This is a genomic window from Brevibacillus porteri, assembly GCF_003013475.1.
In the GTDB taxonomy this organism is placed as follows: domain Bacteria; phylum Bacillota; class Bacilli; order Brevibacillales; family Brevibacillaceae; genus Brevibacillus; species Brevibacillus porteri.
Genome location: NZ_PXZO01000028.1, coordinates 1 through 57671 on the forward strand (window position 1 = coordinate 1; position 57671 = coordinate 57671).

A 57671-nucleotide genomic window follows, 5' to 3' on the forward strand; every position below is an offset into this window, starting at 1 on the left:
CCAGCGTTCGTCCTGAGCCAGGATCAAACTCTCCAATAAAGTTTGTTACTGGTTCAAAGCTGGCAAATCATTTAATGATAGACTCATTAACGCTTTCGCTGTTCAGTTTTCAAAGAGCATTTTTTGTGTCATTCGCCCGAAGACGACTTTTCTATCTTATCATATCGCAACTGTTTTTGCAAGAGGTTTTTTCAACCAATTCGCTTCGTTCAGCAGCGACAAGATCTAATATAACAAAATCACCAGGCATAAGTCAAGTGTTTCTCTCACTTTTTTATCAGTGATTTTTTATGTGTATTGATTGTTTCGAGCAGAATTTAAATATAAATGAAATGAATGGAGGAGTCAATAGGAAAAACGAATAGTGATTCTCTTTTTATTTCAAACTATAACCGCTGGGCGTTTAAGCTGCGTAACCGTGAAGTACCCAACAAATAAACGGCGGTGTTACTATGGATCCAAAACCAACCTATGAAGAATACGAAAACGACAATTACAGTGAATTATCTACTGTAGAGTCGCAGCGCAATGAAATCCTTCAGGAAGAATTCCCTGAGGGACCATTTGGGGCTGCCACCAACGAAACTCGCTTAGGGAAAGCAACTGGCTGGGAGCCCGGACAACATTCCACCACCACTCGGTTCACTTACGAAACACGGCAGATGCATCAAGACCTTCCTAGACAAGACCCATCCGCGCATCCCATTCATGATGACCCGAACAAAGAAGAATAAAATAAAAAAGCCAAGCCCCCACTTCACACAAGCAGGGGGCTTGGTCGATCTTATTAAAGAATGTATGACTACTCTTCAGCCACTACATGAGTCGTTAAGGTTCCGATCCCTTCAATGGTTACCGAAATTTCATCACCTGGAACAAGCTCACCTACACCAGATGGAGTCCCGGTTAAAATAACATCGCCAGGACGAAGCGTCATAACCGCAGATACAGCCTCGATCAATTGTGGAATCGAAAAAATCAATTGGTCAGTGCAAGCATCCTGACGCACTTCCCCGTTTACTCGTGTCACGATACGCAAGTTATGATAATCCAGTTTAGCCGCAATAGCAGGTCCAAGCGGACAAAATGTATCAAAACCTTTTGCCCGTGTCCATTGCCCATCGCTCATCTGCAGATCGCGCGCGGTCACATCAATCGCACAAGTGAATCCCAAGATATAATCGTCTGCATCCGCAGCCTTGATCTTCTTGGCCTCTTTCTTAATCACCACGGCGAGTTCGCCTTCATAATGAAGGTTCTGCGTCAGCTTTGGATAGACGATGGGCTCACCAGGTCCAATGACAGTTGTTGACGGCTTCAAAAACATCAACGGTTCTTTTGGCAGGTCAATCCCCATCTCAGCCGCATGGTCCCGGTAATTCAATCCGATGCATACGACCTTGCTTGGATCACTTGGCGCCTTCAACGTGACCTCATCCAAAGACAGCTCAAGGCCCGTCATGATCGGTTTTGCCGTATGGATTTTGTAAATGTCCCCTTCAATCACGCGTACTTTGTGATCCTCTTCCACCATCCAGCCATGCTTCACCTTACCATTGCGCTCATAACGGATTATCATGGTTCCTTCTCCCCCGTGTCGCGATTTTCTCTATACTTGTATTTAGAACAGGTCGGTTGTCGTTTCTATTGGCTTCGTTGTAATCTCTTCTATTTCAGTTCTCGCTACAGCATCCTTCACTAGCGCTTCTACATCCAGTGCTTCCTCAAATTTTGCAGCGAGGCGAGGCTTCGGTCGCGTCACAGGATTTTTCGGTGTAAACACTGTGCAGCAGTCTTCATACGGCAAAATAGACAGCTCGTACGTATCGATTTGGCGAGAAAGGTCTACAATGTCTACTTTGTCCATGGCGACGAGCGGTCGCAGGATTGGAATCGAAATCACCTTGTTGATCGTGTCCATGCTTTCCAAGGTTTGCGATGCGACTTGACCGAGGCTTTCCCCTGTTGCGAGTGCCTTCGCATTGGTATTTTCCGCTACACGCTCCGATATGCGCATCATAAAGCGACGCATGATGGTGATCAAATAGTCTTCTGGGCATTTTTCACGAATGGCAGTTTGAATCTCTGTAAACGGTACGACATGGAGGCGGACTGTTCCTCCCCATTTGGTCAGCTTATGTGCTAGATCCCGTACTTTTTGCAAAGCACGCTCGCTCGTAAATGGGTAGCTGTGGAAGTGAATCGCTTCAAGCGTCACACCACGCTTCAGCATCATCCAACCAGCTACAGGACTGTCGATACCCCCAGATAGAAGCAGCAGTACTTTTCCGCTCACCCCAACTGGCAAGCCACCTGGTCCCGGGATGGTTTCACAGCTAATGTAAGTACCCTCCGTGCGAATTTCTACATTAACAATCATATCCGGCTCATGCAAATCTACACTGATAGCTGGAAGGGCACGCAAGATGTGTGTTGCCACCATGCGGTTCACTTCCATCGATTGAATTGGATAGCGTTTATCTGCACGACGAGAAACTACACGGAAAGTGCGCGGCTGTGGGTCCATTTGACGGACCAAGTCCAGCGCTTTTTCCTTGATCGTTTCAATATCAGGATCTACCTGGATCGTCGGACTAAAGGAAGAAATACCAAATACACGTTTCAAACGCTCCATAACCGCATAAGCGTCCTCGCCATGCAGCTCCACATACATCCGACCGTAATTGCGTCGAACTTTTACTTTAAAAAACGAGCGCAGTACGTTTCTCACACTTTTTACAAGTGCCTCTTCGAATTGATCGCGGTTTTTTCCTTTAAGCGCCAACTCACCATAACGAATTAAAATAACATCGTAGTTCATATTTATCTCCTTTTAGTTGTCCACACTATTTTCTATGAGCGGGGGCAGGTTGTTGTTTTATATAAGAACGAAGCACACTGACGCATTCCTCTAACGCCTTCAAAAACTGCTGAATGTCCTCCGCTGTATTTTCCCGGCCCAAACTAACCCGCAAAGACGACAACGCGCAATCCCGCTCAATACCAATCGCAGTCAGTACTCTGCTTGGCTCATTGACTTTGGATGAACATGCAGACTTGGTGGATATCAGAAAGCCTTTTTCCTCCAAAGCATGCAACAAGACTTCCGCTTTTACTCCTGGTACTGACAAGTTCATAATATGGGGAGCCGTATTCGCTTCCGGGGTATTCACTATGCAACCTTCAATCGTTGCAATCCCTTGACGAAGCTGTTGATTCAATTTTTGCAGCCTGATCATCTCCACGCTGCCTAGTTCTTCTAAAATCCGGATTGCTTTTGCCATACCGGCGATGGCTGGGAGGTTTTCCGTACCTGAGCGAACTCCGCCTTCTTGGCCGCCACCCATCATCAACGGGTGAATGATCAAGCCTTCCCGTTTATACAAAATGCCGACTCCCCTGGGTCCGTAAAACTTGTGAGCAGAGACGCTCAACAGATCAATCCCTGAATCCTTGATGCGCAAAGGAACTTTCCCAATTCCTTGGACAGCATCGACGTGAAACAAGACTTTCGGGAATTGCTTCAACCATTGTCCGATTTCCAAGATCGGTTGAATAGTTCCCAGCTCGTTGTTCACATGCATGACCGAAACGAGAATCGTATCCGGACGCATTGCTTTCTGAACAGCTTCTACCGATACGCGACCTTCACGATCTACCGGCAGATACGTCACAGTAAACCCTAGGCCTTCCAACTGTTTGCAAACATCGTAAACAGCCGGATGCTCTACCTGTGTCGTAATAATATGTTTCCCTCTGTTTTGATATTGAAAGGCTATACCCTTGATCGCCGTATTGTTGCTCTCCGTACCACCTGAAGTAAAAATAACTTCACTTTCTTTACAGCCCAAATACTGAGCGGCAACCTTTCGCGCCTGCTTCAGTACATTTTCCGCCTCTACTCCTTTTTGATGCAAAGAAGACGGGTTTCCATAGTAGCTTTCCATCGCGCGTCTAACGGTTTCAATCACTTGAGGATGAGGCCGGGTAGTCGCACTGTTGTCCAAGTAAATCACCAGTACACACCTTCCTAAGGGCAAGATGCCCGAATACTACGCTTCATCATAACATGACTTTTCGTAAAGAACATATAAAGTATTACACTTCTCGACCTTATTTTTCCCCGAGTTCGTTGCTCTCAAAAGGCCAAATCAGACAATCTGAACAAGCGTTCACAGACTATTCACGAATAAAACGCTTACATCCAGATATAGGCTATTTACATTGTTTTGGCCTTTCGTTAGAATAGTCAATAAATTTAGATAAAAAATGACAACAAGGAGAGAACCACCATGACAGCACAAGCCATGCAAGAAGAAATCAAGAAGATGGAAGCCGAATTGAAAAGACTGCAAGCGGAACTAGCGAAGATGAACAAAAATACTCCTCAGTACGATCGCACGGACGTCGCATACCTAAATGAGGTGTACAACGCGTGACACTTATTCGAATTCGATAGCGTGGTGACGGCATGAAGGATTCGCCGTGACCACGCTATTTTTTGTGAAAAAACCGCTCCTGTCGATTTCGACGGAACGGTTTTGGCTTGCTGCTATTTAAATGGGATCTCCCCCAAATACTTACCAGAAAAAACTTCAGTAGCCGGACCCGTCATATAGACACGGTTATCCGCTTCCTTCCATTCAATAAAGAGATCGCCTCCTGCCAGATGAACAGTGACTTTTCTACCGGTCTTTCCACTCAAGTGGGCAGCTACTGCAGCAGCGCAAGCTCCTGTCCCACAGGCAAGCGTTACACCCGAACCCCTCTCCCATACACGGAAAAGAATTTCCTCTTGATTCAATATTTGGATAAATTCGACATTGGTTCGCTCAGGGAACCATTCGTGATACTCGATCATTGGCCCGTAGTGACGAACATCTTCTTCCTTCACTTCATCCACGAAAAGGATGGCATGAGGATTGCCCATCGAAACAGCCGTCATCGTAAACGCAGTTCCACCGACTTCGATTACCTCTTCTCGCACTTGCTCTTCAGGAATGCCTGTCATCGGAATTGCTGCTCGCTCAAAATGAGGCTCTCCCATATCTATTGTTACTTGATCGACCTTACCGTCTGTTCCAAGCGATACAACAGGAGTAACGGTCCCTCCCAACGTCTCCACGGTAAACGTTGTTTGCTGAGTCAAAGCATGATCGTAAACGTACTTACTCACACAACGCAAGCCGTTTCCGCAATTTTTTGCTTCGCTGCCATCATTGTTAAATACCCGCATGCGAAAGTCTGCTCGCTCAGATGGCATAATGAGGATCAGTCCATCGCCACCAATGCCAAAATTCCGATCGCTCACCCTTCTTGCCAATTCGGGTAAATCTACACCTGACAAATCTTCCTCAAAACAGTTGACGTAAACGTAATCATTACCCAAGCCATGCAGCTTTGTAAATTTCATCGTCCACTCCTCTTTCTCTTTCGGATGCTAGGTCTGACTTTTCTCTATGCATTATCTTATCACAACCTGGGGAATCGCGGTCGAATCAAAAGGTGGTATACTAGCACTAGCATCGATGATGGAAAGAGGTGGAACAAGCCGTTGGATTATCATATTTTCCGCTATGCACTCGGAACGAAAAATGAAGCAAAACGTCTCGCTGTACAAAAAGCAACCGGAACGGAACCTTTCTGCTTATCTGTCCCCTCTGGCGTAGCGGCTCAGCCGATGAGTGAAGAAGAGACGATTACAGGAGCGATCAATCGAGCAAAAGCTGCACATAGTCAAACCCCAGAAGCAGAGATTGGGCTAGGTCTGGAAGGCGGACTTATGTACGATGAGCCGTTTACCAAACAGTGGTATTTGATTTCCATCTGCGCAGCCTGGAATGGAAATGAGCTCTTTATTGGAAAGGGATTGGCTTTTCCTATCCCGAATCAAGCCGTCCACCGAATCCAGCACGAGCAAATCGAGCTCAGTACCATCATAGATGAATGGGGGAAAACCGTCGGCAGTAATCACCGCGGCGGCGCCTATTCCCTTTTAACGGATAATCGTGTAAGTCGTTCTGATGTATTTTGTGACGCTGTTATCGCAGCGATTACACCTTTCGTCTCCTCCTTGTACAAATAGCAGTGGGGCAACACAAAAACCTCTCCGGCTGAATGAACCGGAGAGGTTTTGCGGTTTGATACTTTTAGCGAGCCGTATAGTACGGGTAGATGACTAATGCGCCCAAAATGGCAATAGCACCTACGATCATCGCCCAGGCTCCCAGCGTCTTCGAGTTGCGTCGATACGCCAGATAGCCAAGCACCATACCAATTGGAGCCACCAAGTACGGCATGAGAAACAGGGACAGGATCGATAAGCCCAAGCCAGTCATTCCAATACCGGTGGCCCCATTTTCCCGGCTGTCCTCGTCTGTGTCGATCTCACTGGCAGCACGACTGGTCGGAAACGGCTCGGCGATCTCCGCCGCCGCCTCGATGTCGTCATCTCTGACTTTGGCGACCCGTGAACGGTCCTCTTTTGTCAGGACAACGCCATCCAAACGCTCCGAAAAGTCGTTACGCTCCTCATCCAGCTCGCCTGTATAGCGCTCTGTAAAGGAGTGGGGGTCATAGTGAACCCTGCGCCTCGACCGCTCTTCCTCTTCGTCAAAAACGGCCTGTGTCCAAGTATTCGCTGCAAACTCCCTGTCGTGCTGATCAACCGTCTCGGAAAAACCGGTATCTTCCTTCCGCTTCGCATCATTACGTTCGTGTCGATCCAACATAGCATGCTCAGCCCCTTTTTTGGTAAAGGATTATTTAAGTGAAGGAAGTAGCCTTATTGTCTGCCTACGTTGTACAATTTAAACGGGAGGCGAGAGAATGAAACCAGACAAAATCCTAACGATTGGCATTGATATTGACGGCACAGTCACATCACCTAGCAGTATTGTTCCGTTGATGAATGAGAGCTTTGGAAGAGATTTACGATATGAAGACTGTGTGGAGTACAATTTAGCCAACGTGTATCAAATCACAGACGCAGAGTTTGAAATGTGGCTGGATCAAAACGGGGAACGCCTTTATGATGGTGCGCCTGTTCACGGAATTGCCGATCAGGTTTTGCGCGATTGGTTTACCTCCCACAAGCTGGTATATATAAGTGCTCGAGAGGATCGTCATCGCGATGTGACCTTACAATGGTTTGCTCGCTACAATATCCCTCACCATGAAGTGGATTTGATTGGGAGCCACGACAAGCTGTCAGCTGCCCGAAAATGGGGCGTGGACCTCTTTTTGGAGGATCGTCTGGAGAACGCTTTGCAATTGTCAGAGGCGCTGCAAATTCCCGTGTTCTTGTTTGACACTCCGTATAATCAAGCGTCCCTACCTCCACTCGTCCATCGAGTCACTTCTTGGGAAGAGGTTGCCCAAAAAGTCAACGAGCTTTTTCCAGCTAGGACAAGCGTATAGGTTGAATAGAAAAAAGACGTATCACCGTTTTGGGATACGTCCTTTTTGCGCCGAGACAGCGTTATTTCTTCGCTGATGTCTTCGGCTTGAACGTCAGACAACAGGTCTCAGACGATGTCTTTGCCTGATCCTGATGCTGCGTGTTTTGACCGTACTCGCCCGCGAATTCTTCTTTCACGTTTACGGTGGCGTGTGCGTCAATCTCTACCATGATTTCTTCGGCGCTGCAAAGATTGCCCTGCGCCCAGTACTCACAGTTTGCTACAGAACATTTTACTGCTGGCATGTGCATTCACCCCCTAGAGGCTAGCCTTCACAACAACTAGGGGGCTTATACTTTGCCATTCACAGTGGAAATCAAAACTCTACACAAGAAAGAAGTGGATGACATGTCGACTCCCCGTATTGTCGTCATCACCGGTGCTTCTGGTGGCCTTGGTCTAGCTTTGACTCGACTTCATTTAGAAAAAGGGGATTGTGTCATTGCCACGAGTCGCAGAGCTATCAACGCGGAACTCGTTTTGTTACAAAACGCTTATCCGAATCATCTCCATCATTACCCGTTAGATGTCAGCAGCAACGAAGACATTCGGCAGTTCGCTGCGTGGGTGAACATCCGTTTCGAGTGTTGCGATTTTCTTTACAACAATGCCGGGATGGCTGTCTTTGAACCGCTGATCGACATGCGCGTAGAAGAGCTGGAAGAAACATTGCGGACGAATATTTCCGGTGTTCTCTACACAACCCGCGCCTTTTTGCCGATGATGCTTCAACAAAAGCAAGGTCATATTATCACAGTTGCCTCACTTGCCGGACAGGTCGCAACTGCCAAAGCTGCGGTGTATGCAGCCAGCAAAGCAGCTGTTATTCGCTTTAGTGAAGGATTGCGCCACGAACTGCAAGGCACTGGAATTGCTGTGACGTGTGCGATGCCAGGACCGATCGACACGCCCTTTTTGGATAAAGCAGACAAAACGGGTAGCTATCGCAGCAAAGTGAGTCGGTATTTATTGAAACCGGAACAAACGGCAAGGGCCATTTATCGAGCAGCGGAAGCAAAGCGTCCGGAGGTTGCCATGCCATTTCGTCTGCATGCGCTCTCCCGCATCTACTTCCTATTGCCTCAGTGGCTAAAACATCTCGTCTCACCTCTCCTCAATCGAAAGTGAGGAGGAATCCTCCAAGTTTTTCAATGCCCCGAATGCAAGGAGACCGAAAATGATACATACGGCTGCTCCGGCTCCAATGATCCCTTGAACGCCCAAAAAGGGTATGAGGAAGCCAGAGACAGCCGCTCCTGCTGGCATTCCTGTCCCCGTAATCGTACGAACACTGGTCAATACCCGCCCCAAGAGAGCATCAGGCACCTGTTTTTGCAGATAGCTTCTGTACATGATGTTATAAGGAGCAAAGCAAAAGCCCGCCATAACCATCGAAGCCATCGCGATCTCCAACCTCGAGAATAATGCGATCGGCAATGTGGTCAATCCCCACGCTACGATAATCCCTGCTAGTGTCGAACCCAACGGAAGTTTCCACGTAATCGTTGAGAAAAAGAGAGAGCCTAGTAATGCCCCGACTGCCAAAGAAGACCACAGCATCCCTAATGCAACAGCTCCTCCTGCCAAATCCTGATTCGCATACAGGGGTAGTGCAATTTCAATCGGACCGTACGACATGTTAAATAAAAATGTAAAAAAGATAAGAATAATCAATTGCTTGCGTCCCAATATGTAGCGATACCCTGTCCGCATGTCACTCAAGAGAGAACGAAAGAATACTCCCATTTGACCTTTTACCATCACAGTAGGATTTGCACTTTTCGTAAGCTCACGCGGCAACCGGGAGAAGCAGAAGGCACATACAAAAAAGCTGGCCGCATCGATCAACAGAACATAAGCTTCACCAATCAACCCGATTAAAACACCCGCGAGTGCCGGACCAAACATATAAACAATTTGCCATTGTGTTTCCATCACGCCATTTGCTTTGACCAATTGATTTTTGTCCGAAACGATTCTCGGCAACAAAGTCTGCGCCCCAGCTGTGCTCAGCGGAGAAAGGATTCCTGCAATCACAATCAGTACGTATATCACAAAAAGCGGAACTTGATCGATCTGCAATAATGCGACCAATGCTATAAAAATAAGTCCTCGCGCCACATTGTCCATCATGATGAGCTTGCGTCGATCAAACCGATCCAGCAAAACTCCCGCCACTAAACCAGCAAAAACAGCAGGGAGCATATACGCAAGAACAACTCCACCCATTGCAGCAGGTGAGCCTGTTTTATTCATGACAAACCACGTTAAGCCCATCCAGCCAAACTGATCCCCCAGACCAGATAAAAACATCCCCAGCCAGTACCAGCGAAATGAACGCTGCCGCCATAATTCCTTCATGCTGCATCTTCCTTTTTCTCTTTTTTCCATTCATTGTATAATTGGATTCATACTTTTTCAATAATTATATTTATTAAATCTAAAAGTTTTGTTTTGTATAAAAAAAGAGCCTCTGCTCCAAATAAGCAGAGGAATCTATCCTAAGTCTAACTGTACGTCTGCGATCTTTTGCAACTTACGACGGCTCCAAAGCCACAGAAGTCCTGCTGCAACCCCAAAGAAACCAAGCCATACGGATACAGCGGCACTCCCGACCTGCTCCGCACTGAATCCGAGAATCAAGCAGCTCGCAGAAAAGCTTCCCATGGTCGCCATTTCCCGAATGGAAAATACGCGAGCCAAATAAGCAGGATCAGACAGTCGCTGAAGCTTCGTTACAGACAATATCGACGAGCCAAACTGAGCCGTTGATGCAAAGAGGATGGCAATGGCCAGCCCAAGTAGTGGTTTCGTATGAAACACAGCGATAATCGAGCAGCCCATCGCAACGAGTGCCCAGCCTTGGACACGCCACGTTCCCTTTTCACTCAGGCTGTCAGACAGCTTGTTCACGGCAATCCCAGCGATCACACCCCCGAGGCCCAGCGGAATATCCAAGAGTCCGAACACATACAAGCCCTCTCCCCGCTCCGTAAGAACATAGTACATCAGCATAATGTAATAGGCGCCACATACTCGTTCCGCCATCTGATAGCCGATCACACTGCCAATTTCCCGATGTTTGCCGATATAACGGAAGCCCTCTTTTAGCCTTTCCATAAAAGGTACAGCCGCTTTCGATACAACATGGTTAGCGATATGCGGGAGCGGAAGCAAGATAAACAGAGACAACAAATAACAGGCGGCATCGAGCAAAAAGTTGTAACGGTAGGAGAACAAGTAAACCAGAACTGCTGCCACACCCTGACAAACAATAATGAGAAACGAAGTCGTCCCCTGCAAAAGGGAATTCGCAGCCAGCCTATCCTTTTCCTCCACGGATTGTACGATCGCTACTTGCATGGCTGGTTGAAAAAAAGCACTACAAATATTGACCAGAATCAATAACAAAAAAGCCACCCATAAGTAGGCCGCGGATGTGATGAAGAAAAACAAACTGACGAGAATGCCGCGAAGCAAATTGACGACAATCATGACCCTCCGTTTATCCCAATTCTCTACAAGCGTCCCTGCGAAAAAGCTGGCAAACACATAAGGGATCATGCGAAACACCGTACCTGCCGCAAAAGAAAGACCCGATCCACTTAAATCATGTAAAAGTCCAACGACCGCAATAAATGTAAATTCATTTCCGATGATGTGTACAATGTGGGCCGTATACAAACGACGAAAGACGGGATGTTGCAAGATCGCCACAGGAATGCACCCTCTCACCGTTTTCAATATTGTAGCACTTGTCAAAAAATAAGCGCAAATTGATCTTGCGAAACAGATCGTTTTGTTGTTACAATACGTTCAAATAAATCTGAACGTTTAAAAATAAAAAAACATTCACGTTCAGCGAAACGAGGTTGATCGACTTGAAACGTTACGTAGTTGTGGAAACTTTGGATCAATTAAAAGCTGTCAGCGATTCCTTGCGCCTACAGATCATCACGATGCTGGTCAAGGAGGAATACACAGGCAAGCAGCTCGCGACCCTTCTCTCCCTTTCTCCCTCTAAAGTGCATTATCACCTGAAGGAATTGGAAAGCCACGGCTTCGTTGAGGTCGTGCGTACGGAAGAAAAGAACGGGATCGTACAAAAGTTTTATCGGGCTGTTGCTTACGACTTCAAGGTTAGTGATGATTTGCTGCCCTCCCTGCGCGAAGACAGTATCCTGTTGCAGGAGACGATGATAAATCACCTGCGCTCCGGTATTAATCGCCTGTATAACGCACCAGACGAGTCATTCATGCTCTTTTCGGATCAAGAGGATCGTCCTCCTGCCATTGCAGCTAGCTCCGAAGTGAGAGCACCTCGAAAAGAAATATTTGCTTGGCTCAAAAAATATCAGGCTTTACTTGAGGAGCTATCCGAAATGGAAGATCGCTACTTAGAGAGGATTGCTACTGGAGAAGCGGAGGATACGGTTGAAAACTTTTACATGGTCACGGTCGGATTCATGACAAATGAACGTTACTACGTCGCAGAAGACGAATCCTTGCCAGATAACTATGAGCACCAACAGTCTGAATTCAAGCATTACACCAGCAAGATTGTCGTGAAGAAAAAGAAGGAGGAAAATGGAGATGAGCACTCTGGCGACAACTAATTCCCTGTGGAAAAATGGATCGTTTGTCCGGTTATGGTGCGGCACTTTATTTTCGGCAATGGCTGACGGAGCATTCTTCATCCTGCTCAACTGGTATATCGTGAATGCCATGGGCTCAGGAGCAATCCTCGGCACGACTTTGATTTGTCTGTCCATCCCCCGTCTCCTCTTTATGCTGGCGGGCGGGGTGGCTGCTGATCGTTTGAATCGAAAATGGATTATGTTTTCCTCCCTTCTGGTTAGGGGCATGATTTTAGCCTGCTTCAGTTTGCTTATGCTTCAAGGAAATGGCGCCTGGTTCCCAGTAAGCCTGTACGTCATGGCAGCTTTATTCGGAACAGTCGATGCATTTTTTTGGCCAGCACGCAGCTCGATTCTGCCCTCTCTTGTCTCTCGAGAACAACTTGCGCCAGCTAACACCTTAATGGAACTATGCCATCAGATTAGCTTGGTTGCCGGACCGGTAGTTACTGCCTTATTAATTGGAACTGTTAGTTATCCGATCATGTTTATGATCTTGGCATGCACCTTCTTCGTAGGAACACTCTTTGTACTCTCTCTCCATTCACACTCATACACCAAAGACACGACTTCAGCGTCTACAACAGAATCAAGGGCAAGCTCCTATTTCAAAGATATCGTGGGGGGAATTCGTTTTACGTATTCAATCCCGATCCTTGCTCTTATTTTAACGACATCATTGTTCACCAACATGATGTTCTCCGGCCCAGTTAACATGATCATTCCCATTCATGTAAATGACCTCGGATGGGACGGGAGTGCTTTTAGCTCACTCAGTACCTCACTTGGAGTGGGCATGATTGTCGGCGGTATTTTGACTGGATTGTTTAAAGGATTCCGTGGAAAATTTATGTTACTCCCTGTCATTCTCGGATGTATGGGAGTTGGAATCAGCTCGTATTATTTCATTGAGGAGCTTTCCTTTGGACTTGTCTCTCATTTTCTCATCGGAATGGCACTCAGTATGACGAATATTCCGTTTATCACCTACATTCAAAGTATTGTCCCTGCCAACATGCTCGGTCGTGTCATGTCATTGCTTTCCTTGATGTCCGTCGGCTTTGGGCCAGTCAGCTATGCACTGTGCTCCTTTCTTCTCGCCAAAAACATCGCAACACCGGGGCTTCTATTATTCTTTGGCGGTATCATATTTGCAAGTATCAGCCTTAGCCTGTTCTTTTTCCGCTCGTTCTGGCAAATGGAGCAGCATCCGAACTGGAGACGACCTATGGTAGAGGAGCAGCAGCTTCCTGCCACCCTTTCTTCGTAACGCCTCTATTATAGATAGAAAGAACGCGCACCTCGCAAGCATGAGCTCTTGCAGGTACGCGTTTTGCTATTTAAACAGTTTGTTCTTTTTCAGCAAAGACCTTTACCAGCTGACGACCACCAAAGCCCATCCGTGTGACTACTCCTGCCTCATCTCGTACAAAGCGGATAAACATGTCGGTTTCTCCACGTTTCATGACGAAGCTGTCTTCTCCCACTGGTCGAAGTGGAATGTTCATTCCGTTACTTTTTGCTACCAGCTCATTTTCTTCGATTTCAACCGATACGATCGCCCCTTCGGAAGAGCGATACTCTCCTGTAAATGCAGGGAGTGCTTCGACAGCCAGCTCATAATCCGGATATGGGAACGGTACCGTATCCGTAGTACGTCCGTTGGTCGCATTCAAAATACCGTGCATCAAATCTGCCATTGGCCCGCCATCTGTGTTCATCAATATGGCTCCTGTCAGGCCCCGCTCCGGGAAAACAAAAATTTGTGCCGCAACTCCCTTGATCGCTCCACCGTGCTCAATGAGTGTTCCATCATGACAATTGGCTACAAACAATCCATAGCCATATGCTTGAAACGGAGAAATCGGGAAATGAGGCGCTATCATGGCCTGCACACTCTCCAGTGAGAGCAAGCGATTCTCTCCTACCAATCCACCCGTTCTGAATATTTCGGTATAGCGTAATAAATCGTGAATCGTCGATTTCAGAAAACCAGCGGAGCGCATCGATGGTGAATCCCACCACGAGGGGGAACGGTATACCTCACCGCCATCCTTTGGGCTTTTTCGGGTAAATAAGGTAGCTACCTCTGCTCCCTCTGGCAAATCTTCGACGAGAAAGGCACTGTTCTTCATCCCGGCTGGCACCAAAATATGGTCATGCACAAACTGCTCATAAGAAATCCCGCTCACTCGTTCAATAATCAGACCGAGCATGGCATAACTGTCATTGGAGTAGCTAAACTCCGTTCCAGGCGCACCTAAAAACTCGTAATCCAGCTTGCCGATGTAGGCCATGAATTCTTCTTTTGTATTGATCTCTTCCACTTTATCGAGATCAAACTCAAGACCGGAGCTAGAGGACTTAACGTCCCCACCCTTCAGAATACTTCTTTTCATCGCACCAGCTAATGTATCCAAAGGAGGGAATCCAGCCGTATGTGTCATCAAATGATGGATGGTCATCTCGCGAGTATAAGCTTCATTAGGTGTGCGTAGCTCTGGGAGATACTTATTGACCGGATCATGAACGGATAGCTTTCCTGCGTCCTGAAGCTGCATAATGGCCACACATGTAAAGGACTTGGTAGCAGAACCAATGCCAAACACTGTATCAGGCGTTAATGCTTTTGCATCCTCTGTGTTGTCTGCCAAACCGAAGCCATGGAAATACGCCATCTCTCCCTGCTCTGCCAATCCAACCGCTGTTCCTGCCACTTTTGCCTCTGCAAGTAGCTTTTGCGCGTATTCCTCAAACGACTGTACCCAATCCGCCATGTTCCTTCTCCCCTTTTCACTTTAGCTTTTGGTTTAAGGCCGGAAGTTTGCCGTACGAATCACATAATTGCCGATCGCCTTTTGGTTCAGGGTATAACCGATGCCCGGGCTATCTGGAACAGCCAATTGACCGGGAGCCATCAGCTCTACTCCATTCTCCACGATGTCTTCCTCCCAGTAACGACTGGAGGCGGCTGTATCACCAGGGATCGTGAAATTCGGCAAAGAGGTAATCGCAATATTGTGCGCGCGGCCGACACCCGACTCAATCATGCCTCCGCACCAAACCGGAATGTCGTGTGCCTGACATAAGTCGTGAATGCGTTTGGACTCTGTTAATCCACCGACCCTCCCCACCTTGATATTAATAATGCCGCAGCTGCCTAGCTCTATCGCTTTTCTGGCATCATCCACATTATGAATACTTTCATCGAGACAAATTGGAGTGGACAGCTCCCTTTGCAGCTTGGCATGATCAATAATGTCATCATGGGCGAGTGGCTGTTCGATCATCATCAGCCCATATTGATCCAGCTCCTTCATCACATCCAAATGCTCCATCGTGTATGCGGAGTTCGCATCCGCCATCAGCGGGACACCCTCTCCAAAGCGTTCGCGGATTGCTCGAATCACCTCTACGTCAAAGCCCGGCTTGATCTTTACTTTGATCTTCTTATAGCCCTCACCGAGATGGCGCTCTACTTTTGCCAAAACTTGATCGACAGTCGGTTCAATACCGATGCTGATCCCTACATCGATAACAGATTTCTCGCCTCCTAATGCTTTGGCGAGAGAGATTCCTTTCTGCTTGCTGTAGAGATCCCAGATCGCGCCTTCTAAAGCCGCCTTCGCCATGTTATTACGGCGAATGGGGGCAAACAGCCGATCCACATCTTCCGGGGTCTCGATTTCACTCGTGAACAGCTTCGGAATCATAAACTTCTCCATCATGTGCCATGCTGTCTCTGTCGTTTCTTCACTATAATAAGGGGCCGACATCGCCACACTTTCCGCGTGCCCTACCTCTCCCTCTCCATACACACTGACCAGAATGAGCTCCTTGATGGTCGTATATCCAAAGCTCGTTTCAAAACGGAAACGAAGTGGCATGTGTAGTTGCTGCAATTCAATTCGTTCGATTTTCAATGTACTTCATCCCTTCTGTTCCATATAAATGACAAGCAACATAATGTTGTGGCGAAGCAAGTGTAGCGACAGGACGCACTGTGCGGCAAACATCCGTAGCATAGGAGCACCTGGTATGAAACGCACAACCAACTGGAACATTCGCTGGAGAGGGAACATCCCCGGAAAGAACGATTCTCTCCTTCTTCCGAAACGGGTTGGCTTTGGGAACCGCTGACATGAGCGCTACCGTGTACGGATGCAACGGTCGCGCAAACAAATCCTTTTTGCTGGCGATTTCGACGATTCTTCCAAGATACATGACCGCAATTCGGTCGCTGATGTGGCGAACGACACCTAGATCGTGTGAAATAAACAGATAGCTCAAGCCTAGACGTTGCTGCAAATCCTGCAACAGATTCACGATCTGCGCCTGAATGGAGACGTCAAGTGCTGAAACCGGCTCATCTGCTACGATCAATGAAGGTTCTACCGCCAATGCTCGAGCGATCCCGATTCGCTGCCGCTGCCCACCGCTGAACTCATGGGGGAAGCGAGTAGCGTATTGAGCATTCAGTCCGACCATCTGAAGCAGTTCTTTTACTTGATCGCGCCTTTCTTTCGCAGACATTTGCGGATCTTTGACGCCTAACGCTTCCTCCAAAGCCCCTTGCACGGTCATCCGTGGATTTAACGACGCATACGGGTCCTGAAACACGATTTGCATTCGTTTGCGGAGTGGACGAAATCGTGCAGCCGACATATCCAAAATGTTTTGCCTCTCAAATTCAATCGTTCCACCTGTCGGCTCAATGAGTCGCATGATGCTACGACCAGTCGTTGACTTGCCACAACCGCTTTCTCCTACCAATCCAAGCGTTTCGCCTTTTCGCAACTGGAAAGAAACCCCATCGACTGCCTTTATCACTTCGTCGCTATTGCGAAACATTCCTTTGCTAATGGGAAAATACGTCTTTAAATCGTTTACCGATAACAAGATATCACTCATACCGCCATCTCCTTGTTCTCGTACAGCCAGCATCGAACGGCCTGTGTGCCTGTGCCCGTTGCCTTAAGCGGCGGTTTTTCTTGATAACATCGCTCTTCGGCCTGCGAGCAGCGGAAGCGGAATGCACACCCTTGTGTCACTTCACCCAGTAGCGGGACACTTCCTTCAATCGGATCGAGGCGTAGCTTCTCCTCCTCATCCAGATCGGGGATACAGCGTAAAAGTCCAATCGTATAGGGATGCTTCGGATTCGAAAACAGACTGGCAACGTCAGCTTCTTCTACGATCTCCCCGTAGTACATGACAAGTACACGATCAGCCATTTCAGCCACCACTCCCAAGTCATGCGTAATGAGCAGCAGGGAGGTATGATCGTTCTCCTTCAGATCGTTCATCAATTCCAAAATTTGCGCTTGAATGGTCACATCCAGTGCAGTCGTCGGCTCGTCCGCGATCAATAAATCCGGGTTACAAGCCATCGCCATCGCAATCATGACACGCTGCTTCATCCCACCTGATAGCTGATGGGGATATTCCCGCATGATGTCTTCTGCCCGCGGCACGCCCACTTTTTTGAGCATCTCAACCGCTTTTGCTTGGCGTTCTTTTTTCGATAAATCGGTATGCAGCTGATACACTTCCTCCAGCTGTCGTCCGATCGTATGGACCGGATTGAGTGACGTCATCGGTTCCTGAAAAATCATCGCGATATCTTTTCCGCGAATGTTGCGAAGTTCACTGGCACTCAACTGGTTCAATAAGGTATCACGAAACCGAATGCTTCCCTCCATCTGCGCATTCGCCCGTGACAAGAGCCCCATGATCGCCAAGGACGTCACACTTTTTCCACAGCCAGACTCGCCTACCAGCGCGACCGTCTCACCTTTTTTCAGTTGAAAAGAAATGCCTTGCAGCGCTGGTAGCTCGCCCTTATCCGTCTTAAACTGCAAGCGTAAATCAATTACTTCCAAGAGTACCTCTTTCATCAGCTTGTGCCCCCTTCATCCATTACCTCGTTTTCGGGTCGAATGCATCCCGTAATCCGTCACCTAACAGATTGAAGCCAAGGACAACCAGCATAATGGCCAATCCAGGAAAAATGGACATCCACCAGGCCTGACTCAAGAATGCCTTGCCGACAAAAACCATGGCTCCCCACTCTGGCATCGGCGGTTGCGCACCCAGTCCGAGGAAGCTCAAGGCAGCTGCCGCCAAAATACTCACACCGAATTGAATGGTGGAAAGCACGATGATCGGGGAGAGAATATTGGGTAAAATATGCTTCAGTAAAATCTGCCAGTCTCTGATCCCTAGAGCGCGAACAGCCTCAACGTACTCTTTTTCCCTTATGGATAAGACTGCAGAGCGAACGACCCGCACATAAGACGGAATAACGGCAATCACTACCGCAATCATGGCATTCGTTAAACCGGGACCCAAGACCGCAATGACAGCGATCGCCAGAAGCAGAGCAGGAAGTGACATGAGAATATCCATGCCCTGCATGATAAACAGATCCACGCGACGATAATAGCCAGCGATAATACCGAGCGTTACACCTATCAAGGTAGAAAGCACAACCGTTATCAAACCCATCAGCAAGGAAATCCGTCCCCCGTGCAATAAACGGGAAAAAATATCTCTGCCAAAATCATCTGTTCCGAGAAGATGAGTCGTACTCGGAGCGCTTAATCGACTGTTAAAGTTCATTTGTTCGACAGGATGAGGGGCAATGACTGGAGCAAGAAGCGAACCCAATGTGAAGACGATTAGGATAACCACACCCGCCATTGCTGTTTTATTGCGTCTCAGCCGTTTGCCCATCCCTCCCCAATACGACTCCGGACGATTACTGTTCACCATCCATCTTCTCCTTCCTTAGTCGAAATGGATTCGCGGATCAATCCGGCTGTAAATGAGATCCACGATCAAATTGGTTAAGGCAAAAATCAACGCCATGAAAAACACCATGCCCTGTATGGTCGGCATATCCCGTTTACTGATCGCCTCAATCGCCAGGCTGCCGATCCCTTGCAGAGAAAACACGGTTTCCACCACCACAGCTCCAGCCATGAGCGAACCGAACTGCAAGCCTAGCATCGTGACAACAGGAATAATGGCGTTCGGCAGACCGTGGCTCACTATGATTCGGAAAAGTGCTGCCCCCTTGGCCTCAGCTGTCCGCATGTAATCCTGCTTGATGACTTCCAGCATGCTGGATCGGGTCATACGGGCGATCATCCCCGCTTCCGCCATACCCAACGTAATCGCTGGCAGCAGCAAGGAGTGAATCCCCTCATAGCCGGAAATCGGAAACAAGGCAAGTTTGTAAGCAAAAATCCAGATGAGAAACAAGGCAATCCAGAAGCCAGGTGCCGAAATACCGAGTAACGAGGTAAGCACGACAAGCCGATCGATGATGGTGTTTTGTTTGACGGCAGCAATCGTGCCCAACAAGATACCGAATATTGCGGCAATGATTACACTAAGGATGGCAAGCTGCATGGTGATTGGGAAACGGTTCATAATCTGATCCCATACCTTTTCGCCAGTGAATAACGATGTTCCCAAATCGCCAGCGAACAGGTTTCCAGCAAATCGCATGTATTGCTGCCACAGTGGTTGATCCAGACCTAGCGACGCTCTCATTTGACTGATGGCCTCTGGTGTTGCAAACTGTCCGAGGATTTGTGTTGCGGGATCGCCCGGTATAAGGTGCACCATCAAGAAGATCAGGACGGAAACGCCAAACAGTGTACCTACCAGGGAAAGTAATCTTTTTACTACATATCGGCGCATGCCCTCACCCCAGTTGTCTATTTTTCGAGCATGACATCATGCAACGTAATACCTTGCGTGTACGGATTGACCGTGAAGCCTTTAACGCCGCGAGTTGCTATCACCGTCTCACTAACCCATAAAGGGACCCACGGCAAATCATTTAGCAAAATCTCCTGTGCATCTTCGTAAATCTTGAGACGCGCCTGCTCATTCATTTCCAAACGTCCTTTGTTCAGTAACACATCCAACTCAGGGTTGTTGTAATGAGTACGGCTTGTTGAATTGCTCTTTTCAAAGATGAGGTACAAAATATCCGCATCAAACCAGCCGTAGTACATCAAAGCCATGTCATAAGACTTTTTCGAAATGCGCTCTTTGATGGTTGTCATTTCTTGCACGCTGATTTTCATATCAATACCTGCTTCTTTCAGCTGGCTCTGCAAAATCTGCACTGCTCGCTGAAATGCTGGCTCTTGAGAGACGAGCATTTCTACAGACAACGGTTTTCCGTCCTTATCTACGATGCCATCCCCATTACTATCCGTCCAGCCTGCTTCCGCTAGCAACTGCTTGGCTTTGCCTAAATCTCTCGTATACAACTGCTTCGCCTTACTTTCAATCGCTTCACTGTAGCCATAAATCGTGGGTGCCAATGGACCATAGACTGGCTTGCCGAATCCGTTCAATGCTACCTGAACAAGTGGATCACGATCTACGGAGAGGGCTACTGCTTTGCGCAGACGAACATCTGAAAACAGCGGGTGCTTATTGTTAAAAGCAATGTATTTGTTTCCAACGTCCATCGCTTTCTCAATCTTGACTCCGGGCAGTGCCTCAAGCTCCGCAACCGAGTTCGGCGGCGCATCATACAACACATGGACCGTACCCTTTTTGAATTCCATCAGGCGTGTATCGTCGTCTTTCATAAACCGGAACATCATGCTGTCGAATTGCAGAGGACCTTTGTTGGTAGCGTACTCCGGTCCCCAGTTATAATCAGGATTTTTCTTGTAGGTGAGCGAAGCCCCCCGCTCGCGTTTGTCAAAGATAATAGGCCCCGTTGCAGATGGGTTATCTGAGAAGCCATCCCCTAATTCTTTTGCCTTTTTGGCGTCAAGAGGTGAGACTAATCCACCGACAATGACGTTAACAAAAGGAGCAAATGGTTGGCTAAAATGCACCTTGAGCGTATGCTCGTCTGTTGCTTCCACTTTTTCAATCGGACCTGCAAGCCCCTTCACAGGAGAAATGGCAAGCAAACGGTCAAACGAATCTTTTACGGATGCTGCCGTCATTGGATCGCCGGAGTGATAGCGGACATCTTTTCGGAGGGTAAATGTCCAAACCTTGCCGTCCTGCGAGATCTCGTACTTCTCTGCCAAACCCGGATGGAGTTTGCCTGTTGCATCGCGGGTCAATAGAGGCTCGTATATTAAACTGTTTTCCATACTGAGCCAGCTCGTTTTGTGCATATCAAGCGAGTCTGGGTCCGTCAAGGAAGCGATGACTAATGTGTTCCCTTTGGCCGACGTGTCATTCCCCGTTTGATTGGTCGGCTGTGAGGAGCAACCTGCAATCAACGCCGTTGCCACAAATACACTCAAGGCCCCTTGCTTCCACTTGTGAATCTTCATGTCCCATCCCCCTTATCAATGGCCGTTACACTTCTGTCCCTTCCACAAACGGGTATATTTGTCGACTTGTCTCTTCGTATTCTTTCAGTCTTTGTTGTACCTGTTCACCATCAGCCTGAACCACACCACTGATCAAAATATTCAGCATGGAAAAGATCGCCGTCATTCCTTTTAAGGCAGTAGGAGCAGGTGCGCTGACTTTCAAAATCTGGTCGGCTACCGGTCCAATCGGAGATAGCTCATCGTCTGTAATCCCGATGATATTGGCACCTCTCTCTTTGGCTGCTTTTGCAAACAGGATGGTTTCACTCGTATAGCGGGGAAAGGAAAGTGCAATCACGAGCCACTCCTGATTGATCTGGGTCAACAGATAGTTGACGTCATCAACTGGCCCATTGTACAGATGCGCGTTTCCTCGGACGACATTCAGTGTAAAGGCGAGCCAATGGGCCGGAGCAAAGGAGCTGCGAAACCCTACGACAAGAATGTGTTTGGCTGCCATAATACTTGAAACCGCTTGCAAAAGTTGGTCCTTTTGTAGCTCCCCTAACGTTTGCCGAATATACGCAACATCCTGCTCCATGTTATAAGAAATCAGGTCTTGTTTCCCCTTCATCTCCACAGCCGCTGTACGAAAACTGTGGATGGCATCAGCTTTTGGGACTTTTTCCAATAAGGAGCTGCGGATCTCGTTTTGCAATTCGCTGTACCCGGAGTAGGCGAGAGCGTATGATAGTCGGATGATTGTGGTTTCGCTTGTGCCGCTCAATGCCCCGACAACTTTGGCTGGTTGCAGTGCAACGCTCTTCGGCTCGGCGAGAATGTATTTGGCTGCGAGTTTTTGTTGGTTGGTCAATTCCGGATAATGCTTGCGGATGCGCTCCTGTACGGATTCCATGATCATCTACTTCCTTGTCAATTGATGTAGGTTCCACTCTGTGGCTGGGTCTAACGGATAAATCGGACGAATGGCGCGCTCGTATTTGAAAAAGCGGAAGTTGAGTGTCGTCAATCCCGGCGAATCAACGGTAATGACGCGTGCGCTGATCGGTTCGAATGATGCCCGGAAATGTGTGCTTGATTTCAAGGCCACGATCTTGTATTTGGTCACGTCAATTCCGTGCAACAGAAAAATTTGCTCATCCAGCACTTGCGATTTCACGGAGCAAACCAGTACATCAACCCCGTCAATTTGCAAGCGAACGGACTTGCCAAAATTCTCATGACCGCCTTGCCCCATCGGCGTCGTCGCAATGAATTTTCCATCTGTCAAAGCTTTGACGTAGGCTGTTACTTCAAGTGGCTCTCCATGCAAGTAGTCTGTCTTTCCACCAAGGGATAGCTGTATGGTAGCGCCTACTCCAGCTTGATGGGCAATCTGTACCACTTCGGGATCGTAAATAAAACCAAAGCATGCATTTGTCAGCTGGGCTTCCAGCATGGCCCGCAGTAAATGCGTTCCGTCTCCGGGTGTGCCTCCGCCTGGATTATCTGAGGTCTCATTGATTACAATGGGCATCCCTTCCGTTTCCAGTGCCATCGCAATTCCTTCGGCAGGCGCGGGCATGTTCAGCTCGAACTCATCCCGCTTTTCCCAAATCAGACTGGCGACATCCTCGCTCACTTTTTTGGCGAGCTCCTGATCGTTATTGGTGACGCTCAAAACAGAAACGCCCAGCTCAGGAATGTCCGTATACGGAAATCCGTGGAAGAATGCACAGTCGATGACGCCTTCTTCCTTTTCCCACGCCCAGCAGGCTTCGTTTATTTCGCGTGCCGGGGAATGATGAGTAGCTGATGTCGGAATCAATAATGGCAGTCTGGTCAAATGCATGGTCGGCTTCATACCTTCCGTAACCATCTTGTGTGCCAGATCGATCGCTTCAATTCCGCGTTCATAGCAATCCACATGCGGGTAGAGGTGGACACCCAGGAGCGCATCGGCTTCATCTACCATTTTTTGTGTCATGTTTGCGTGGAGGTCGAGCGTAACAATTAAGGGAATGTCATAACCGACCAACTGACGCACGGACGCCAGAATGTCGCCTTCCAGGTCATCCATTCCTTCAACGACCCCCGCTCCGTGAAGCCCTAGACAAATGGCATCTGCACCTTCTGTCGCGGCAATGGTGTCAAGAAGCTCCTTTTTAATCCGGTCGTACGCTTCTCGCAAAATCGTCCCCGCTGGATACGTAAAGGTGAGAAAGGTCGGTAGTAGCTCGATGCCCAGCTCTTCGGCGCGATCCACCATCCCTCCTGGAAAGTTGCGAACGCCCCGATTGCGATTCACAATCGTTTCATGATAATCCCACTCATAGCTTTGAAACATCTCAAGCGTCGTGGGCACATTGGAAAACGTGTTTGTTTCATGCGCAATCCCACCAATAATCACCTTCATTCTTAGAACCTCCATTCATTTTTGAAGTATGAACTTTAAATTTTTGATTTTTTTGAAGTTTCAACCTTTGTGGACATTATAAAGGGAAGAAAATCATTTATTCAATCGCTAAATCATGAACGTTTTATCTATTCTGCTATACTCGTTGATTCATAAACAAAAGCTCTCCCTAGTACAGGGAGAGCTTCTTTCGTAGCTCATGGCATTTATGAGGTTTTCCATTTTGCCAATTCAGATGGGAACTTGTCATTCAGCACTTTGATATATGTACCCTTCATCCCTAACGAACGGGATTCCAGCACACCGGCACTTGCCAGCTTGCGAAGAGCGTTCACGATGACAGAACGTGTCAGACCTGCTTGATCTGCCAGCTGACTAGCTACCAGCAAACCTTCGCGTGCATCCAATTGCTCCATAATTTTTTCAATCGCGATCTGTTCACTGTAGGACAACGAAGAGAGTGCGATTTTGGCAAATGTTTTGTCGCGCACTTCATTTTCAATCTGTTCTGTGCGCTGACGAACGATTTTCATACCGATCACGGTAGCACCGATCTCGCCCAAAATCAGATCCTCTGTTTCAAACTGACCGTAAGCACGCAGCAGGACGAGTGTGCCAAGACGGCTTCCCCCTGCATTGATAGGAACAATCGTCGTCATCATTTGCGGGAAGATCGAATTCAACTCTTTTGGAACCAGGCTGTACGGACTGGTAACCGGCTCGTTCGCCAAGGTTTGTGTAACTTCCAGCAGCTTTTGATGTACACCTTCCTGCAGCTGCGTGGAAGAACGACCGTCTTCTTGCAGGGAAATTTCCTGATTCATTCCACTTCCCAGGATCGAGCCATCTGCGGTAATGATGTAAACATTTGCAGAAATCACTTCAGATAAAAGCCTTGCGAGATCCTGGAAGCCTACTCCGCTGCCACCCATTGTTTTTTGAAGCATCACATTAATTTTTCTCGTTTTTTCTAACAAATTCATAATAATATCCTCCTCTGGATTCTTCATGCTCACAGTATTGTCAGAAAAATCCAGCCCTATACATGCAAATCGAAAAATTAAAAAGAAAGTTGTGTACAGGAATTTAGGTAGAAGCCTCGACACCGATTCATAGATCAATGACTATCCTATAGGGAATTGACTACGCCTTACGTGTGGGAGGAAAATCGATGAGCTTGTTTAACGGCGGCTTTAATGGGATTGCGCTAATTCTCGTCTTGTTCGTTCTGTTGACTATCGTAGGCGTTGGCGATGATTAAGACCTTCATAAAAGAAAAAAGGCTGACAGAGTGGTCATGTTCACTCCGTCAGGCCTTTTTTGTATATTCTCTATCGAAGCTGCTGCTTAATGAGTGCTTCAATCGCTTCTGCAATGACATGCGTATGCTTGTTCACATCCGCATTCGTTAAACGGAAACGAATATAGCGTTCATCGAGATTAAACGCTTCTTCAAAAGATCCCATAAAGCCTCGCGCACGTTTATCCAGTTCCAATAAAACTTCCAATTCGCCATCGCGAAGATAGAAGACTACTTCGAGTTCCTCCAATTGGCTGCGGTAAGGCCCTGTCGGACGGAATTCAAATTCCTGTACAAACGGATGTTTGCGACCTAGGTGGCGATTGTATTCACAGTCTACCTTATACAGCTGGAATCCGATCTGTTGAACAGCATCCAACACTTTGGACATTAACGGATGTGGGCGAACCTCGATGAAATCGGAATCCCCCGGGTCAATCGCATTTTTAATATCGAGACCTGTCCGCAAGTAAACCGGTTGGCGCCCCATCGTCAATGGCGTCTCATAAGGTAATTGAAAAGCGAATGGCAGAACGGTTTCTTCTTTCGGTTTCAATTGTACCCGCTCAGACAGACGATATTTTACAAGTGTGCATTCTTCCTTTGTCTTGGTGTCGTTGATTTCTCTTTCATAGTGTGTGACGACATACATGTAAATCTCGTCGATTTCTTGGGCCACATCTCCTCCCTTGATATGGACCTCACCTCTGACCATATCTCCGGGAATGAGTGAATCCTGCTCAAGACGTGCATCTACTTGCGCAGAGCCAATACCTACACTAGCCAACAATTTTTTGAACATGGACATGTGTTCGCCTCTCCTTTATACCGACCCAGACCTACATAATCTGGCTATCAGATATTCTATATTGAAATATACGGCGGAAGAAATAGAAAGTTTCGCGCAATCTTTTGCCAAACATCATCAGGTATAACGTCCGCTGTCACGAACACATGCAGCGTTCTACTGATTACCACCGTTTTGATTCGTACCTCCACTGTCGTTCGATCAGACAAAATGTATTCGCGGCGTCGCAGCATTTCATGCAAGACCTGATGGACCTCCGCAACCTGCTCAACCTTCTTCCCTTTTAACGAAGCGAGATCCTTTTCCACGCGATCGACTACTTGTACCACAATGGTGGCATGGAGTGGCTGCTTCTGATCCGCAGTGAGTACAGAAGCGCGTACGTCTTCGATGACGGTCTCTTGCTTTTTCCGATAGACCCGCTGATTTTGCTTCAGCTCCAGATTTTCCTCGTACAGTTTTTTATTTTGTAGCTCCAAGCTTTTTTTGATCAGCATCATCTGTTCCATTTCGCGTCCGTATGTAAATAAAATCACGCTTCCGCCCAACACGCACCCCATGAGCAAAAGAGCGAGGTAACGTTTCCAAAGAGTCACCTTCATGAGCGCACCTGTACCAGCCAATGCACACAAATTGTTCCGATATGGGCACCCAAAAATGCGACGACGATCATCACAAGCTGCTTAAAGACAGGTGTCAAATTTCCCATCAATATTTTTTCGATCTGCAAAAACGAATCAAAGGTTCCGCCCAATGCCCCAACTAATCCCCATATTTTGAGTTGGTCAGCCAATTGGGCCATGGATAACAGCGGGGGCTTTTCTGTGAGAAATGCGCCCACCCCACCTGAAAGAGCGCCGCCAACCACAATGCCATAAGCCACGAAAAACGTCAAAATGACTTGTGCCATGTTGTGCTTCATCCTTTCTTCGAACAAGCTGCATATGCTTATCCCTACGCTCGTCATCCCGGTTTTATAACAGGACTTGTCAGCGTTCCAAATAAAAAAGCGGCATGCTCTATTTGGCAGCATGCCGGATCGGTCAGCGTTGGTTCCTTCTCCATTTCTTCAGTTTCTTTTCAATGCGCGGCGAATTCATGATCATAAGATCCGTAAACAAGTTGACCATTTTCGGATTACGCAGCATCTGGTTAAACACCTCTGGATTTTGCTTGAACCATTGCTCATTGGCACGAATCCATTTCTTGAAACCCTCGTTTGATTTGTAATAGTCATTCAATTGACGAACCGGCCGATATGCGCTCATCTTAATCTATCCCTTCGTCAAAAAATATAACGAGGAGAAAAACGATCACGATGATCCAGATGATCACTTCGAAACCTTCCTCGTTGAAGAAACCAAATCCTCTCACGTCAGATCCCCCTTTCATCCTGCCGCGCTCCTCGCACCATTCCCTACCGCCCATGGTACCTTTCCCTATAGGTATATGTCGTTCCACGCTTGTTGGATTGGACGCTTGCCTGCCTTCATATCGATTTTGTGTGCTGGCCTATATTTTGATTGTGAAAACGGCTAGACGTTTTTCATACAACAGGATGAGCATACTAGAGAGGAATGAATCAAAGAGGAGACGAACATGACAGCCTCTACTGGATCACTGTTACGCAACAAGCCTTACTTGCTGTTACTGATAGTCGTCTTTTTCATGCACATGGCCTCTTATCTGGTCATTCCCGTCTTCCCAGTCTTTTTGCAAAAGGTACGGGTTCTTTCTCTCTCCCAAGTCGGCATCATTTTGGCAGCGGGAAGCATCACATACCAAATCGGAAGCTTGGCAGGCGGCTTGCTGTCAGATCGCTGGGGCAAACGCTCCATCCTAGCCTTTGGGGCATTCCTTCAAGGATGTGCCATGGCAGGCTATCACTTCAGCCATTCTTATGGTTTCTTCTTGTTATTCTCCGCTGTCAACGGCTTAGGTCTTGGCCTGCTCGCTCCTACCATTAAAGCCATGATCGCGGATGAAGTGGATGAGAGCCAAAGAACCGCTGCCTTCTCGTGGAGAGGGATACTCGCTCATAGCGGGATCATTGTCGCTGGCTTGGTCATTACGTGGATGACTGCGGGTGGGAAACAACCGTTTCTCGTAGCTGCCTTTGTGTATGGAGCACTTGCTGTCTTTTCTCGCTTCATCCTCCCCGATGATCGGTGTGTGGGAACAGATTGCAAGCAAACGCCGATCAAGGAGTATCGTCACATCTTGATCCATCGCAGCTTTCTGCTTTTTTCCGGGATCTCGCTCTTAATCTGGGCGCTTTACGCTCAATTCGCCATGATCCTGCCGCTGCGGGGAGAGCATGTCCTGCATTCCGCTACGATGATTGGCCTCATTTGGACGATCAACTCGCTCAGTGTCGTCGTCTTGCAAGGGTTTATCTCACGTTTTGTTCTACAGCGCATCAATCCGTACTTGTCTGTAACGATGGGAACGATCTTGTTGGGTGCAGGGCTTACGCTCATGGGATGGGCGAACCACTTTCTCACACTGTGCGGGGCAGCTATTCTTTTCATTTTGGGTGAGATGCTGTTTATGCCGATGCTGGACAGTCTCGTCACTCATTTCGCAAAGGAAGAATGGCTGGGAGCGTACTTTGGCTTTTCCAATTTCGTATCTGGTCTTGGAACGGCTCTTGGGACGGGATTGGGTGGAGCGATGGTTGAAAAGCTAGGAGGAGTCGGCAGCAATTATCCGTGGATTGGCTATGGAGTGCTTACGCTGTTTTTGGCGGCCATTCTTGGTCTGTTTGCCGTATATGCAATTCCTCGCCACAAAAACAATGTGCTTGACTCACCCTCAAAAAATCGTAGAAGGGAAGGCGCCACATGAACGCAGAGGAACACACAGCATCGACCCGAAAAGCAAATGGAAGTGCTTAGGCGAGTGCCGCTCACCTCCCTATTCATCCAACTGGAGGACCATGTATCCTCCCGCATTCGCCAAAAAACAAATTCGCCTTGGCAGCCATGGCTCTAGGAAAGGAGTAGTTACATGACCAAGCAAAGCAAGGATTCCTCTGTACAGCAAAATCGACCAGATGAGCGCAATCGCCAGCCCAAAACTGTTCAAAACGATGCACCGGGCTATGGAGACAAAAAACTGGAGGGGCCAAATCGTCCGTCCACCTAACCCTCAGGCAGGCAATCAATAAAAAAAGTCATTTTGCGCCTTCATGCAAGGGCAAAATGACTTTTTTCGTTTCATTTACGCAATCGGCACGAGCATGTACGGCAAAGAAAATCCTTCCAATCTCTCCAAAAATGCTTGGCGAGACTTTTCATCAGGCGCAATCAGTTGCAGATAGCGCGTGAAATAAAACACGATGCGATCTTCTTTGCCCTCTTTTAAGCGATAGTGGGACAGCTGCGCGATGTCCGTCAAGTTGTAGAAGTATTCATAGTGCTCCTGTGTAAAAGGCACTTGAAAGATCCGGCTGACGACTACACCATTGCTCAGATTTTCCCGCATGTTCTCTTTTGTTGCCCCGAGAAAACGAAGCAGTTCACCAGCACGCTTCGCCCCGACCTTTTCCACCAGTATGCTATCGTTGTACTCCACTTCCAGATCGGTCAAGTTGTTAGAAACGGCTGCAAGCATTGCCATCAACACCTTGCGCACTGCCAGATTCTCCGTAGCGAATTGATTGTCAAATACATTAAATTCAAAGGACGTAGCTTCGCCCTGACGCCGTGTATACAATTTGATCGCGTTCAAAAGCACTCCTCCGCTTTCTCTTTCCTCGACGATATTCTCCAGACCATTTATCTAGGCAAAATGGATTCCCACGTGGCACGGTCCAGCTTGCGAATGACACTGAACAAGAGACGCTTGGCTGCCTCGTAATCCTCGCGATCAATGATCGAAGCATGGCTGTGAATGTAACGGGAAGGAATGCCAATAACGGCAGACGGTACTCCCTTGCCATGGTACTGTACGACCCCTGCATCTGTCCCGCCTTTTGCCACATAAATCTGGTACGGAATGTTCTTTTCTTCGCACGTGGAGATAAGAAGCTCACGCAATCCTACCGGCATGACGTACATCGGATCGTAGATGCGCATCAAAAGTCCACCGCCGAGCTTGCCGCCATCGTCTTTTACACCTGGTATGTCTGTAGCTGGACTCGCATCCACAGCCAAGAACAAATCCGGATCGATGGACGCAGCCGCAGTTTTCGCGCCGCGCTGCCCGGACAATTCTTCCTGTACAGTAGCCCCGACGTAGACGACATTCGGATGATCTGGTTTTTCGTGCAGCTCTTTTGCGAGCTCCACTGCCAAACTGCAACCATAGCGATTATCCCATGCTTTAGCCATTATGCGGCGCGGATTGGCCATGACCTGCAACGGGCAAACCGGAACGATTTGCTGGCCAGCCCGTATTCCTACCTGTTCTGCTTCCTCACGTGAATCTACGCCGATATCAATGTACATGTTGCGTACGTCCATCGGGCGATTGCGCTGATCGTCGCTCAAGACATGCGGCGGGATCGAGCTGATTACGCCTTCGACTGGTCCATTGTCCGTAATAATTTGTACACGTTGCGCGAGCAGGACCTGCCCCCACCAGCCTCCCAACGTCTGAAAAGAAATAAATCCCTTATCAGAAATTCGGGTGACCATGAAGCCCACTTCGTCCATGTGACCCGCTACCATAATTTTGGGACCGTTCTCGTCACCACGCATAACGCCAAAAATACTGCCCAAATTGTCGTACATGAGTTCACTCGTATAGCTGCTTATGTATTCCCGCATAATCTCGCGTACCGGACCTTCGAAGCCAGGCGCTCCTGGTGCCTGCGTCAAACGGTTCCACAGTTCCATTTGAAATTTATTTTCCATCGCCAAAAATCCTCCTCGACCCTAGTTTCATGCCTATTATCCTTCTCTATTATCCGCGAGAGAGAATTCAGACGCAACTATTCCCAAGCAGGAATGCAAGCGCTTGTCCCGAATGAAGAAAAAAACACGAATCGTTTGAGGAGGAAAAAGTAGATGACAATCACGTTGCGAAAGTTGGCCGAATTCAGTGAGATTGAGCAATTAGAAGCAATGGAGGGGAAAATATGGGACCCTTCTACTGCTATTCCCCACCATATGACACTTACCATGCAAAAGTTTGGCGGTCTGTTTTTAGGGGCATTCGATGACGAGGAAATGATTGGCTTCTTGTACAGCTTCCCGGGCTTCACCAACGGAGAATCCCATCTTTGCTCGCACATGCTCGGCTTTTTGCCAGAGTATCGCAAGCAGGGGCTAGGTGTACAAATGAAATGGCTGCAAAAAGAAGAAGCAGCAGCAGCAGGCTATTCCAAAATCACATGGACGTACGATCCGCTTGAGACTGTAAACGGTGTTCTGAACATCGCTAAGCTGGGAGGTATCGTTCGAACTTATTTGCCAAACTGCTACGGCCAGCTCGATGACGACTTCAATCGTGGACTGCCGACAGACCGTTTCCTCGTGGAATGGTTTATCGGAAGCAATCGTGTGGAATCGCGTCAGTCTGGAAAGAGCTCTGCTCCCTCTTTTCAACAGGCGCCAGACCTATTGCGCTTTGAAATCAAGGATGGTATTCCACATCCTATCGAAATCGATTTGTCACGCGATGAGCCTGCGGTACTGCTCCCTGTCCCTGCCTTCTTCCAAGATGTAAAACGAGCGGATATAAGCGTCGCTTCCTTGTGGAGAGAAATGACGCGCGAATTGTTCACGTCGTATTTTGCCAAAGGATATGTTGTCACGAATATCCTCCGTGGTCCATCCACCGTTCGTTACGTCTTAGAAAAGCAGCCATTTCCTGATATTTTAGGTGCCTCGTCCTCTCTATCTTAGCTAGAATTGCGCGTCGGGTGATCAGGTTGTGGTAAAATGGTGGTTGCCCAACCCTATACAACAAAGGACGAGAATGAAATGAATCGATCGCAATACAATTATGACGTTATCATCATAGGCGGCGGCCCCTCTGGGCTGATGTCTGCAATTGCTGCTTCTGGCCAAGGAGCAAGAGTTTGTCTCGTGGAAAAAGGCTCGAAGCTCGGACGCAAGCTCATCATATCGGGTGGCGGACGCTGTAACGTAACCAATGCCAAGGAACAAGATGAATTAATCAAACAAATGCCAGGAAATGGACGCTTCATGTACAGTGCTCTCACCCAATTCGGCAACCGAGAGATTATCCAGTTTTTTGAGGAGATGGGTGTCGCGTTAAAAGAAGAGGATCGGGGCCGTATGTTTCCTGTCACAGATAAAGCAGTGACAGTCGCTCAAGCATTGATTGATTTATTGAAGCGCCAAGGTGCCACCATTCATTTAAATGCCGCTGTAAAAGAAGTTCTCTATTCGGAAGGGAGAGTCGGTGGCATCATGCTCCAGTCCGGTGAGAAAATCACCGCGCCTTGTGTGATTATTGCTGTCGGAGGCTGTTCTGTACCACAGACAGGGTCTACAGGCGATGGCTATACATGGGCGAAAGCAGCCGGGCACACAATCACAGAGCTGTATCCTACTGAAGTACCGCTTATAGCCAATGACTCTTTTATTCGCGACAAATCAATTCAGGGTCTATCGCTGCGTGACATCACGATGACCTTGTATGCGCCCAATGGGAAAAAGATCAACACCCAAGAAGGCGATATGATCTTCACTCATTTCGGAATATCAGGCCCCGCCTCCCTGCGCATGGGACACTATGTCTCTGTGTCGCAACGAAAATACAGTGCGGTTCCTCTATCTCTGACAATCGATCTCATACCTGACAGAACAGCCGAGGAAATCATGGCGGAAAGTTGGCAGTTGATTGAGGAGCAGCCAAAAAAGGCAATAAAAAATGCAATCAAAGGCTTCCTCCCCGAACGGATTATCCCACTCTTGCTTGCGATGGCAGGAATTTCGGAAGAAACGACTTACAGCCATATGAAAAAACAAGAGTGGAGCAAGTTCACGAGCTTGATCAAAGCTTTTCCACTCACCATTACGGGGACGCTCTCTCTTGAGGAAGCGTTCATTACAGGTGGTGGTGTAAGCGTAAAAGAGATCGATCCACGCTCAATGAGGTCCAAGCTCATGGATGGGTTGTATTTTGCTGGCGAGGTTATGGACGTCCACGCCCATACCGGTGGTTACAACATCACCATCGCCTTTTCGTCCGGCCATTCTGCGGGTACGCATAGTGCGCAGGAAGCATTTGAATTTTTTTACGAGAATGACGTTTAGATGAAGTGGGATTGGGGAAACTATGAATCAGGTTCTCTTTTCATGAAAAGAGAAATCAGCACATTACTCCCCCCTAGTTGTAATGTGCTGGTTTAACAGACCTTACTCCCTTTATCTTCCTAGATGGGCATCGCCTGCGTGAGCGATGCTTCTTTTTTTTGCCCAACAAAAAGCACCTGCTACAAAAGAAGGCTAGGCCATCTTTTCATAGCAGGTGCTTTATTCGTCATTATTGGTTTATCCGACAAGGCGAAACAAATACGCAAACCCAGCGAAAAAAAAGGCTAGGCCCAACAGAAAAAACGTGTTGGCACGCTGCTTAATGCGCCTTTCGTCTCCTTGAAAATGAGCGTTCATCCGCGATTGCCAGCGTTTTGTCCTCGGCTGTACCATGACGAGAATGCCAGCTGCCAGTAAGAAGAGAGGAAAGATCATCATCGGACTCATCCCTTTTTCTTACGACGTAGAAGCCAACGGTTGTCCTCTTCGGCTGGTGCGCCTTCGATTACCAGACGGGCCTCCTCGGCAAGCTGATAGGCTTCTGCAAAAGCTAGTTGTCGAAATGATATCTCTGCCTTCGTCAACAATTCATTGACCTGACGATTTTGGCGGCGATAACGGTTCGTATACTGAATAGCACCCTCTGCCATCTGACAAGTTGTAATAATGCGTTCTGCCATCCGCTCTGTTTCGCCGACCAAATCACTTGCGTCCTGAACCAGCATAGCCACCTCTTCCAGATCATAGCGGTATTGCTCCATGATCGTTTGCACGCGGCCCAACGTCTGCACGACTTCTTCAAACATGTATTTCAATTGATCCGGAATCCCCGGCAAGTAGCTGCGCTTGATTTGCTGACGGACGCGGACTAATGTGTTAGAAATTCGCTCCAGTTCATCCAGCGCATCGTCTTCCGTTTCGATGACCAAATACGTTTGCTCTTCTTCTTCCGGAATCAGCTCTTCCTGTTCAGGCTGACTCTTTGGCATGACCAGTTCATACTCTTCTTCTTCGTACGTAGGCTCCTCTGCTTTAACTGCTGGCACAGGCTTTTGTGCTTTTTTATTGAAAAGCTGAGGAATTGCTTGCAACAAAACGGAACGTTCAGCTTCACTCAGCTCTGAGGATTTTCCTCGCACTGGTCGCTCTTCTTCCACTTTCGACTGCTGGAGATGAGTCGGCTTTTCAGGATCTGTTTCGCTGGTAGAATGCTCGATCTTGCTAGCTGGAGTCGGCTCAGGTATACGAATCTCCGGCTCCACAGGCGCGGATGTCGCAGCTACTTGCTGTAGCGAATCATCCTGTTCCACCTCTTCTACTTCTGCTCTCTTTTCTACCTGCACAAATTCTGTTTCATCATTGCCTTGATTCACTTCTGCTTGCGGTTCCGCTTCTGTATATACCGTCGCTGCTGCTTCATCACGAGCAAGAACGCCATCTTCTATCGCTTGATACGTTGCATCAATGAGTACTTCGAACGCTTTGACATGGGTCAACACCATTTCCAGGCTGCCCTCTTCCAAAGAGCTTTTCGCGGACATGACCAATTGCTTCGCCTGCAAAAGGGCATTGTCCAAGGAATCCTGTTTTAAATCAAAGCCGTCACGAAAGGCCTGCTCAATTCCTTCTTCCAGATGCTTGAATTCTTCCGGCATTTCTTTTTTCACACGTTGCACAAGCTTTGGAATGAGCTCCATTGCTTGTCCTACCTGCTCCAGTACTTGCTGCGCTTTTTGTGTGGTTTCGTACGCAGCAATGTCGTCTCCTGCCGCACGCGCAGTTTTCACGAGTTTTCGCATTGTGTCTACTTCATCGAGTGATGCTTTCAGCTCATGGAAAGACAATCCGTATTCCAGACGCAAATCGGACAAGCGTCGTTCCATCTGCTCCACTTGCTTTCCGATCTCTGGAACAACAACCTTGTTTTCTTGCTTGGTAACGGCCACTTTGGAAGTGTCTGTTTTTAGCTCATTCAGCTCTTCTTCAATTTTTGAAATGGCCTCTCTCGCCTCATTCAGCATGCCAAGTGCCAACGTAAAACGGAAGCGATCACAAGCCTCTTCCGCATCGAGAATCATCATTTCCACATCAGGGATGCGAATGCGCAACAGATTTTCTTTTTTGTCAGCCAAGTGGTGGTAACGTACTTCTGTCATGCCGCTGGAACGGCGAAGCGGTTTTTCCACCTCGATGACATTGAGCTTCTCAACGAGCTCTTCCTTCCAATCCTCTACATCGTCTACTTGAGCAAAAATAGCACGGCGTCTGATCATCGCATAAATCAATCCGATCGATAGGCCAGCAAATACCGCCCCCACCAGATAGATCCACCATGGAATGCCTCCGAGAGCGCTACTGCTTTCACTCTCTCCCGCTTTACTTGCGTCGGTCTCACCCGGTTTTGCTGTTGCTTGCTTGCTTTCCATGCGGCTAAGCTCTTGGTTTACTTCCGCAATTAACGTCTGAATCCCGGTCAAATACTGCTTTTGTGTACGGAATGGTTCATAGAAAGACGCGATCTTGTCATGCAGCAATGCCATCGTGGCACCTTTTGCCTGTAAGCTAGGACCTGCATAAATCCCCAGCTGTTCGGTGTTTATGTCGAGTACGATCATGAGTGCATCGTCGGCTAAATTGTAATTGTCAAACAGCTTTTGCGCGTAGATATCCGGAGATTCGGCTTCTGGTGCAGTGCTTTCCACTACCACGACTTTGTAGCTGCCCGGTATGCCGTTCAATGAATTGGCAAAGGCGGTCCTGTCTTCTTTTTTCAAATAGTTGTCAGCGTCCTGAACAACTTCTTCTTTTTTATCTGGAAACGGCGTCGCATAAGCCGGATTCGTATATAACAACATGCCTGCCAAACAGAGCATGAATAGTTTTCGTTTCACTTGTCATACATCCCCTTACTAGAATCATTCATTGGGAGAGGCCACGCCTAAACGGGCAGCAAAAAACCTCGCAGATAACACATAATCGAGGTTTGCAGCCATTGGACGAACTCCTCGGAAGATGGTTCCAGATCATAGACCTGGCGAACCATTTGTGGTTGCAAAAAAGGATATATCATCTGGCTCGTCATAGCCAGCACTGTACAATCAATAGAGACGGGCAAAAACTCACCCGAGACGACACCGCACTCGATCACACGAGAAAGACCGTGCTTCCAGCGGCTCATATATAGCGTCATCACTTCACGTGCAAGCATGGATTCTACGCTCAGCTCACGATGAATCAAACGCGTGATAGGCGCATGCTCACATTGAAACTGCAAATACAGCTGCACAACTTGTTCCAATCGTTGATAGGCAGGGATGTTTTCCTGCTCGTTTTCCAGTTCTTCCAAAAGGCGAAACAACGTCTCAAAGTAAGAAGCAATCAACGTCTCCAGGACTCCTTGCTTCCCTTCAAAGTGATAGGAAATCAGCGCGGAATTTACTTGAGCAACAGAGGCAATTTGTCTTACGGAGGTCCCTTTGTAGCCATGAACATCAAAAAGTTTCGCTGCTGCGGATAAAATACGCATTTTCGTCTGATCCATCAGGCATCTTTCCCATTGTACAGATTATTCGACGAAAAAAGATAGTCTTGTTGTATGTTCGACAATGTCTTCCAGAATTCCTTCTAGAAATGCTGATTCCATCGAAAAAAACCGCTATCGCATAGATTTTCTTCCACATAAGAAGTACGTAAAAAGCATCGAACACGTTACCTCCATTTTTAAATTTTCCCTGACAGAAAAAAGACGCTCCTGTCTGTTTTGCAAGAGGAACGTCTCACTTGATTACTCTTACTCCCTATTTGCTTTTTCCTATGGAGCTGTGATGGGGGCTACTGCTCCGTATTGCTGCAAATACGTTTCTACTTGCGTATGCTCTTTTACACGCTGATCGTTTAAATCGTACGCAGATCGAATGGACATCGTCATGTTCGTGGGGAGCATCGTTTTTTTGTTGTAGTGAATCGTATACTCTGCCTCCACTTCCATCTGGTTCACGAGCTCTTTTACGTCCACCTTTTTCTTGGACTGAATCGTGGGTCCAGAATGTTGTGCAGGCGTCCCTCTCCAATTGCCTTCCGAGAGTGACATCGCTATCTTTAGCTTCGGTATGTAGGGTTTCTCTCGCCCTGCTATCGATTGGACTTTTGCTCCCGACTTTGTTTGTTCTTGCATTTGGGAAACAAGCCAACTCTTTAGTTTGGCAGAATCCAATACAACTCCGAACGCCTCAAAATCGTCTTTTGGATTCTCATCAGGCAGCATTCGAACGTTTCTTTTCATGTTGTCGATTTGCTGAAAGGAAGCCATAGGGTTCCAGTTGTTCATTTCTTGATGCAGGGCCGGACTATCCCCTGCGACATGTTTCCAGCTTTCGTTTTGACCATGCTTGGTATACAGCTTGTTCCCATGACTAAGTAAGGATAAGTTGTCCACTCTGTTTTCTTCTGGGACAGAGAGCTTCACGTTCATGTAAACAGCCTCTCCGTCCTTTCTGCCCGAAAAGTTAACCATGTTCGCATTGGCACTATTCGCCGTCAACAGCTTGGTTTGCCCGTAGAACGCATACGATTTCTGCGCATCGAACTTGTCACGTACCTGCTCAAACGTTGTATTCGCATCCTGCTTCACACTCATTTGATTACAGCCACCTACAACAACTGTACACACAAGAGCCATCACGCAAATGGGCCAATACTTCTGCATAGATGCTACCCTCCCTCGGCTACCCTGGGTTAACCTCATGTGAGGTCCCAGGGTAATAGTCCCTTTTAGCGTTTCCGGGGAGGAATAGGCTTATTCTACTTGCAAGCCTCTCTTGTACGATCAGGTTTTACAGGTGGAAATACAAGATGCGATCCTGCTCTCTCACTTCAATCTGGTGGAGAATCATCAACAAATCTATGTGCCCTAATGTCTCGGATAGCGTCAATGGCAATTCTTTTTGGTACAAGCCTGGAAATAAGAGAGCATTCAGTTCAAAAGCTGTCTTTTCTCCATCTGCAAGAAGCCTGCGGAGCGTGTCTGTTCTCTCCCAGTTCTTTTGCAGTCGAGCGAGTATGAGCTCTCGATGGTTGTAAACCGGTTGACCGTGCCCACTGAGGACCTGTTTGATCTCCATGTCCGCACACATTTGCAACGCTGTGCGGTATTGAATCAAGGTCAGTGGTCTTGTACTCGAACGATTCCGGGGTGGTTCAATGAAGGCATTGGATGATATTCGCTTGATGATATGGTCTCCACCAATCATGACTTGATCCTTTGCCCGATACAACGACAGATGGCTTTGGCTGTGTCCTGGTGTATACAGTACCTGCCAGTCCTCCAAATACGGTACCTTTTGCTCATGCTTCAGATGAAAGTCAATCTGGCTTGGCGCAGAAAACGTCTTCATCAGCTTGTGAAATTTCGAGATAATGACCATCATTTTTTCTGGTACACCACTCTGGATATACAGCTCTTCGAAAAACTGATCATGAAAAGTCATAAACTGCTCATCCTGCTGTACATAAGGTGTTGCCTGCGGATGGGCAAACGTCTTCGCTCCCGATCGTTCCCGTACTTTTTCTAACTGCCCACAATGATCCACATGATGATGCGTCAGTATGACTTGCTCGATATCTTCCACGCTGACCCCAATCGATTCTAAGCCTTCTGTTAAGGCCGCCCACGCATCGTCGGTCAATGGACCCACATCAACCAAGGTCAAGCGCTCCCCTTTTAACAAGTAGACGTTTACTGCCCCCACATCAAAAGGCGTAGGTATTTCCAGACAAAAAATATCAGGTGCTACTAGGGTCGCGATCGTTTGCTTGCCATCGTTCGTTGTCATTTTTTATCTACCCCTCAAGTTTTTTGCCTTTTTTTCCGAAAATGAGAAAAGAGCCATTGTTTTGGCTCTAGGCGAGAACAACTTGATTTCTACCTGAATTTTTGGCTTCATACAAAGCAATATCTGCTTGATGGAACAGCGCTTCTACACTCAGGTTTACATCCATCTCCCTGCTCCATTTCGCTAGTCCACACGAGATCGTGACTTGTGGAGACGTCTCCTGCTCGACGCATTCCCGTATGCGCTCTGCCACGGAATGCGCGGTGTTTTTGTCCACACGCGGCAAATAAACAGCGAGTTCCTCTCCACCCCATCTTGCCGCGATATCACTGTCTCGGATGCTATGTCGAATCAGATTGGAGACTTGAATCAGTACTTCGTCCCCTACCTGATGGCCAAATGTATCATTCACGGTTTTAAAATAATCAATATCGATCAAGATCAACGAGCCATAGTTGTCTTTTTGTAATGACCCTCTTACTCGTTCATTCAAATGTCTTCTCGTGTACAGACCTGTCAAATTATCCGTAATGACCATTCGTTCCATTTCATTATGCAGGACGGCGTTGGTCATTGCCAAGCTCGCGTGTTGTCCAAATATTTCGAGGAGTTTGTAGTCGTCAAAACTAAAAAAATGATAACGGGAATCTGCGACTAAAAGGACTCCACTAATCTCACCCTCAACAACGAGCGGTACCCCCATGAAGGAACAGCACGAAAAGAGCGAAAAAGGAAGCGGTCCTGCCCCTGGTTGAGCCAGCAGCAATGCCTGCTTGTTTTGCAAGATTTGCTGAAATGGCTTTTCTGTAGAATCGATAGCCATGCCATTGAACGCTGGAATGGAGGAAGAGAGCACATCGAAGCAATCCTCTCCTGGCGTTTTTCGCAAAATAGCACAAAACTCTGCATCAAAGGTAGCCCGCATCATCGTCGTAACAAAATCGAGAATTTCCTTTAAATCAAGACTTCTGTTCAACTGGCGCGCCATCTCATTAATCAAACGCAATTCTCGAATCAAATTGCGCGATTGCTGATAGAGCTGTGCGTTTTCAAACGCAGTGCCAGCCGTATCCGCCAAGATTGAGATGTAGTCCTTTTCATGCTGATTCAAGGTGATTCGCTGATCGGACGTCACTTGCAATACTCCGTAGATTCCCTGCTTGCCTAAGAGTGGCGCTGCGATCACCGTCACCTGTTGCTCCCCTTCTCCCACTTCTTCGGCAATGAGACGTCCTTCCAAATAGGCCTTGGTACTGGTAGACGGCTCTACTTCTTGAAAAGAAAGCTGTTTGACCGGGGTGGTTGCATTGGGTTCAACCGTCAGGAACAGCTCTGCCGACAAGTACGGATAAAGGCTGGGAATGCTCGTCACGATTTCATGCAAAACATCATTCACATCAATCGATGCCTGAATCTTTGACATCAACTGATACAACAAATCTTTTTTGCTCGCTTCACGGCGTAGGTCGTCCGACATGATCGAACGCCAAAGCGCACAGCTTGCCTTCGCGCCTACTTCCTGCAAAAAAGCAACATCCCGTTCATCGTACACGCAATCTGACTCTTCGGGTGGCAGATGCAAAAACAGTGCGTAGAGCGGTGTTTGGTTCAAGGAGACAGGAACGACGACAAGCCTGTGGTCGTCTAAAATGGAAGGCATGATCTGCGTCGTACCGAATCTCGAAACCAGTTGGGCAATGTGGGTTTGTCCAACTTCGACCGCTTGCGTTGTTACGCTCTCCTGCGGAATCAATGTGGCATTGTCCGCGAGCTTCACGGCCGAACAATAGCCTTTTTGGATAATGTCACTGATCTGACCCGTCAAGCTTTGCAGCAGCTCTTTGGTCGTATCATGCAACGTCAAATCCATGACAATCTGGCTTGTGACGTGTTGAATATAAGCATCATATCCCATGCGAATCAACGGCTCTAGCCCGCGCATGTAGGATGACAAGTCGAAATGGATATGGTCTTCGGGCGCTATCATGCCAATGACAGCTCGAACCCTTCCATCTTTTTCACACAAAGGAAAGGCTCCACACACGTTGTTCGTTTCACTTCTCGTTTTGACTACGATCTCTTTGGAGGAAAGTGCCTCTAAAATAAAATCAAAGACTTTGCCAATCGATACATCGTGTTGCAGGGTAAGCCCTTGAGAATTCCGAGATGGGCCAACCTGCATTTCCATGAAGTTGATTACGCGGCCCCCGGAATCTGTCAAGAAAAGGATGCCTGGGCGCTTTTCCGGCCAAGATTGTAAGATAAAATGGGCCGTGTAGGAAAAGACCGTCTCTAACTTCCCCAACATTTTACTTGACACGAGAAACTCCCTCTCTCAGCATTTTCTCAAGCTTTCAAATGGTCTGTATCATTAACGGATAGAACTTCCCACCTACGATCTACATACCGAAATATCGTAATACTGGTATTATCGATACGTGTGATACCCGTTCCTTGTTCTCCTACCGTCACATAATGCAAGAAGCTATTAATGAGACCGCCGTGCGAGACAACGACAATCGCCTCACCTGGGTGGCTCCCTGCTATTTCTGTCATGGCAGCTACAGCTCGTCGCTGCATGTCTTCGAATGTCTCAATTCCACAGGAGGCTTCATCCTGATTCTCAAATCGCTCACGTATTTCTTCATAGGTGAGCCCCTCCCACTCCCCATAGCAGCGCTCCCGCAAGGTTGTCCGCGTAGAAACAGAGGATTGGAAGTTACCAGCAATCTTGGCAGCCGTATCGTGTGCCCGACTGAGATCACTCGAATAAAAAGCGTGAATCTTCTCGCCTTGGAACCTGTCTGCTACTCGCTCGGCCTGACGTACCCCGAGCTCGTTCAATGCGATGTCACTGTGGCCTTGTATACGACGAATCTGATTCCACTCCGTCTCTCCATGACGAATGAGATACATGATGGTTTCCAAAACGATTTATCTCCTTACCGTTCTGTATTCTATTCGATAGTATTTCTTATTATATAAGATGCATGTTCACAATTCTAGATTGATAAAAAAACATTTGGTACAAAATTCCTATATTTCATTCCTTTCTGCAAATACCGGACACTTTTTTTCATGAATTTGAACTGAAACGAACTTTTACTTCCTCTCGTCAGAGGTGATAAGAAGAATATGACATCGTTGGAGGGGTTCCTATGAAACCGTGGATCATTCGGTCTAGCTCATTTGTTCTATCTGTCAGTCTGTTACTGCCTGTGGCTCAAGCGCATGCACAATCACCTCATGTGAGTACCAATAAAATGGCGACTACTGTGGCACAAGCAGACTCTGTGGCACAAGCCAAAGCAAAGCTGTCCAAGGAAGCAGCCTTGGCTCTCGCTACAAAAATAGTGCCTACCGCCGGGATGACGGTGCAAAATGTGTCATTTCGTTCAGCGGATAGCTGGCGCCCATTTCCAGAATGGTCGTTTAGTTGGGTGAAGAAAGATCCAGAAAACGGCGAAGTCCGTCTATCCTATAGCGTCAGTATCCACGCCAATACAGGCGAACTGACTTCCTATTCGCGTCAAGAGCAGGAAGCATCTCAGCTTCCCTATGCAAAACGAATTTCCTATACAGAGGCGCAAGAGCAGGCGAAGCGCTTTTTCGAGAAAAATAATTCAGGAAAAGCAGCGGAAACAAGACTGTATACACGTGATATGCCAGAGCCAAAAACTCCGCTGAACTCGGAAGTCTACTATAATTTCCGCTTTGTTCGTGACGTGGACGGCATTCTCTTTCCTGACAACGGCGCAGATATCACGGTAGATGCTTCCGGCAAAGTGACCAACTATTCTCTGTCTTGGAACGACGTGACTTTCGAGAACACGGATACGAAAATCTCAGAAGAAGAAGCTGAGAAACTGTTTAAAGAACAAGCGAATCCAAAACCAGTTTACCTGCTGCCATGGGAGCGGATGGAAACTCAAAATAACAAGCCGTCTCTCGGGTATATGAATCCCTTCACATTCTACATTGATGCGGAGACTGGCAAAGCATTGACACAATCGTTGACCTCGTATCAACTAGCGAAAGATCCTGAGCCTGTAAGCAGCAAAGTCCTTCCTGCACGCCGCAGCGGACAACCGCTCTCCCAAGAGGAAGCTGTACAATGGGCATCGAAAACGTTGAATTTGTCCAACTACGAGCTTCGCTCTGCCAATTACAATGAAAGAGACTACCGTGGCAATCGTCCCATCTGGGATCTCGAATTTGGCGAAAAGGGCAATAGCGAAGACGGATTTGCGTATGTCTCCGTGGATGCTGTAACCGGGGACATCTACCGATTGAACAAGGACTTCCGTGGCCATAAAGAAAAAACAACCGCTTCTAAAAAACCAGACACGGAAAAATTCAAGGCAAAAGCGATGGAAACAATTCGTGATTTGGCGCCAACCATGGCCCACCAGCTTTACTGGACAGAGCCTATTGAAGAGGAAAATCAAAACCAACCTGTTGATTCCGAGCGGACGCAGATCCGATTTGAGCGTTTTATCAATGGAATAGCTGCAGCTAGCGGCTCTGCCCACTTCACGTTTGACATCGAAACAGGCGATCTGCTGAATTACAGTGCTGAATTGGGCAACGAAACATACCCGACACAAGTTCCCAAGCATCTGCCTGCTGCCGAAGCGAGTGAAAAGTGGTGGACTGAGACAAAAGCAGAGGCCGTTTACGCCCTCGTCCCCCTTACTCCTGAGGATGCCAAACGCGCAAAAGAGCAGCCTTCCTACACACCGAAGCGAACGGCCAAGATTGTCTATCGCGCAACAATGACGCCGTTTGAGCAGCCGTACTACCTTGACGCTGTAACAGGCGAGTGGAGTTCTACCTCTACTGGCAAAACGATTGCGCTGCATCGTCCGGCTCCTGCCGATTTAAAAGGTCATCCAGCAGAGAAGGAACTCTCGTTGATGTATGAATATGACGCACTATCGCTTGAAAACGGCAATATTATGCCGCAAAAACCGATCACACGTGGCGAAATGATTGAAATGCTCATGATCAGTCTCAACCAGGGCAGACACTATCCACAGTACTCTCTGGAACGCAAGGCCACCTATAGCGATGTAGCAAATGGTTCGCGCTACTTCTCAGCCGTAGAAGGTGCTGTTGATCGCGGACTTCTCGATAAAAATGCTTCCAAGCTGAATCCAAATGAGACGATTACACGTGAAGAGCTCGCGGATATGATTGTTCGTGCACTCGGTTACAAAAAACTGACGGACTTCCCTGGCATGTTCCAATCTGAGCTCTCAGACATTGCCAATTCGAAGTACCGCGGTTCGATCATCATCGCGACTACACTCGGTATCGTGCCGACTGACAAACAGAAGTTCCAGCCGCAAAGCCTCGTCCCTCGTGCCGATGCAGCCATTACCTTTACCCGTTTCCTTGAAAAACGGGATACTCCAGACGGTCCTGTTACTCTGTTGCGAAAATAAACCCAAAAAGCGCCATCCATCCCACTTCTTGCGGCGGATGGCGCGCTTCTTTTCCCTTGACTTTACTATATCGCGCCTAGTATTATTGAATGTATGTGTACAGGGTAGCATTGATTGTAGGTAAAAACGGAAGGATGTACCCTCTTAGTTCCCTCCCTTACAGACTGCGGCTGATCATCTGTGAGGAGCACGATGCGGAAACGCTACCGTCCGAAGTTCGTGTAGATAAAGTAGGAACTAACCTGCCGGAAGTAAACACCTGCGAATCCATATTAAAGGAGAATGAATACATGTCACGTTACACAGGACCTCGTCACAAACTTGCTCGTCGTCTGGGTATCTCCCTCGATGGTACAGGAAAAGACATCAAACGCAACTTCCCTCCAGGTCAACACGGTCACAACAACCGTCGTAAACTGAGCGAGTACGGAATCCAGTTGCAAGAAAAGCAAAAACTGCGCCACATGTTTGGCCTTAACGAAAAACAATTCCGCCGCACTTTCGACAATGCTAGCAAAATGGCTGGCGTAGTGGGCGAAAACTTCATGAAATTGCTGGAATCCCGTCTGGACAACCTGGTATACCGCATGGGCTTTGCTCCAACTCGCCCAGCTGCTCGTCAGTTGGTAAACCATGGTCACTTCCTGGTAAACGGCAAAAAAGTAAACATCCCATCCTACCGCGTACAACCGGGTGATGTAATCTCCATTCGTGAAAAGTCCCGTGGTCTGCAACTGATCAAGGACGCTCTGGAAAGCCGTACTTTCCTGCCGAACTACGTTACATTCAACGATGCTGCTGCTGAAGGTACCTTCACTCGTCTGCCAGACCGTGAAGAAATGCCAGCTGAAATCAACGAAGTTCTGATCGTTGAGTTCTACAGCCGTTAATCGTCTGAGGATAAAAAGAAAAAGAGTAGTGCCGCTTGTTGGCCTGCTCTTTTTTTATTGCCTTCATACACCCGACAACTTTCAACGGTTTTTGACACATTTTGCTATCTCCTTCGCATCTTCTATCCTCTAGGTTCCTCGTATGGTATAATCAGGTGGTATGCTAGGGGGTCGTAGACTATGTCGAATAACCACACATCTTCCTCTGAACCGACGAAGAAAAAGCGACGCAGAAGCCGTGGTAGAACGTTTTGGATCATCTTCCAAATCGTCTTCGTACTCGGGCTAATGGGAGCTGCAGTCGCGGGAGGAATCGTGACAGGTTATGTTGCCGCACTCGTGAAGGACGAGCCTGTGCGCAGCAAGGAGGAACTGGAGAATAAAATCTTCACCAACTATCTGACTGGATTCGCCTACTACAACGACGGCTCTCTGATCGGCCAATTGCGGGCCGAAGAAGGCGATCGACGTTTGGTGAAGAAAGCAGACGTTTCTCCCTATTTAATTAATGCCATCATTGCAACTGAAGACAAAACCTACTACCACCACTCTGGAGTTTCGCTTCAATCTACCATGCGTGGAGCGATTCAGGAAATTACCAACCAGCCTGTCGTAACAGGTGGTAGTACGATTACACAGCAGCTTGTAAAAAATACAATCCTTTCTGCTGAAGTTAGCCACACCCGTAAGGCCCGTGAAATCTTTACCGCGATTCGGATCGAGCGCATGTTTTCCAAAGATCAGATTCTGGAAGCCTACATGAACGAAATTTACTTCGGAAAAAACGCCAACGGATCAAACGTATACGGCGTTCAGGCTGCCGCAAAAGGGATTTTTGGCAAAGATGTAAAAGAGCTCGGGCTCGCTGAGGGCTCCTATCTTGCGGGCATGATTCAAAACCCAGGTGCCTACTCTCCATTCCGTGCAGAAAGCTATCAGCGCGGGAAGGAACGCCAAAAAATGGTGTTGGATCGCATGCTGGAAAATGGCTACATCACACAAACCCAATACGATGGAGCTCTCGCCAGTGATTTGAAGGCACAGCTAGCAAAACCGACGCAGCAAGCTTATCGAGAAGTACCTTTCTTGATGATGGAAATTGAAGATCGTGCCGCACGTCAACTTGTGGATGCAGACCTCTTGGAAAAAGGTCGAGACAAATCAACCATCGGCCGCAACGAATACCGACAGCTGGTTGAAGAGAAACGTCGCGACATACTGCGAAAAGGGTACAAGATACATACCACAATCGACAAGAGCGTATATGACATCATGCAGGCTGTTGCAGCCGATCCGAAAAACTTCGGTAAGAATCGTACCTATACGATTCGTCGCTCGAACGGCAAAACAGAAAAAATCGAAAATGCTCTGGAAGAAGTCGGCGCAATGCTGATTCACAACAAAACAGGAGCCATCCTCGGCATGATCGGGGGACGTGACTTCAAGGTGGAACAGACGAACCACGCCACCGTACCACGCCAGCCTGGTTCGGCCATGAAGCCACTTGCAGCTTATGCTCCTGCTTTTGAACTGGGATTGCTCCAGCCAGCATCCCCAATCGATGACGCTCCGGTGCTACTCGCTGACGGCCAGAACGGTTCCCATTTACCTAAGAACTGGAACAACAAATGGCAAGGGATGATGAGTGCCCGCGAAGCACTGCGGATGTCCTGGAACATTCCGGCGATCAAGACGTATTTGAAAGTTGGCATTCCAACGGCTCTTGAATACGTGAAGAAAATGGGAATCACAACATTGGTGGATGCTGACAACTATGCAGCCACCGGCGTAATTGGCGGTCTTACCTACGGAACAACTGTCGAGGAAATTACAAACGCCTATGGGACATTCGCAAATCACGGTTCTTTCGTGGATGCCTATCTGATTGACCGAATTGAAGATAACACTGGAAAAGCAATTTATCGCCATGAAACCAAACCTGTGCAAGTGTACAGCGAGCAAACAGCATACTTGATCACTGATATGATGCGTTCCGTTGTCAATAACGGTACAGGTACACACATCCGCAAATACGTGCCGCGCAAAGTCGATGTGGCAGGTAAAACCGGAACAACAAACAACAGCAACGACCTCTATTTCGTCGGTTACACACCAGAGCTGTCCATGGGGGTATGGGTTGGCTTTGATGAGCCATATCCAATGCCAGACGCGGACAAATATGTTCCGATGGTCGTATGGGGTAAGGTCATGAAGGATGTCATTGCGAAGCATCCGAACCTTTCGCCTCCTGACTCCACCTTTAAAAAGCCGGCAGGAATTGTCAGCGCGACTGTTGACTCGAAATCAGGTCTTTTGCCAAGTGAGCTTTCAAAAGAAGCTGGCCATTTGATCACTGATATATTCAACAGCAAATTCGTTCCAACGAAGGTGGACGACACCCACCAAAAAGCACGACTCATTTCGTATAATGGCGAACGGTATTTGGCGAAGGAAGGAACACCTGAAGATTTTGTTACCGAAGGCGTCTTCTACCGCTCACCTGATCCGCTCCCTACCAAGGAGCAAATTCAAGCGAAAAACAATAGGGTCGCCACCCAACCACCAGATTGGGAGCAACGCCTGCCTGATAAGGAAGACCCGCGTACAGAGCAAGGTGGAACACCATCTTCGCCAAGCGGTGTAACAGCTACGGGCTCAGGCAAGCAAATTACGCTTACCTGGCAATCAGCCAAAGAAGCTGACTTGGTCGGTTATCGCATCTACCGCGCCGATGTGCAGAACAGCTTTGTCAAAGTAGCGACTGTGAAAGATCCATCCGAATTGACTTTTGCCGATACGACTGCAACCCATAGAGATTTAGGCTATTATGTCACTTCTGTGGATATCGCTGGCAATGAATCGCAGCCTTCCGCAATCGCTTCTGTCGGATCTACACAGACATGGCAGTTGCCTGATCCAAATCAAGGTACGGAAACAGGTCTCCCGAATCCGACGGACAATAACGGGAATGGTCAAACAGATCCAGGTGGAACTACGACGAACCCACCAGATGAATCAGGAGGCACGAATACAAACACAGATTCCGCTTCACCACCTGCTGCTCCGAAATCCTTGTCCATCAAGAATACGCCAAACGGTTGGCAGCTACAGTGGAAAGGAAGCAGCTCGTCTGAGCAGATGTACAACGTATATTTTAGCCCAGACTCAGCAAGCGGCTATTTGCTACTCGGTACAGTCTCTAGCACAAGCTTTACTCACGCAGCAGAAGTACCGAATGGCAGCAACTATTACATTACCGCAGTCAACAGTTACGGAGAATCGCCACATTCTAACATCGTAACTGCCAACACCACAGAATAAACTGGAATAACAACTGACAGAGATGGTTAGACGCCATCTCTGTTTTTCTACAAACGTAAGGGGGGGGAACTGATGGAGCACGTCAAACGCTATCATTCATTGAGCCTAATGGTGAACAACAAGGAGCTGCTCGTCGAAGGACCGATTACAGGAAGTCATCTGGCCTCATTACGCTTTGATGAGGGTCTGAAAGCTTTTCGTATCCCTGAACAGCAGCATGAAGCTCTCATCGAAATCGCAGATTTGCCTGAAGGACGCATTATTATTGCACGCGAAGGAGACCTCGTCCTCGGCTACGTTACCTTTCTGCACCCCGATCCACTGGAGCGATGGTCACAAGCGCAACTGCCCGATTTGCTGGAGCTCGGCGCGATTGAAATCAGTCATAAAGTGAGAGCGGGTGGCGTAGGCAAAAAGCTGCTGGAAGTCGGCTTCATGGACGACGCCATGGAAGACTACGTCATTATTACAACGGAGTATTACTGGCATTGGGATCTGAAAGGAACAGGACTCGATGTATGGCAATACAGAAAGGTTATGGAAAAGGTCATGGGCAGCGCAGGCCTTAGCTGGATGGCGACAGACGATCCGGAAATATGCTCACATCCCGCCAACTGTCTCATGGCCAAAATCGGCAAACGTGTACCGCCAGAAACAGTCGTTGCCTTTGATGCTATGCGGTTTCAAAATCGTTTTCTTTACTAGTTTGGATGCCTTTTGATTCCAGGAGGTCACTCTTATGCGTATTGAAGAGATTATGCGAAAAAAAATTGTCACGATCCAGCCATCCACTACCATCGGAGAAGCGCTTCTTCTCCTCCGCGCAAACAGAATCAGGCATTTGCCTGTCATTGAAAACGACTCACTCGTAGGCATTGTCTCGGACCGTGATCTGCGAGACGCTCTCCCCTCTCGCCTGCTGACGCATGACGATGACGACACCGTCCTGCACAAGCCTGTAGCCGATATCATGAATCAACAAGTTATCACTGCCCACCCACTGGATTTCATCGAAGACGCAGCCCTCCAACTATATGAGCACAAAATCGGCTCGCTACCCATCGTCGAAGGGAATCGGCTCGTAGGATTGATCACAGAATCGGATCTTTTCTCTAGCTTGATCGAACTTTTCGGCGTTAACAAACCTAGCTCCCATATCGAAGTCGAAGTAGATGACCGCGTCGGCATGCTGGCAGAGGTCAGTCAAGTCTTTCGCGATGCACAAGTAAATGTCACGAGCGTTGTGGTCTTTCCTGGGAAACAGCCTGCAAAAAAGAACCTTGTTTTTCGGGTACAGACCATTGATCCACGTATCGTGACGCAATTACTCCTTGAAAAAGGCTTTTCCGTAATCGGACCTACGGAAGGAGGGATACCCCAGTGAGCCGAAATGCTCGTCTGATCTACTCTCCAGACTACACGCAATATTATTTTCATGATGATCATCCGTTTAACCAGCGTCGTCTGCTCCTCACACACGATCTGATGAGCAGTTACGGAATACTCAAAGACTCAGACATCCTGACTCCCCGACCGGCGACAGATGAAGAGCTCGCCCTGGTGCATGACCCACGTTATATCCAATTTGTTCGCGATCAGGGCCATAGTGAACACGAGCTTCCGCAGGCAGCCAGTTATGGCTTGGGAACAGAGGATGTTCCCTGTTTTTCGAACATGCATGAAGCGTCCTCGCTGATCGTCGGAGGTACGTTAAACGCAGTGGACGCGGTTATGAGTGGACAGGCAGAACACGCCTTCAATCCCGCTGGCGGACTGCATCATGCCTTTCGTGGACGCGCCTCTGGATTTTGTATCTACAACGATTGCTCCGTCGCGATCGCTTATTTGCGAAAAAACTGGAATGCGCGTGTGCTGTATATCGACACAGATGCCCATCATGGAGATGGGGTACAGTGGGCGTTTTACGATGACCCTTCTGTACTAACTGTATCCATTCACGAAACGGGAAAGTATCTCTTCCCGGGAACAGGGAATTTGTCTGAACGTGGAGATGGAACCGGTTACGGTTATTCTGTCAACGTTCCGCTCGATGCCTTCACGGAAGACGATTCTTTTCTGGAAGTATATGAAGAGCTGGTGTCAAAGCTAGCAGCTGGCTTCAAGCCTGATGTCATTCTGACCCAAAATGGTTGTGACGCTCATGCGTTTGATCCCCTCACCCATTTGTCTTGCTCAATGAAAATTTATCAAGCCATTCCTCGTCTTGCCCACCGTCTTGCTCATGAATATTGCGACGGTCGTTGGATCGCTGTAGGCGGCGGGGGATACGATATTTGGCGGGTGGTGCCGCGGGCGTGGACGCTGGTATGGAGTGAGATGAGCGATCAGCCTCTGACAGACAGTGATCTTCCCGAAGCTTGGCTCAAGCGCTGGCAACCTGAGACGGATTTGCCCTTGCCACCTCGGCTTTTTGACGAACCATTCCCAACAATCCCACGACGAGCAGAGATCACGGAAAAAAATCGTATTACGTTAGAACGTGCGATGCTGAACGCACCTATTGGATGAAAAGTAAAAAAAAGCGTGCTGCCCTCGTACCTTTGGGTACTGGTCAGCACGCTTTTTCTATTCCAAACCCTATTTCACTAGCTCTTCCAGCTCAGAAGGTGCAAAGCCTTTTACCGCTTTATCGCCTACGACTGTTACAGGTACACCCATGAAGCCAAAGCGCTCCACTTCCTCTTGATAGGCACGACTCGTCATAACATCGCGCACTTCAAAGGAAACATCTTTTGCTGTCAGCCAATTTTTAACCATGTCGCAATCCACACAGTTTTTCGTCGAGTAGACGATCACTCCCGCAGCTGTCGATGCTTGAGAAGCTGTCAGCATATTACGGACAATCGCATACGAGCGCTGGGAAGCCAGCTTGGTAAATTCCACGAAGTTTACATGCGCGGAGCCGTCTGCTTTATCCGACATCGAACGAACAACGACAAACGACACGCCATTCATCGCACATACTTGTCCGACAGATGCCCCTTCCATTTCGGTACAATGTGCTGCGAATTGCTCATACAGCCATTGCACCTTTTCCCGACTGGCAACGAACTGGTCGCCGGACAAGATACGCCCGCTCACTACTTGAACTCCCGCTTCCAGCTCCTTGCCCGCATCGATCGCTTGCTGCATCAGCCCAGCATCCGCTTGCCAAGTCCATTGCTCTGTAAACGGTATCTGTCCTGGCTCAAAGCCAAGCGGTGTCACATCAATGTCATGTTGGATGCAATCCGTCGAAACGACAATGTCACCAATATTTAATTCAGGGTGAACAGCTCCTGCCACACCTGTGAAAATGACACGTTCTACTTGGAATGAATCGATGAGGATCTGTGTCGTCACGGCAGCATTCACCTTGCCGACACCTGATTTGCACAGCACGACATCCTTGCCTTCCATTTTACCTGTGTAATAGGTAATGCCTGCTTTGGTCGCAGTAGTCGTCTCTTGCATCGCTTCCAAGTAAAGCGCGATTTCTTCATCCATCGCGCCGATAATTCCGTAACGCATTTCCCATCCTCCTCTTGCTGTCAATTGCCTACATCCCTTTGCAATCAAGCTTGCTCGGGCTTAGTGCTCTCCCGATACTCAATTCGATGCGGCAGCAGCACGACATGCTCTTCGACATTCTCGTTATTCATGTACTTGGTCAACAGGCGCATCGCCACCGCACCAATATCATACATTGGCTGTACGACAGAAGTCAGTCGTGGACGTACCATTTCAACCAGACGAATATTATCGTGACCAATGACTTCGATGTCACCTGGCACGTTCAGGCCAGAATCTTGAATGGCGTGGATCGCGCCAATGGCCATCTCATCATTCGCTGCGAAAATCGCCGTTGGCGGATTTTTAAGGGCAAGAAAAGCTTTTGTAGTGGACAAGCCAGATTCATAAAAGTAGTTGCCTGTCGCAATCAGCTCTTCATCCAGCTCGATACCCGCATCTTTCAACGCCTTTTTATAGCCTTCATAGCGCATTAACCCTGCCAATGGATCGTTTGCAGGACCCGCGATCATCGCAATACGCTTGTGCCCGCGTGAAACCAATGCTTCTGTCGCATCGTATGCGGCTTGGAAATGGTCAATGCTAACCGACGGCAGTACGTTGTCCGCATCGCGAGTCGCAGCGAGTACAGTCGGTACAGACGTGCTTGTTAATGCCTGCAAATGATCTTCTTTGATTTCTGCGCCCAGGAACAGAAGCCCGTCCACCTGCTTTTCGAGCAAGGTATTAATGAGCTGCAATTCCTTTTCCATCCGTTGGTCAGAGTTACACAGGATGATGTTGTATTTGTACATGGTAGCGATATCTTCAATCCCTCGCGCCAATTCGGAGAAAAACAAACTGGAGATATCCGGGATGATGACACCAACTGTTGTTGTTTTTTTGCTAGCGAGTCCACGAGCAACCGCATTTGGTCGATATCCCAAGCGCTCAATCGCAGCCAATACCTTTTTTCGGGTCAAAGGCTTTACGTTGGGATTCCCGTTGACTACGCGGGAAACTGTCGCCATCGACACCCCCGCTTCTCTTGCTACGTCGTATATAGTAACCGGCATCATGCACCCTCATTTCCCTATTTTTTGGTTTTCATAAGCGTTTTCATAAATATATGCACCTATGATACGACAAGCCGTATGCCGTTGCAATCGTTTTTGACGGCTTGCGCACCCGTTACTTCATAAGTTTGTTCATCGTTTTCAAAAGCTCATCAATTACTTCATGATCGCCTTGCTGAATGCGATCCATCACACAGCTTTTCATATGTCCTTCGAGGAGCATTTTCCCAACCGCATTTAGTGCAGATTGCACAGCCGCAATTTGATTGAGAATGTCGTCGCAGTAGACATCCTTCTCTACCATTCCGCGAATTCCGCGAACTTGTCCCTCTACCCGATTCAGACGGGAGATGAGATTAGACTTGATTTTATCTGGCCTTTCGGTGGACCGATCAGTCGAGCAGCATTGATGGTTGTCTTCCATATGGCCTATCCTCCTTCACCAATATCAGCACGTAATTCTAGCTTACTTGGTCGCCAATGGTTCGTCAAATGAGAAAGGTCCCCCCGCGCGCAGGAAGGACCCTCAAAACGTAACCGAAAGGTATTCTTATGCTTTCGCTGCCACAATCTCACCTTTGTACAGGCCAGAAGCGAGCAGTTCATCAACGAACTCGTTGAATTGTGGAATGTTCAGCTGTTGCTTTGCATCAGACAGTGCCACATCTGGATCTGGGTGAACCTCTACCATGATTCCATCAGAACCGACTGCGAAGCCTGCTTTTGCGCAAGGCAAGAGCAGATCACGACGACCTGTAGAGTGCGTCACGTCTACAAACACTGGCAAGTGCGTCTCCTGCTTGAGGAGTGGTACAGCAGAAATATCGAGCGTATTGCGTGTCGCTTTTTCATACGTGCGGATTCCACGCTCGCACAGCATGACTTGTGTGTTACCTTCGGACAGGATGTACTCTGCCGCGTAGATGAACTCTTCAATCGTAGCAGAGAGGCCACGCTTCAAGAGGATCGGCTTGTTCACACGACCTGCTGCCTTCAGCAACTCGAAGTTTTGCATATTGCGAGCACCGATTTGGATGACATCGATGTATTTCGTCGCCATCTCGAGATCTGCTGGCGTCACGATTTCACTGATCGTTACGAGGTTGAATTCATCCCCGATACGCTTGAGGATTTGCAAGCCCTCTTCACCCAGACCTTGGAAGTCGTATGGCGAAGTACGAGGCTTGTACGCACCACCGCGCAGTGTGCGCAGTCCGCGTTTTGCGTGGTTTTCTGCTACTGCTCTTACTTGCTCGTAGCTTTCCACGGAGCATGGACCTGAGATAAGAATCGGATTTTTCCCTCCGAACTCAACGCCTTTTACAGTGATAACAGTATCCTCTGCCTTTTTCTTACGGCTAACGAGGAGTACTTTTTTCTTATCGTCGTCTTGCAGATCTAAGGAAACTTGGAAAATTTGCTTGAACAAATGACGAATCGCATTGTCATTGAAAGGACCTTTATTGTTTTCAACGAGCAGATTGAGCATTTGGCGCTCACGCTCTGGGTCAAAACGGTTGCTGCCCTGTTTTTCTTTTTCTTTGCCGAGCTCTTGAACCAAGGTAGCTCGTTTGTTGATCAATTCAAGAATTTGCAGGTTGATCTCGTCTATCTGCTTGCGCATGGTTTCGATTTGATCGTGTGCCATCTCTCTCCACTCTCCTCTTTTTATATAGGGATTTATCGATAAATTAGGGTAATTATAATCGATTCAAACACCCTTGTCAGCAGTTTAGCGCCAAAAAGCGCGAAAGTAAATTTTTTCTGTTTTTTTATCTTTTCAAATTATTCGTCAAACCGAAGAAGATTCCTTGATTCGACAGGATTCTTTCCCTTTTGAATCGAATAGTTTTGGATATATGTTCTAGCTAAAAGTGATTGTTCCTTTCCGATACAGTCCAAAATCACCGATAAGTATTGTAAAGACTTTTTGAACAACCTCTTACAAGGAGTGACCTACTTTTGTCTGACATCACAGCCCCTGAGCTTATTTTTTCATTAGATATTGGAACGCGCAGCGTCGTCGGCCTGATCGTAGAAACGACCGGCGAGCAGTACCGCGTATTGGACTGCGCAATTCGAGAGCATGATGAACGCTCCATGCTCGATGGGCAAATTCACGATATTGTCGCCGTAGCTAAGGTGATTCAACAAATAAAAGAAGAGCTGGAAGGAAAATATGGCAAACTACATCAGGTAGCGGTCGCTGCTGCCGGTCGGTCATTGCGCACCCGCCGCATTCGTGTGGACATGCCGTTAGCCAGACATGCCTTCATCTCTCGTGAAGATGTTGTCGCTTTGGAATTTTCCGCTGTACAGGAGGCCCAAGCCGCATTAGCCCAAGAGCTAAAGGATCAAGACGTCACCCGCTATTATTGCGTCGGTTACAGCGTCGTCAATTACCATCTGGATGGCGAGTTGATCGGGAGTCTGATTGACCAGCGGGGTGACATCGCAAGCGCAGATGTGATCGCAACTTTCCTTCCACGCGTGGTTGTCGACTCGCTGATTGCTGCTCTGAAACGATGCGATCTGGAAATGCAGGCATTGACACTTGAGCCTATTGCGGCGATTAATGTCCTGATTCCCGTGACCATGCGCCGACTGAATATCGCATTGGTGGACATCGGGGCAGGTACTTCTGACGTAGCGCTGACTGAGGAAGGGGCGATTACCGCTTACGGCATGGTACCTGTTGCAGGTGATGAAATCACGGATGCGCTCATGAACGCCTTTCTCATGGATTTTCCGATGGCAGAAGAAGTGAAGCGTCTTTTATCCACTGAGGAGTCCGTCACCTTCACCGACATTCTCGGCATAGAGCATACGATAAGCGCTACCGAGGTAACGAGTGCGATTGAAGCAGACATCCAGCAACTCGCCGATAAAATTGCCTTTAAAATATTGGAGCTCAACGGAAAAGCTCCGCAAGCGGTCATGCTGATCGGCGGCGGCAGCCTCACCCCTGGGCTTACTGGAAAAGTCGCTCAGGTCTTGAATATCCCTGCCGCCCGTGTTGCTGTCAGAGGCGGCGATGCGATCAAACAGTACGTCGGAGACAATCCTGCGCTCAGTGGACCTGAGTTCGTAACGCCAGTCGGTATCGCTGTTGCTGCGCGTCGTCATCCGTTGCGCTATGTAACCGTTACGGTTAATGATACTCCTGTGCGCATTTTCGATTTGCGAAAAATGACGTTGGGTGATGCGCTCATTGCATCTGGATTGGATATCCGCCGTCTGTATGGTCGCCCCGGATTGGCGATGACAGTCACCGTAAACGGACGGATGAAAATGATTCCGGGTGGTCATGGGACGGCGCCGGTGATTGAGCGCAACAAAGAGAGCGTCAGTCTCGACACGCCAATCAATGACGGGGACCAAATCATCGTAGTAGCAGGTACAAATGGCGATGATGCACGTGTATTTGCCAAAGATTTATTCGATGAGCTAGACACGCTTGAAGTGATCTGCAATGACCGTCCCTACTCGCTCGGTCCAGTTGTACATGTTAACGGAGCGGTTGCTACTCTCGATACATGGATCTCTGATCGTGCCGAGGTGGACATCCGCCTTCCACGTACTGTCTATGAAGTACTCGAGCTCGCAGAACTGAAAACGTCAGCGGAATCAGGCTTGCGTTTTTCTGTGAATGGACAAGATTATTCGGTTCCGTCCCGTATGGAGGTGATCGAGCTGAACGGAAGACCAGCAGCTTTGACAGATATCGTCCGAAAAGGTGATGTCCTCGTATATCGGCTAGATGAAGTCCCTGCCCCTTCCATACAAGATGTCATCCCTTTGGAAGAATGGGTACAGGAGACAATGATCGTACACTTCAATGGTGAACGGGTCGTATTGCCTGTCGCACAAGTAACGATTACCGTAGACGGAAATGCGGCGAATGCCTCTGATCCCGTGATCGAAGGTGCCGACATCACGGTAAAATCCTCACCTGCGTCTACACCTGTGTTTAGCGACGTCTTCCGTTTTGTCGATGTTTCCTTGGAAAAGCCTGACCGTGAGAGTATCTCCGGATTCGTCATGCTCGTCAACGGCGAACAAGCCAACTTCCAGACAGAATTGAAAAGTGGAGACAAGTTGGAGTTATTCTGGGAATAGTCTATCCAGCGTCCTTTTTCTCCATGCAAAAAGCCGGATTCACCTCGCTTATCGGGTGTCCCGGCTTTTTGCTTTACTCAAGAGCTGTCCGACTTTATTTATCGTCAGCAGCTTTTTTTCCTGTATGAATGATTATGCGTTGAGCGCCTGGCCAATCGCGTCCTTTGTAATTTTCCAGTGAGACGTGTGCCATTTTACTTCGCCGTCTTCCAGCAAAAAGATTTGTGGGGATTCGTGCTTGATGGAAAAACGATCCGCTACGGCGTTGGAGACAGGGCGATCCTCTCGTACCAGAATGACCGCAGATTCCACTTGA

The 57671-nt window shown here is 48.0% G+C and carries 56 protein-coding genes (1 of these 56 running past the window's edge); 20 read left to right on the plus strand and 36 right to left on the minus strand.

Features of this window, described 5'->3' with window-relative positions:
- Positions 1-284: hypothetical protein (locus tag C7R92_RS32595; protein WP_208636213.1), on the plus strand; the 284-nt coding region annotated here is incomplete at its 5' end.
- A 168-nt stretch (positions 285-452) separates the two neighbouring features.
- Positions 453-734, plus strand: coding sequence for a hypothetical protein (locus C7R92_RS15790; protein ID WP_007720859.1), 282 nt, complete (start codon positions 453-455; stop codon positions 732-734).
- 68 nt (positions 735-802) lie between these two features.
- Here the strand turns inward: C7R92_RS15790 and C7R92_RS15795 are convergent, their stop codons facing one another.
- The 3 genes from C7R92_RS15795 to C7R92_RS15805 are packed head-to-tail and all read right to left on the minus strand — an operon-like array spanning position 803 to position 4016.
- On the minus strand, positions 803-1579 hold the full coding sequence (locus tag C7R92_RS15795) for a fumarylacetoacetate hydrolase family protein (protein ID WP_069847536.1): 777 nt from the start codon (positions 1577-1579) through the stop codon (positions 803-805).
- A 42-nt stretch (positions 1580-1621) separates the two neighbouring features.
- Positions 1622-2821: a tRNA uracil 4-sulfurtransferase ThiI gene (thiI, locus tag C7R92_RS15800; RefSeq protein WP_106834913.1), complete on the minus strand. Its 1200-nt coding sequence runs from the start codon at positions 2819-2821 to the stop codon at positions 1622-1624.
- A 25-nt stretch (positions 2822-2846) separates the two neighbouring features.
- Positions 2847-4016, minus strand: coding sequence for a cysteine desulfurase family protein (locus tag C7R92_RS15805; protein WP_106834914.1), 1170 nt, complete (start codon positions 4014-4016; stop codon positions 2847-2849).
- A gap of 276 nt (positions 4017-4292) precedes the next feature.
- Between C7R92_RS15805 and C7R92_RS32345 the strand changes: the two genes are divergently transcribed.
- A complete protein-coding gene (locus tag C7R92_RS32345) occupies positions 4293-4439 on the plus strand; it encodes a hypothetical protein (protein WP_017250402.1) in 147 nt (48 codons plus the stop codon).
- Between the two features lie 113 nt (positions 4440-4552).
- On the opposite strand, the gene dapF is transcribed toward C7R92_RS32345, so the two are convergent.
- Positions 4553-5413 carry a diaminopimelate epimerase gene (dapF, locus tag C7R92_RS15810; protein WP_106834915.1) on the minus strand — a complete coding sequence of 287 codons (861 nt, stop codon included), beginning with the start codon at positions 5411-5413 and terminating at the stop codon, positions 4553-4555.
- 141 nt (positions 5414-5554) lie between these two features.
- On the opposite strand from dapF, the gene C7R92_RS15815 reads away from it, so the two are divergent.
- Positions 5555-6085 carry a DUF84 family protein gene (locus C7R92_RS15815; RefSeq protein WP_083261632.1) on the plus strand — a complete coding sequence of 177 codons (531 nt, stop codon included), beginning with the start codon at positions 5555-5557 and terminating at the stop codon, positions 6083-6085.
- Positions 6086-6149: 64 nt separating this feature from the next.
- Here C7R92_RS15815 and C7R92_RS15820 read toward each other — a convergent pair whose 3' ends face one another.
- Positions 6150-6731, minus strand: coding sequence for a DUF1700 domain-containing protein (locus tag C7R92_RS15820; RefSeq protein ID WP_106834916.1), 582 nt, complete (start codon positions 6729-6731; stop codon positions 6150-6152).
- 97 nt (positions 6732-6828) lie between these two features.
- Between C7R92_RS15820 and C7R92_RS15825 the strand changes: the two genes are divergently transcribed.
- Positions 6829-7419 (plus strand): 5' nucleotidase, NT5C type, encoded by a 591-nt coding sequence (locus tag C7R92_RS15825; protein ID WP_069847542.1) that lies wholly within the window; start codon positions 6829-6831, stop codon positions 7417-7419.
- A 61-nt stretch (positions 7420-7480) separates the two neighbouring features.
- Here the strand turns inward: C7R92_RS15825 and C7R92_RS15830 are convergent, their stop codons facing one another.
- On the minus strand, positions 7481-7705 hold the full coding sequence (locus tag C7R92_RS15830; RefSeq protein WP_069847544.1) for a DUF1540 domain-containing protein: 225 nt from the start codon (positions 7703-7705) through the stop codon (positions 7481-7483).
- A 52-nt stretch (positions 7706-7757) separates the two neighbouring features.
- On the opposite strand from C7R92_RS15830, the gene C7R92_RS15835 reads away from it, so the two are divergent.
- Positions 7758-8588, plus strand: a complete 831-nt coding sequence (locus C7R92_RS15835; RefSeq protein ID WP_106834917.1) for an SDR family NAD(P)-dependent oxidoreductase — start codon at positions 7758-7760, stop codon at positions 8586-8588.
- Here the strand turns inward: C7R92_RS15835 and C7R92_RS15840 are convergent.
- Together C7R92_RS15840 and C7R92_RS15845 are read right to left on the minus strand one after the other, a co-directional pair.
- Positions 8565-9821 carry an MFS transporter gene (locus C7R92_RS15840; RefSeq protein WP_106834918.1) on the minus strand — a complete coding sequence of 419 codons (1257 nt, stop codon included), beginning with the start codon at positions 9819-9821 and terminating at the stop codon, positions 8565-8567. The two genes, C7R92_RS15835 and C7R92_RS15840, sit on opposite strands and share 24 nt — an antisense overlap.
- A gap of 135 nt (positions 9822-9956) precedes the next feature.
- The gene (locus C7R92_RS15845; RefSeq protein WP_106834919.1) at positions 9957-11177 is read right to left on the minus strand and encodes an MFS transporter; all 1221 of its coding nucleotides are present in this window, start codon (positions 11175-11177) and stop codon (positions 9957-9959) included.
- A 164-nt stretch (positions 11178-11341) separates the two neighbouring features.
- Here C7R92_RS15845 and C7R92_RS15850 point away from each other — a divergent pair, with 164 nt between their 5' ends.
- Complete coding sequence (locus C7R92_RS15850; RefSeq protein WP_106834920.1) at positions 11342-12076, plus strand: transcriptional regulator; 735 nt, start codon at positions 11342-11344, stop codon at positions 12074-12076.
- On the plus strand, positions 12048-13367 hold the full coding sequence (locus C7R92_RS15855) for an MFS transporter (protein ID WP_106834921.1): 1320 nt from the start codon (positions 12048-12050) through the stop codon (positions 13365-13367). Before C7R92_RS15850 ends, C7R92_RS15855 begins: the two co-directional genes overlap by 29 nt.
- 70 nt (positions 13368-13437) lie before the next feature.
- Here the strand turns inward: C7R92_RS15855 and C7R92_RS15860 are convergent, their stop codons facing one another.
- The 10 genes from C7R92_RS15860 to codY all read right to left on the minus strand — a co-directional run bounded on the left by C7R92_RS15860 (position 13438) and on the right by codY (position 24804).
- Positions 13438-14874 carry a serine hydrolase domain-containing protein gene (locus C7R92_RS15860; RefSeq protein WP_106834922.1) on the minus strand — a complete coding sequence of 479 codons (1437 nt, stop codon included), beginning with the start codon at positions 14872-14874 and terminating at the stop codon, positions 13438-13440.
- A 33-nt stretch (positions 14875-14907) separates the two neighbouring features.
- Positions 14908-16020, minus strand: a complete 1113-nt coding sequence (gene menC, locus C7R92_RS15865; protein ID WP_106834923.1) for an o-succinylbenzoate synthase — start codon at positions 16018-16020, stop codon at positions 14908-14910.
- Positions 16001-17008, minus strand: a complete 1008-nt coding sequence (locus C7R92_RS15870; RefSeq protein WP_106834924.1) for an ABC transporter ATP-binding protein — start codon at positions 17006-17008, stop codon at positions 16001-16003. The genes menC and C7R92_RS15870 overlap by 20 nt, the downstream gene beginning before the upstream one ends.
- Positions 17005-17994: an ABC transporter ATP-binding protein gene (locus tag C7R92_RS15875; RefSeq protein ID WP_017250416.1), complete on the minus strand. Its 990-nt coding sequence runs from the start codon at positions 17992-17994 to the stop codon at positions 17005-17007. Before C7R92_RS15875 ends, C7R92_RS15870 begins: the two co-directional genes overlap by 4 nt.
- A gap of 22 nt (positions 17995-18016) precedes the next feature.
- Entirely contained in the window at positions 18017-18871 is an 855-nt protein-coding gene (locus tag C7R92_RS15880) for an ABC transporter permease (protein ID WP_017250417.1), read from the minus strand.
- A 15-nt stretch (positions 18872-18886) separates the two neighbouring features.
- Positions 18887-19807 carry an ABC transporter permease gene (locus C7R92_RS15885; protein WP_017250418.1) on the minus strand — a complete coding sequence of 307 codons (921 nt, stop codon included), beginning with the start codon at positions 19805-19807 and terminating at the stop codon, positions 18887-18889.
- Positions 19808-19824: 17 nt separating this feature from the next.
- Positions 19825-21423, minus strand: coding sequence for an ABC transporter substrate-binding protein (locus tag C7R92_RS15890; protein ID WP_069847560.1), 1599 nt, complete (start codon positions 21421-21423; stop codon positions 19825-19827).
- A 25-nt stretch (positions 21424-21448) separates the two neighbouring features.
- Positions 21449-22327: a MurR/RpiR family transcriptional regulator gene (locus C7R92_RS15895; RefSeq protein WP_106834925.1), complete on the minus strand. Its 879-nt coding sequence runs from the start codon at positions 22325-22327 to the stop codon at positions 21449-21451.
- Positions 22328-23821: a M81 family metallopeptidase gene (locus tag C7R92_RS15900; RefSeq protein ID WP_106834926.1), complete on the minus strand. Its 1494-nt coding sequence runs from the start codon at positions 23819-23821 to the stop codon at positions 22328-22330.
- Between the two features lie 206 nt (positions 23822-24027).
- Positions 24028-24804 carry a GTP-sensing pleiotropic transcriptional regulator CodY gene (codY, locus tag C7R92_RS15905; protein WP_017250422.1) on the minus strand — a complete coding sequence of 259 codons (777 nt, stop codon included), beginning with the start codon at positions 24802-24804 and terminating at the stop codon, positions 24028-24030.
- A gap of 188 nt (positions 24805-24992) precedes the next feature.
- Between codY and yjcZ the strand changes: the two genes are divergently transcribed.
- Positions 24993-25082, plus strand: a complete 90-nt coding sequence (yjcZ, locus tag C7R92_RS15910; RefSeq protein ID WP_007720887.1) for a sporulation protein YjcZ — start codon at positions 24993-24995, stop codon at positions 25080-25082.
- 70 nt (positions 25083-25152) lie between these two features.
- On the opposite strand, the gene C7R92_RS15915 is transcribed toward yjcZ, so the two are convergent.
- From C7R92_RS15915 to C7R92_RS15930, 4 genes are all read right to left on the minus strand, one after another.
- Positions 25153-25929, minus strand: a complete 777-nt coding sequence (locus tag C7R92_RS15915) for a sporulation protein (protein WP_106834927.1) — start codon at positions 25927-25929, stop codon at positions 25153-25155.
- A gap of 56 nt (positions 25930-25985) precedes the next feature.
- Complete coding sequence (locus tag C7R92_RS15920; RefSeq protein ID WP_017250425.1) at positions 25986-26531, minus strand: sporulation membrane protein YtrI; 546 nt, start codon at positions 26529-26531, stop codon at positions 25986-25988.
- Positions 26528-26839 (minus strand): YtrH family sporulation protein, encoded by a 312-nt coding sequence (locus C7R92_RS15925; protein WP_007720892.1) that lies wholly within the window; start codon positions 26837-26839, stop codon positions 26528-26530. The genes C7R92_RS15920 and C7R92_RS15925 overlap by 4 nt, the downstream gene beginning before the upstream one ends.
- A gap of 133 nt (positions 26840-26972) precedes the next feature.
- The gene (locus C7R92_RS15930; protein WP_069847567.1) at positions 26973-27197 is read right to left on the minus strand and encodes a hypothetical protein; all 225 of its coding nucleotides are present in this window, start codon (positions 27195-27197) and stop codon (positions 26973-26975) included.
- 331 nt (positions 27198-27528) lie between these two features.
- On the opposite strand from C7R92_RS15930, the gene C7R92_RS15935 reads away from it, so the two are divergent.
- The gene (locus C7R92_RS15935) at positions 27529-28776 is read left to right on the plus strand and encodes an MFS transporter (RefSeq protein ID WP_106834928.1); all 1248 of its coding nucleotides are present in this window, start codon (positions 27529-27531) and stop codon (positions 28774-28776) included.
- Positions 28777-28938: 162 nt separating this feature from the next.
- Positions 28939-29076, plus strand: a complete 138-nt coding sequence (locus C7R92_RS32350; RefSeq protein ID WP_017250431.1) for a hypothetical protein — start codon at positions 28939-28941, stop codon at positions 29074-29076.
- Between the two features lie 75 nt (positions 29077-29151).
- Here C7R92_RS32350 and C7R92_RS15940 read toward each other — a convergent pair whose 3' ends face one another.
- Together C7R92_RS15940 and C7R92_RS15945 are read right to left on the minus strand one after the other, a co-directional pair.
- A complete protein-coding gene (locus C7R92_RS15940) occupies positions 29152-29667 on the minus strand; it encodes a hypothetical protein (protein ID WP_106834929.1) in 516 nt (171 codons plus the stop codon).
- Between the two features lie 41 nt (positions 29668-29708).
- On the minus strand, positions 29709-30788 hold the full coding sequence (locus tag C7R92_RS15945; RefSeq protein ID WP_106834930.1) for a M42 family metallopeptidase: 1080 nt from the start codon (positions 30786-30788) through the stop codon (positions 29709-29711).
- Between the two features lie 153 nt (positions 30789-30941).
- Here C7R92_RS15945 and C7R92_RS15950 point away from each other — a divergent pair, with 153 nt between their 5' ends.
- Together C7R92_RS15950 and C7R92_RS15955 are read left to right on the plus strand one after the other, a co-directional pair.
- On the plus strand, positions 30942-31781 hold the full coding sequence (locus C7R92_RS15950) for a GNAT family N-acetyltransferase (RefSeq protein ID WP_017250434.1): 840 nt from the start codon (positions 30942-30944) through the stop codon (positions 31779-31781).
- A gap of 78 nt (positions 31782-31859) precedes the next feature.
- Positions 31860-33161, plus strand: a complete 1302-nt coding sequence (locus tag C7R92_RS15955) for a BaiN/RdsA family NAD(P)/FAD-dependent oxidoreductase (protein ID WP_167403215.1) — start codon at positions 31860-31862, stop codon at positions 33159-33161.
- A 237-nt stretch (positions 33162-33398) separates the two neighbouring features.
- Here C7R92_RS15955 and C7R92_RS15960 read toward each other — a convergent pair whose 3' ends face one another.
- From C7R92_RS15960 to C7R92_RS15990, 7 genes are all read right to left on the minus strand, one after another.
- Complete coding sequence (locus C7R92_RS15960; protein WP_017250436.1) at positions 33399-33608, minus strand: hypothetical protein; 210 nt, start codon at positions 33606-33608, stop codon at positions 33399-33401.
- A complete protein-coding gene (locus C7R92_RS15965) occupies positions 33605-36052 on the minus strand; it encodes a septation ring formation regulator EzrA (RefSeq protein WP_069847574.1) in 2448 nt (815 codons plus the stop codon). The genes C7R92_RS15960 and C7R92_RS15965 overlap by 4 nt, the downstream gene beginning before the upstream one ends.
- A 47-nt stretch (positions 36053-36099) precedes the next feature.
- Positions 36100-36702: a forespore capture DNA-binding protein RefZ gene (gene refZ, locus C7R92_RS15970; protein WP_106834932.1), complete on the minus strand. Its 603-nt coding sequence runs from the start codon at positions 36700-36702 to the stop codon at positions 36100-36102.
- A 270-nt stretch (positions 36703-36972) separates the two neighbouring features.
- Positions 36973-37866: a hypothetical protein gene (locus C7R92_RS15975; protein WP_106834933.1), complete on the minus strand. Its 894-nt coding sequence runs from the start codon at positions 37864-37866 to the stop codon at positions 36973-36975.
- Between the two features lie 127 nt (positions 37867-37993).
- Positions 37994-38992: an MBL fold metallo-hydrolase gene (locus C7R92_RS15980; protein ID WP_017250439.1), complete on the minus strand. Its 999-nt coding sequence runs from the start codon at positions 38990-38992 to the stop codon at positions 37994-37996.
- A 67-nt stretch (positions 38993-39059) separates the two neighbouring features.
- The gene (locus C7R92_RS15985; protein ID WP_106834934.1) at positions 39060-41300 is read right to left on the minus strand and encodes a sensor domain-containing diguanylate cyclase; all 2241 of its coding nucleotides are present in this window, start codon (positions 41298-41300) and stop codon (positions 39060-39062) included.
- 38 nt (positions 41301-41338) lie between these two features.
- Complete coding sequence (locus C7R92_RS15990; RefSeq protein ID WP_069847583.1) at positions 41339-41920, minus strand: histidine phosphatase family protein; 582 nt, start codon at positions 41918-41920, stop codon at positions 41339-41341.
- A gap of 230 nt (positions 41921-42150) precedes the next feature.
- On the opposite strand from C7R92_RS15990, the gene C7R92_RS15995 reads away from it, so the two are divergent.
- The 6 genes from C7R92_RS15995 to C7R92_RS16020 all read left to right on the plus strand — a co-directional run bounded on the left by C7R92_RS15995 (position 42151) and on the right by C7R92_RS16020 (position 51179).
- Positions 42151-44439: a YcdB/YcdC domain-containing protein gene (locus C7R92_RS15995; protein ID WP_106834935.1), complete on the plus strand. Its 2289-nt coding sequence runs from the start codon at positions 42151-42153 to the stop codon at positions 44437-44439.
- Positions 44440-44729: 290 nt separating this feature from the next.
- Positions 44730-45329 (plus strand): 30S ribosomal protein S4, encoded by a 600-nt coding sequence (gene rpsD, locus C7R92_RS16000; RefSeq protein ID WP_016742106.1) that lies wholly within the window; start codon positions 44730-44732, stop codon positions 45327-45329.
- 180 nt (positions 45330-45509) lie between these two features.
- Entirely contained in the window at positions 45510-48650 is a 3141-nt protein-coding gene (locus C7R92_RS16005; protein ID WP_106834936.1) for a penicillin-binding protein 1A, read from the plus strand.
- 72 nt (positions 48651-48722) lie between these two features.
- A complete protein-coding gene (locus tag C7R92_RS16010) occupies positions 48723-49355 on the plus strand; it encodes an acetoin dehydrogenase (protein ID WP_069847589.1) in 633 nt (210 codons plus the stop codon).
- Positions 49356-49389: 34 nt separating this feature from the next.
- On the plus strand, positions 49390-50034 hold the full coding sequence (locus tag C7R92_RS16015) for a CBS and ACT domain-containing protein (protein ID WP_106834937.1): 645 nt from the start codon (positions 49390-49392) through the stop codon (positions 50032-50034).
- Entirely contained in the window at positions 50031-51179 is a 1149-nt protein-coding gene (locus tag C7R92_RS16020) for an acetoin utilization protein AcuC (RefSeq protein WP_106834938.1), read from the plus strand. The genes C7R92_RS16015 and C7R92_RS16020 overlap by 4 nt, the downstream gene beginning before the upstream one ends.
- Positions 51180-51248: 69 nt before the next feature.
- On the opposite strand, the gene C7R92_RS16025 is transcribed toward C7R92_RS16020, so the two are convergent.
- From C7R92_RS16025 to C7R92_RS16040, 4 genes are all read right to left on the minus strand, one after another.
- Positions 51249-52181: a 5'-methylthioadenosine/adenosylhomocysteine nucleosidase gene (locus tag C7R92_RS16025; protein WP_106834939.1), complete on the minus strand. Its 933-nt coding sequence runs from the start codon at positions 52179-52181 to the stop codon at positions 51249-51251.
- Positions 52182-52225: 44 nt separating this feature from the next.
- Positions 52226-53236: a catabolite control protein A gene (ccpA, locus tag C7R92_RS16030; RefSeq protein WP_047071923.1), complete on the minus strand. Its 1011-nt coding sequence runs from the start codon at positions 53234-53236 to the stop codon at positions 52226-52228.
- 115 nt (positions 53237-53351) lie between these two features.
- Complete coding sequence (locus C7R92_RS16035; protein ID WP_007720961.1) at positions 53352-53660, minus strand: metal-sensitive transcriptional regulator; 309 nt, start codon at positions 53658-53660, stop codon at positions 53352-53354.
- A 126-nt stretch (positions 53661-53786) separates the two neighbouring features.
- Positions 53787-54884 (minus strand): bifunctional 3-deoxy-7-phosphoheptulonate synthase/chorismate mutase, encoded by a 1098-nt coding sequence (locus tag C7R92_RS16040; protein WP_017250449.1) that lies wholly within the window; start codon positions 54882-54884, stop codon positions 53787-53789.
- Between the two features lie 314 nt (positions 54885-55198).
- Between C7R92_RS16040 and C7R92_RS16045 the strand changes: the two genes are divergently transcribed.
- A complete protein-coding gene (locus C7R92_RS16045; RefSeq protein ID WP_106834940.1) occupies positions 55199-57355 on the plus strand; it encodes a cell division protein FtsA in 2157 nt (718 codons plus the stop codon).
- Positions 57356-57487: 132 nt separating this feature from the next.
- Here C7R92_RS16045 and ytxJ read toward each other — a convergent pair whose 3' ends face one another.
- Positions 57488-57671 carry the 3' portion of a bacillithiol system redox-active protein YtxJ gene (gene ytxJ / locus C7R92_RS16050; RefSeq protein ID WP_069847599.1) on the minus strand. 143 nt of this gene lie beyond the right edge of the window, so only the last 184 of its 327 coding nucleotides appear in the window; the start codon falls outside the window, past its right edge; the stop codon is at positions 57488-57490.

Coding starts and splice junctions, on each gene's coding strand:
- C7R92_RS15790 (WP_007720859.1), top strand. CDS start 453: ATGGATCCAAAACCAACCTATGAAGAATACGAAAACGACAATTACAGT.
- C7R92_RS15795 (WP_069847536.1), bottom strand. CDS start 1,579: ATGATAATCCGTTATGAGCGCAATGGTAAGGTGAAGCATGGCTGGATG.
- thiI (WP_106834913.1), bottom strand. CDS start 2,821: ATGAACTACGATGTTATTTTAATTCGTTATGGTGAGTTGGCGCTTAAA.
- C7R92_RS32345 (WP_017250402.1), top strand. CDS start 4,293: ATGACAGCACAAGCCATGCAAGAAGAAATCAAGAAGATGGAAGCCGAA.
- dapF (WP_106834915.1), bottom strand. CDS start 5,413: ATGAAATTTACAAAGCTGCATGGCTTGGGTAATGATTACGTTTACGTC.
- C7R92_RS15820 (WP_106834916.1), bottom strand. CDS start 6,731: ATGTTGGATCGACACGAACGTAATGATGCGAAGCGGAAGGAAGATACC.
- C7R92_RS15825 (WP_069847542.1), top strand. CDS start 6,829: ATGAAACCAGACAAAATCCTAACGATTGGCATTGATATTGACGGCACA.
- C7R92_RS15830 (WP_069847544.1), bottom strand. CDS start 7,705: ATGCCAGCAGTAAAATGTTCTGTAGCAAACTGTGAGTACTGGGCGCAG.
- C7R92_RS15840 (WP_106834918.1), bottom strand. CDS start 9,821: ATGAAGGAATTATGGCGGCAGCGTTCATTTCGCTGGTACTGGCTGGGG.
- C7R92_RS15855 (WP_106834921.1), top strand. CDS start 12,048: ATGGAGATGAGCACTCTGGCGACAACTAATTCCCTGTGGAAAAATGGA.
- C7R92_RS15860 (WP_106834922.1), bottom strand. CDS start 14,874: ATGGCGGATTGGGTACAGTCGTTTGAGGAATACGCGCAAAAGCTACTT.
- C7R92_RS15870 (WP_106834924.1), bottom strand. CDS start 17,008: ATGAGTGATATCTTGTTATCGGTAAACGATTTAAAGACGTATTTTCCC.
- C7R92_RS15875 (WP_017250416.1), bottom strand. CDS start 17,994: ATGAAAGAGGTACTCTTGGAAGTAATTGATTTACGCTTGCAGTTTAAG.
- C7R92_RS15880 (WP_017250417.1), bottom strand. CDS start 18,871: ATGGTGAACAGTAATCGTCCGGAGTCGTATTGGGGAGGGATGGGCAAA.
- C7R92_RS15885 (WP_017250418.1), bottom strand. CDS start 19,807: ATGCGCCGATATGTAGTAAAAAGATTACTTTCCCTGGTAGGTACACTG.
- C7R92_RS15890 (WP_069847560.1), bottom strand. CDS start 21,423: ATGAAGATTCACAAGTGGAAGCAAGGGGCCTTGAGTGTATTTGTGGCA.
- C7R92_RS15895 (WP_106834925.1), bottom strand. CDS start 22,327: ATGATCATGGAATCCGTACAGGAGCGCATCCGCAAGCATTATCCGGAA.
- C7R92_RS15900 (WP_106834926.1), bottom strand. CDS start 23,821: ATGAAGGTGATTATTGGTGGGATTGCGCATGAAACAAACACGTTTTCC.
- codY (WP_017250422.1), bottom strand. CDS start 24,804: ATGAATTTGTTAGAAAAAACGAGAAAAATTAATGTGATGCTTCAAAAA.
- yjcZ (WP_007720887.1), top strand. CDS start 24,993: ATGAGCTTGTTTAACGGCGGCTTTAATGGGATTGCGCTAATTCTCGTC.
- C7R92_RS15915 (WP_106834927.1), bottom strand. CDS start 25,929: ATGTCCATGTTCAAAAAATTGTTGGCTAGTGTAGGTATTGGCTCTGCG.
- C7R92_RS15920 (WP_017250425.1), bottom strand. CDS start 26,531: ATGAAGGTGACTCTTTGGAAACGTTACCTCGCTCTTTTGCTCATGGGG.
- C7R92_RS15925 (WP_007720892.1), bottom strand. CDS start 26,839: ATGGCACAAGTCATTTTGACGTTTTTCGTGGCTTATGGCATTGTGGTT.
- C7R92_RS15930 (WP_069847567.1), bottom strand. CDS start 27,197: ATGAGCGCATATCGGCCGGTTCGTCAATTGAATGACTATTACAAATCA.
- C7R92_RS15935 (WP_106834928.1), top strand. CDS start 27,529: ATGACAGCCTCTACTGGATCACTGTTACGCAACAAGCCTTACTTGCTG.
- C7R92_RS32350 (WP_017250431.1), top strand. CDS start 28,939: ATGACCAAGCAAAGCAAGGATTCCTCTGTACAGCAAAATCGACCAGAT.
- C7R92_RS15945 (WP_106834930.1), bottom strand. CDS start 30,788: ATGGAAAATAAATTTCAAATGGAACTGTGGAACCGTTTGACGCAGGCA.
- C7R92_RS15950 (WP_017250434.1), top strand. CDS start 30,942: ATGACAATCACGTTGCGAAAGTTGGCCGAATTCAGTGAGATTGAGCAA.
- C7R92_RS15955 (WP_167403215.1), top strand. CDS start 31,860: ATGAATCGATCGCAATACAATTATGACGTTATCATCATAGGCGGCGGC.
- C7R92_RS15960 (WP_017250436.1), bottom strand. CDS start 33,608: ATGAGTCCGATGATGATCTTTCCTCTCTTCTTACTGGCAGCTGGCATT.
- refZ (WP_106834932.1), bottom strand. CDS start 36,702: ATGGATCAGACGAAAATGCGTATTTTATCCGCAGCAGCGAAACTTTTT.
- C7R92_RS15975 (WP_106834933.1), bottom strand. CDS start 37,866: ATGCAGAAGTATTGGCCCATTTGCGTGATGGCTCTTGTGTGTACAGTT.
- C7R92_RS15980 (WP_017250439.1), bottom strand. CDS start 38,992: ATGACAACGAACGATGGCAAGCAAACGATCGCGACCCTAGTAGCACCT.
- C7R92_RS15985 (WP_106834934.1), bottom strand. CDS start 41,300: ATGTTGGGGAAGTTAGAGACGGTCTTTTCCTACACGGCCCATTTTATC.
- C7R92_RS15995 (WP_106834935.1), top strand. CDS start 42,151: ATGAAACCGTGGATCATTCGGTCTAGCTCATTTGTTCTATCTGTCAGT.
- rpsD (WP_016742106.1), top strand. CDS start 44,730: ATGTCACGTTACACAGGACCTCGTCACAAACTTGCTCGTCGTCTGGGT.
- C7R92_RS16005 (WP_106834936.1), top strand. CDS start 45,510: ATGTCGAATAACCACACATCTTCCTCTGAACCGACGAAGAAAAAGCGA.
- C7R92_RS16010 (WP_069847589.1), top strand. CDS start 48,723: ATGGAGCACGTCAAACGCTATCATTCATTGAGCCTAATGGTGAACAAC.
- C7R92_RS16015 (WP_106834937.1), top strand. CDS start 49,390: ATGCGTATTGAAGAGATTATGCGAAAAAAAATTGTCACGATCCAGCCA.
- C7R92_RS16025 (WP_106834939.1), bottom strand. CDS start 52,181: ATGCGTTACGGAATTATCGGCGCGATGGATGAAGAAATCGCGCTTTAC.
- ccpA (WP_047071923.1), bottom strand. CDS start 53,236: ATGCCGGTTACTATATACGACGTAGCAAGAGAAGCGGGGGTGTCGATG.
- C7R92_RS16035 (WP_007720961.1), bottom strand. CDS start 53,660: ATGGAAGACAACCATCAATGCTGCTCGACTGATCGGTCCACCGAAAGG.
- C7R92_RS16040 (WP_017250449.1), bottom strand. CDS start 54,884: ATGGCACACGATCAAATCGAAACCATGCGCAAGCAGATAGACGAGATC.